42 protein-coding genes and 1 pseudogene are annotated in these 52,511 nt (G+C 60.2%); 23 read left to right on the forward strand and 20 right to left on the reverse strand.

The window, feature by feature from the left end:
* Positions 1-222: 222 nt before the first annotated feature.
* From ACVOL0_RS06985 to coaBC, 3 genes are read right to left on the reverse strand one after another with little or no spacing between them, the layout of a single operon-like run.
* Positions 223-2,574, reverse strand: coding sequence for a phosphomannomutase/phosphoglucomutase (locus tag ACVOL0_RS06985; protein ID WP_481548503.1), 2,352 nt, complete (start codon positions 2,572-2,574; stop codon positions 223-225).
* 15 nt (positions 2,575-2,589) lie between these two features.
* On the reverse strand, positions 2,590-3,057 hold the full coding sequence (dut, locus tag ACVOL0_RS06990) for a dUTP diphosphatase (protein WP_481548504.1): 468 nt from the start codon (positions 3,055-3,057) through the stop codon (positions 2,590-2,592).
* Positions 3,054-4,295 carry a bifunctional phosphopantothenoylcysteine decarboxylase/phosphopantothenate--cysteine ligase CoaBC gene (coaBC, locus tag ACVOL0_RS06995; RefSeq protein WP_481548505.1) on the reverse strand — a complete coding sequence of 414 codons (1,242 nt, stop codon included), beginning with the start codon at positions 4,293-4,295 and terminating at the stop codon, positions 3,054-3,056. Before coaBC ends, dut begins: the two co-directional genes overlap by 4 nt.
* Before the next feature lie 97 nt (positions 4,296-4,392).
* On the opposite strand from coaBC, the gene radC reads away from it, so the two are divergent.
* From radC to ACVOL0_RS07020, 5 genes are all read left to right on the forward strand, one after another.
* Positions 4,393-5,067, forward strand: a complete 675-nt coding sequence (gene radC / locus ACVOL0_RS07000) for a RadC family protein (protein WP_481548514.1) — start codon at positions 4,393-4,395, stop codon at positions 5,065-5,067.
* A 194-nt stretch (positions 5,068-5,261) separates the two neighbouring features.
* Positions 5,262-6,950, forward strand: coding sequence for an arginine--tRNA ligase (gene argS / locus ACVOL0_RS07005; RefSeq protein WP_481548506.1), 1,689 nt, complete (start codon positions 5,262-5,264; stop codon positions 6,948-6,950).
* Positions 6,951-6,971: 21 nt separating this feature from the next.
* On the forward strand, positions 6,972-7,853 hold the full coding sequence (locus ACVOL0_RS07010) for an SPOR domain-containing protein (RefSeq protein WP_481548507.1): 882 nt from the start codon (positions 6,972-6,974) through the stop codon (positions 7,851-7,853).
* A gap of 513 nt (positions 7,854-8,366) precedes the next feature.
* Positions 8,367-9,119: an SDR family NAD(P)-dependent oxidoreductase gene (locus ACVOL0_RS07015; protein WP_481548508.1), complete on the forward strand. Its 753-nt coding sequence runs from the start codon at positions 8,367-8,369 to the stop codon at positions 9,117-9,119.
* A 154-nt stretch (positions 9,120-9,273) separates the two neighbouring features.
* Positions 9,274-10,329, forward strand: a complete 1,056-nt coding sequence (locus ACVOL0_RS07020) for a hypothetical protein (RefSeq protein WP_481548509.1) — start codon at positions 9,274-9,276, stop codon at positions 10,327-10,329.
* Between the two features lie 62 nt (positions 10,330-10,391).
* On the opposite strand, the gene speA is transcribed toward ACVOL0_RS07020, so the two are convergent.
* Positions 10,392-12,281, reverse strand: coding sequence for an arginine decarboxylase (speA, locus tag ACVOL0_RS07025; protein WP_481548510.1), 1,890 nt, complete (start codon positions 12,279-12,281; stop codon positions 10,392-10,394).
* 234 nt (positions 12,282-12,515) lie between these two features.
* On the opposite strand from speA, the gene speE reads away from it, so the two are divergent.
* Both speE and ACVOL0_RS07035 read left to right on the forward strand, forming a co-directional pair.
* Complete coding sequence (gene speE / locus ACVOL0_RS07030; RefSeq protein WP_282267936.1) at positions 12,516-13,373, forward strand: polyamine aminopropyltransferase; 858 nt, start codon at positions 12,516-12,518, stop codon at positions 13,371-13,373.
* A gap of 270 nt (positions 13,374-13,643) precedes the next feature.
* Entirely contained in the window at positions 13,644-14,300 is a 657-nt protein-coding gene (locus ACVOL0_RS07035; protein WP_481548511.1) for an RIO1 family regulatory kinase/ATPase domain-containing protein, read from the forward strand.
* Between the two features lie 181 nt (positions 14,301-14,481).
* Here ACVOL0_RS07035 and ACVOL0_RS07040 read toward each other — a convergent pair whose 3' ends face one another.
* Positions 14,482-14,820, reverse strand: coding sequence for a P-II family nitrogen regulator (locus tag ACVOL0_RS07040; protein WP_057628415.1), 339 nt, complete (start codon positions 14,818-14,820; stop codon positions 14,482-14,484).
* Between the two features lie 155 nt (positions 14,821-14,975).
* Here ACVOL0_RS07040 and ubiK point away from each other — a divergent pair, with 155 nt between their 5' ends.
* The 8 genes and pseudogenes from ubiK (at position 14,976) to ACVOL0_RS07080 (ending at position 25,483) form a co-directional block, all read left to right on the forward strand.
* The gene (gene ubiK / locus ACVOL0_RS07045; protein ID WP_481548512.1) at positions 14,976-15,233 is read left to right on the forward strand and encodes a ubiquinone biosynthesis accessory factor UbiK; all 258 of its coding nucleotides are present in this window, start codon (positions 14,976-14,978) and stop codon (positions 15,231-15,233) included.
* A gap of 10 nt (positions 15,234-15,243) precedes the next feature.
* Positions 15,244-16,326: pseudogene (locus ACVOL0_RS07050) on the forward strand (YifB family Mg chelatase-like AAA ATPase); the annotation flags it as partial.
* 1,916 nt (positions 16,327-18,242) lie between these two features.
* Positions 18,243-20,522, forward strand: a complete 2,280-nt coding sequence (locus tag ACVOL0_RS07055) for a hypothetical protein (RefSeq protein ID WP_146033471.1) — start codon at positions 18,243-18,245, stop codon at positions 20,520-20,522.
* Positions 20,519-21,154: a hypothetical protein gene (locus tag ACVOL0_RS07060; RefSeq protein WP_101099260.1), complete on the forward strand. Its 636-nt coding sequence runs from the start codon at positions 20,519-20,521 to the stop codon at positions 21,152-21,154. The genes ACVOL0_RS07055 and ACVOL0_RS07060 overlap by 4 nt, the downstream gene beginning before the upstream one ends.
* 303 nt (positions 21,155-21,457) lie before the next feature.
* The gene (locus ACVOL0_RS07065; protein WP_172448145.1) at positions 21,458-23,359 is read left to right on the forward strand and encodes a helix-hairpin-helix domain-containing protein; all 1,902 of its coding nucleotides are present in this window, start codon (positions 21,458-21,460) and stop codon (positions 23,357-23,359) included.
* A 98-nt stretch (positions 23,360-23,457) separates the two neighbouring features.
* Positions 23,458-24,621: a site-specific integrase gene (locus ACVOL0_RS07070; RefSeq protein ID WP_101116217.1), complete on the forward strand. Its 1,164-nt coding sequence runs from the start codon at positions 23,458-23,460 to the stop codon at positions 24,619-24,621.
* A complete protein-coding gene (locus tag ACVOL0_RS07075) occupies positions 24,608-24,844 on the forward strand; it encodes a hypothetical protein (RefSeq protein ID WP_146033470.1) in 237 nt (78 codons plus the stop codon). Before ACVOL0_RS07070 ends, ACVOL0_RS07075 begins: the two co-directional genes overlap by 14 nt.
* Before the next feature lie 159 nt (positions 24,845-25,003).
* Complete coding sequence (locus tag ACVOL0_RS07080; RefSeq protein WP_232767659.1) at positions 25,004-25,483, forward strand: NIF family HAD-type phosphatase; 480 nt, start codon at positions 25,004-25,006, stop codon at positions 25,481-25,483.
* A gap of 347 nt (positions 25,484-25,830) precedes the next feature.
* On the opposite strand, the gene ACVOL0_RS07085 is transcribed toward ACVOL0_RS07080, so the two are convergent.
* From ACVOL0_RS07085 to ACVOL0_RS07095, 3 genes are all read right to left on the reverse strand, one after another.
* Complete coding sequence (locus ACVOL0_RS07085; protein WP_101099348.1) at positions 25,831-26,229, reverse strand: hypothetical protein; 399 nt, start codon at positions 26,227-26,229, stop codon at positions 25,831-25,833.
* 728 nt (positions 26,230-26,957) lie between these two features.
* Positions 26,958-27,371: a hypothetical protein gene (locus ACVOL0_RS07090; protein ID WP_101099255.1), complete on the reverse strand. Its 414-nt coding sequence runs from the start codon at positions 27,369-27,371 to the stop codon at positions 26,958-26,960.
* A 570-nt stretch (positions 27,372-27,941) separates the two neighbouring features.
* Positions 27,942-28,490 (reverse strand): hypothetical protein, encoded by a 549-nt coding sequence (locus ACVOL0_RS07095; protein ID WP_101116305.1) that lies wholly within the window; start codon positions 28,488-28,490, stop codon positions 27,942-27,944.
* A 718-nt stretch (positions 28,491-29,208) separates the two neighbouring features.
* Here ACVOL0_RS07095 and ACVOL0_RS07100 point away from each other — a divergent pair.
* Entirely contained in the window at positions 29,209-30,228 is a 1,020-nt protein-coding gene (locus tag ACVOL0_RS07100) for a beta family protein (protein WP_157825119.1), read from the forward strand.
* Here ACVOL0_RS07100 and ACVOL0_RS07105 read toward each other — a convergent pair.
* Entirely contained in the window at positions 30,225-30,785 is a 561-nt protein-coding gene (locus tag ACVOL0_RS07105) for a sce7726 family protein (RefSeq protein WP_101099251.1), read from the reverse strand. The two genes, ACVOL0_RS07100 and ACVOL0_RS07105, sit on opposite strands and share 4 nt — an antisense overlap.
* A gap of 76 nt (positions 30,786-30,861) precedes the next feature.
* Between ACVOL0_RS07105 and ACVOL0_RS07110 the strand changes: the two genes are divergently transcribed.
* The 4 genes from ACVOL0_RS07110 (at position 30,862) to ACVOL0_RS07125 (ending at position 34,137) form a co-directional block, all read left to right on the forward strand.
* A complete protein-coding gene (locus tag ACVOL0_RS07110; protein WP_102946302.1) occupies positions 30,862-31,191 on the forward strand; it encodes a hypothetical protein in 330 nt (109 codons plus the stop codon).
* Positions 31,192-31,221: 30 nt separating this feature from the next.
* Positions 31,222-32,253 (forward strand): ImmA/IrrE family metallo-endopeptidase, encoded by a 1,032-nt coding sequence (locus tag ACVOL0_RS07115; protein ID WP_101099249.1) that lies wholly within the window; start codon positions 31,222-31,224, stop codon positions 32,251-32,253.
* Positions 32,253-32,909 (forward strand): hypothetical protein, encoded by a 657-nt coding sequence (locus tag ACVOL0_RS07120; protein ID WP_101099248.1) that lies wholly within the window; start codon positions 32,253-32,255, stop codon positions 32,907-32,909. Before ACVOL0_RS07115 ends, ACVOL0_RS07120 begins: the two co-directional genes overlap by 1 nt.
* Positions 32,910-33,360: 451 nt before the next feature.
* Complete coding sequence (locus ACVOL0_RS07125) at positions 33,361-34,137, forward strand: hypothetical protein (protein WP_101099247.1); 777 nt, start codon at positions 33,361-33,363, stop codon at positions 34,135-34,137.
* A gap of 161 nt (positions 34,138-34,298) precedes the next feature.
* On the opposite strand, the gene ACVOL0_RS07130 is transcribed toward ACVOL0_RS07125, so the two are convergent.
* The 10 genes from ACVOL0_RS07130 to ACVOL0_RS07175 all read right to left on the reverse strand — a co-directional run bounded on the left by ACVOL0_RS07130 (position 34,299) and on the right by ACVOL0_RS07175 (position 49,728).
* Positions 34,299-35,015 carry a hypothetical protein gene (locus ACVOL0_RS07130; protein WP_101116303.1) on the reverse strand — a complete coding sequence of 239 codons (717 nt, stop codon included), beginning with the start codon at positions 35,013-35,015 and terminating at the stop codon, positions 34,299-34,301.
* 63 nt (positions 35,016-35,078) lie between these two features.
* The gene (locus tag ACVOL0_RS07135) at positions 35,079-35,798 is read right to left on the reverse strand and encodes a response regulator transcription factor (protein ID WP_054663593.1); all 720 of its coding nucleotides are present in this window, start codon (positions 35,796-35,798) and stop codon (positions 35,079-35,081) included.
* A gap of 1 nt (position 35,799) precedes the next feature.
* The gene (locus ACVOL0_RS07140; protein WP_232767661.1) at positions 35,800-38,253 is read right to left on the reverse strand and encodes a heavy metal translocating P-type ATPase; all 2,454 of its coding nucleotides are present in this window, start codon (positions 38,251-38,253) and stop codon (positions 35,800-35,802) included.
* A gap of 84 nt (positions 38,254-38,337) precedes the next feature.
* Positions 38,338-41,574 carry an efflux RND transporter permease subunit gene (locus ACVOL0_RS07145; protein ID WP_101099244.1) on the reverse strand — a complete coding sequence of 1,079 codons (3,237 nt, stop codon included), beginning with the start codon at positions 41,572-41,574 and terminating at the stop codon, positions 38,338-38,340.
* A 15-nt stretch (positions 41,575-41,589) separates the two neighbouring features.
* Positions 41,590-42,843: an efflux RND transporter periplasmic adaptor subunit gene (locus tag ACVOL0_RS07150; protein ID WP_054663599.1), complete on the reverse strand. Its 1,254-nt coding sequence runs from the start codon at positions 42,841-42,843 to the stop codon at positions 41,590-41,592.
* The gene (locus ACVOL0_RS07155) at positions 42,840-44,093 is read right to left on the reverse strand and encodes a TolC family protein (RefSeq protein WP_101099243.1); all 1,254 of its coding nucleotides are present in this window, start codon (positions 44,091-44,093) and stop codon (positions 42,840-42,842) included. Before ACVOL0_RS07155 ends, ACVOL0_RS07150 begins: the two co-directional genes overlap by 4 nt.
* 518 nt (positions 44,094-44,611) lie before the next feature.
* Positions 44,612-44,983, reverse strand: coding sequence for a diacylglycerol kinase (locus ACVOL0_RS07160; protein WP_101099241.1), 372 nt, complete (start codon positions 44,981-44,983; stop codon positions 44,612-44,614).
* Between the two features lie 72 nt (positions 44,984-45,055).
* On the reverse strand, positions 45,056-46,771 hold the full coding sequence (locus ACVOL0_RS07165) for a phosphoethanolamine transferase (protein WP_101099240.1): 1,716 nt from the start codon (positions 46,769-46,771) through the stop codon (positions 45,056-45,058).
* A gap of 1,605 nt (positions 46,772-48,376) precedes the next feature.
* On the reverse strand, positions 48,377-49,018 hold the full coding sequence (locus tag ACVOL0_RS07170; RefSeq protein WP_157825118.1) for a DsbA family protein: 642 nt from the start codon (positions 49,016-49,018) through the stop codon (positions 48,377-48,379).
* Between the two features lie 77 nt (positions 49,019-49,095).
* Positions 49,096-49,728, reverse strand: coding sequence for a cation efflux transmembrane domain-containing protein (locus ACVOL0_RS07175; RefSeq protein ID WP_101099238.1), 633 nt, complete (start codon positions 49,726-49,728; stop codon positions 49,096-49,098).
* A gap of 82 nt (positions 49,729-49,810) precedes the next feature.
* Here ACVOL0_RS07175 and ACVOL0_RS07180 point away from each other — a divergent pair, with 82 nt between their 5' ends.
* Positions 49,811-50,254: a MerR family transcriptional regulator gene (locus ACVOL0_RS07180; RefSeq protein WP_101099237.1), complete on the forward strand. Its 444-nt coding sequence runs from the start codon at positions 49,811-49,813 to the stop codon at positions 50,252-50,254.
* A 121-nt stretch (positions 50,255-50,375) separates the two neighbouring features.
* On the opposite strand, the gene ACVOL0_RS07185 is transcribed toward ACVOL0_RS07180, so the two are convergent.
* The gene (locus tag ACVOL0_RS07185) at positions 50,376-50,600 is read right to left on the reverse strand and encodes a helix-turn-helix domain-containing protein (protein ID WP_101099236.1); all 225 of its coding nucleotides are present in this window, start codon (positions 50,598-50,600) and stop codon (positions 50,376-50,378) included.
* Positions 50,601-51,279: 679 nt separating this feature from the next.
* On the opposite strand from ACVOL0_RS07185, the gene ACVOL0_RS07190 reads away from it, so the two are divergent.
* Together ACVOL0_RS07190 and ACVOL0_RS07195 are read left to right on the forward strand one after the other, a co-directional pair.
* Complete coding sequence (locus ACVOL0_RS07190) at positions 51,280-51,699, forward strand: cyclin-dependent kinase inhibitor 3 family protein (protein ID WP_232767658.1); 420 nt, start codon at positions 51,280-51,282, stop codon at positions 51,697-51,699.
* Between the two features lie 283 nt (positions 51,700-51,982).
* A partial coding sequence (locus tag ACVOL0_RS07195) for an NIF family HAD-type phosphatase (protein WP_481548513.1) occupies positions 51,983-52,511 on the forward strand: 529 nt, incomplete at its 3' end.

Here is a 52,511-nt window from a genome sequence, read left to right on the forward strand (position 1 = left end):
GGGGGCGCATCGCGCGCTGACCATCAGACCGAAGCGCTGCCGCTTGTCTCCCTCCCTTTGGCGTAGCCAAGGGGAGGGTTGGGGAGGGGTGCTTTTCGCCGCAACCCGAAGCCCCCTGGCAGAACCTGCTTCGCAAGAAAAGCAGCTGGCAACACCAGAAGACCAGAAAGCAAAAAGCCGCCCACGCAAGGCATGGGCGGCTTTTCAAAACAGCACAACCGATCAGAACCCCAGTTCTGTCCCCGCCGGCAACACCTGCAGCAACTGCTCGCGGAACAGCCCCTTGATCCGCTCCAACGCCGCCTCATCATTGGCCTCGAAGCGCAGCACCAGCACAGGCGTGGTGTTGGAGGCGCGCACCAGACCCCAGCCATCGCTGAAGTCGGCACGCAGGCCGTCGATCGTCGAGATGCGCGCGCCTGCGAACACCGAGTCCTCCACCTGCGCCGCCGCCACGATCAAGGCCACCTGCGCATGCTGGGTGCCCTCCTCCACCGCCACCTTCAACTCGGGCGTGGAGATCGCATCCGGCAACTCGTTCAATACCTCGGACGGTTCTTCATCACGCTGGGCGAGGATTTCCAGCAGGCGTGCCGCTGCGTACAGGCCATCATCAAAGCCGTACCAGCGTTCCTTGAAGAAGAAGTGGCCACTCATCTCGCCGGCCAACTCGGCATCGGTCTCGCGCATCTTGGCCTTGACCAGCGAATGCCCGGTCTTCCACATCATCGGGCTGCCGCCGTTGCGCAGGATGTAGTCCGACAACTTGCCCGTGCACTTCACGTCGTAGATGACCATCGCGCCCGGGTTGCGGGCCAGCACGTCGGCGGCGAACAACATCAGCAGGCGGTCGGCAAAAATGATTTTGCCGTCCTTGGTGACAACGCCAAGACGGTCACCGTCACCATCGAAGGCCACGCCCAGGTCCGCGTCGAAACGCTTGACCATCTGTACCAGGTCTTCGAGGTTGTGCGGGTCGCTGGGGTCGGGATGGTGGTTGGGGAAGTTGCCGTCCACATCGCAGTACAGGGGAATCACCTCGGCACCAATGGCTTCCAGCAACTGCGGTGCCACCGCACCGGCCACGCCATTGCCGGCATCGGCAACGATCTTGAGCGGGCGGTCCAACTGCACGTCGTCGGCGATGCGTTGCACGTAATCGTCGATGACCTCGCGCTGCTGCAGGCTGCCTTCGCTGTCGGCATGCTGCAGGCGGCCTTCCTGGATGCGCTTGTACAGGTCGGTGATGGCGTCGCCTGAGAGCGTCTCGCCACCGATGACGATCTTGAAACCGTTGTAGTCCGGCGGGTTGTGGCTGCCGGTAACCGCCACGCAGCTGCCAGCACGCAGGTGATAACTGGCGAAATACACCACCGGCGTCGGTGCCATGCCGATATCGATCACATCGCAGCCAGCGCGGCGCAGGCCGGTGATCAAGGCATCTGCCAGCTCCGGGCCGGACAGGCGGCCATCGCGGCCCACCACCACATCACGCAGGCCCTGCGCCTGCATTTCGCTACCGATGGCCTGACCGATGAGCGTGGCGACACTGGCGTTCAACTCGGTGCCAAGCACGCCACGGATGTCGTAAGCACGGAAGATGACCGGCAATACCGCCTCGGCACCAGGCTCAGCGCGCACCTGCGGCGCATCGGCCTCGCGCGTATTGGCCGAAACCGGCACAGGCTGCGGGTCCTGTTGCAGCGCTTCCTGCAGGGTCAGCCCACCATCGTCGGCCTCCACGGTGCCTCGGCGCAGGGCCGGCAGGTTCATCAGACGCTTGCGACCCAATAGCAGCAACAAGGCGGTAATCAACAGCAACAAGGCCACGATGGCACTGGCAACCACCCCCAAGCCCATCGCACCGGTGCTGGCATCCGGCAGTTCGGCCACAACGCGCAGGCCGGTGTCGCCAACCGGGCGCGCCAAGGCATCAGCGCTGTTGCCCAGGTCGCTTGCACCCTTCTGGACGATGGTGAAACCGCCCTGGCGCAGCCCGAGGAAGGCGCTGTTCGGTGAATCGATGCCGTCAAATACGGAGGTCAGCCGGGTCAGCGGTTGGCGGATGTAGATCACCGCCGGCTTGCCCTGCAGCAGCACCGGTGCGGCCAGGCCCAGGCGTGGGCTACCACCGTCGCGGACCACCAGCGCCACCGGCTGGCCGCTGGCCATGGCCTGTTCCAGCAGTGCCAGCCGCGAGTAGCCAAACGTCGCCGGCTCGGCATAAGCCTCGGCCAGGCCGGCGTCGAGTACCTGTGCGTCTTCCACGCCGGTCCACTTGTCACGTACCGCCAGAGCGACGGCGGCTGCATCGCCGCTGGCCAGCGCGGCCTTGACCGGCTCCAGCGCCAACTGCTTGCCGAACTGCGCGGTCTGCGCGGACAGCGCTTTCTGTACGTCGGCCACGGCCTGATCGCGGGATTGCTCAAGGCCGGCACTGGTGCCGGACTGCATCCATTGATCTACCGCACTCCAGCCGAACCAACCGGCCAACAACAGCAACAGCACCGCCAGCAGTGGCGTTGATCGACCCAGCGCAGGACGTGGCCGCCCGCTCTCATTGCCTTGGCTCATCGTGCGTTCCCCCTGTCAGCGCACCCCGGTGTGGCCGAATCCACCCGTTCCACGCGCACTGTCGATGAAAGTATCTACTACCTGCAACGTTACGCGTGCAATCGGCATAACCACCAACTGCGCGATACGGTCGCCAGGCTCGATGGTGAATGCTTCACGGCCACGGTTCCACACACTGATCAGCAACGGCCCCTGGTAGTCGGCGTCGATCAAGCCTGTGCCATTTCCCAACACGATGCCGTGGCGATGGCCCAACCCGGAACGCGGCAGAACCACCGCGCACAGGCCCGGATCAGCGATATGGATCGCGATGCCACTGGGTAGCAGGGCCGCATCACCGGGCTCCAGCGTCAGCGGCGCTTCGGTAGCCGCGCGCAGGTCCATGCCGGCGCTGGCCTCGGTGGCGTAAGCCGGCAGCGGCCAGCTGTCGCCGAAGCGCGGGTCCAGCAACTTCACCTGCAAGGGCTGCAGTCCATTACTCATGCGTCCAACCTCTCGGCAATCAAATCCAACAACTGTTCGGCCAGCTGGGTCTTGGCAGTGCCCGGGAACTCGCGCAGGCCGCCGTTCCAGTAGGCCACGGCCGCGTTCTGGTCACTCTCAAAGCCATTGCCGGCAATGCCGACCTGGTTGGCGATGATCAGATCCAGATGCTTGTCGGCGAGTTTGCCGCGCGCGTACTTCTCCACATCGTGGGTTTCAGCGGCAAAGCCCACCACCAGCTTCAAGGCCTGCTCATGCACCGCCACTTCCGCCAGGATGTCGGCGGTGCGCACCAGCTCAAGGGTCAAGGTCTGGGTGCCGGCGGTCTTCTTCAGCTTCTGCGGCGAGACCTGCCGCGGCGTGTAATCGGCCACGGCGGCGGCGCCGATGTAGATGTCGGCAGGCAAGGCACCAAGCACGGCATCGCGCATCTGCGCGGCCGAGCGCACATCGATGCGCTGCACGCCGGCCGGCGTGGCCAGCTGCACCGGGCCGCTGACCAGCACCACCTGTGCGCCCTGGCGGGCAGCGGCGGCGGCCAGGGCATAGCCCATCTTGCCGCTGCTGCGGTTGCCGACATAGCGCACCGGGTCCAGATCTTCGTAGGTGGGGCCGGCGCTGATCAGCACGCGCATCCCGTTCAGGCGACCCGGCTTGGCCGGCGCCTGCGGCGCCACATTGCCGGCAAGCGCAGCAATGATGGTCGGGGCTTCACTGACCCGGCCGGGGCCGGATTCGCCCTCGGCCAGCGGACCGTCCTCAGGCCCGACCACCTGCACGCCACGCTCACGCAGCAGCGCCATGTTGGCCTGGGTGGCCGGGTGCAGCCACATGCGGTGATTCATTGCCGGGCACACGGTCAGCGGCGCGGTACTGGCCAGGCACAGCGTGGTCACCAGGTCGTCGGCATTGCCATGCGCCAACCGGGCCAGCAGATCGGCAGTGGCCGGGGCGATGACGATGCGGTCGGCCCAGCGCGCCAGTTCGATATGGCCCATGGCCTGCTCGGCGGCACTGTCCCACAGGGTGGTGCGGGTCGGATGGCCGGACAGCGCCTGGAAGCTCAGCGGGGTAACGAACTGCTGCGCACCAGCCGTCATCGCCACCTGCACGGTGGCACCGGCATCACGCAGCCGACGCACCAGCTCCAGCGACTTGTACGCAGCGATGCCGCCGCCTACGCATAGCAGCAGCTTCTGTCCTTCCAAGGGGCGGGAAGTGGGGGAAACGCTGGTCACGGATGGGGATTCCTAGGTACAGAAGAAGGGTTAGCTTAACCGAAGGCTTTGTTACGCCTGATCCAGTTTTTGGCAAATGGCGGTGAATCTGCCACTCATGCATATCCGTGATTGGCCCAGCGCTGAACGCCCGCGCGAAAAACTGCTGGCGCGTGGCGCAGGCGCACTTTCCGACGCTGAACTGCTGGCAATTTTCCTCGGTTCGGGCCTGCGCGGGCGCGATGCGGTACAGACCGCACGCGAGCTGTTGCAGGGTCACGGCCCATTGCGGGCGCTGCTGGACCGCAGTGCGCCGCAACTGGCCAGATTGCCGGGGCTGGGTCCTGCCCGCGCCTGCCAGCTCAGCGCCGCACTGGAACTGGGTCGACGTCATCTGGCCGCCGAGCTGGAGCGCGGTGACGCGCTGGCCGACCCAACCGCGGCCGGCCGCTACTTCGCCCAACGCCTGCGCCACCGGCCGCAGGAGGTGTTTGCGGCGCTGTACCTGGACAACCGACATCGGGCTTTGGCCTTTGAAGAGTTATCCACAGGAACGGTAGACAGCGCCGAGGTACACCCGCGTGAAGTCGTCCGCCAGGCCTTGGCCCACAACGCCGCGGCGGTAATCGTTGGGCACAACCATCCGTCCGGGAATCCTGAACCGTCGGCGGCCGACCGCGCCATCACCAGGCGTCTGCAGCAGGCCTTGGCGCTGGTGGATATCCGCCTGCTCGACCATTTCGTGATCGGCGACGGCGCCCCAGTGTCGTTGGCTGCGCGCGGCTGGCTCTGAACGGGCCAGTCTGAACCGCGGCGCCCACATCCCGTCCGCAGATTCGCCCTGCGGCGGACCGGATGCCCTCCGCCGGTTGGGCGCCGCCGTCTTTCTGTTTTTTTGACATTGCTGACCCCTTCCGGCAGCTCGCAGGCGGCCGTGACGCAGGTCAGGTAAAATGGTCAGTTCCGCGCTTCAAGCAGAATAGTCACGTGAAAGCCCAACTCCGCGCCCTCATCGGCCAAGGCATCGAAGCCTTGCGCGCCAACGGCACCTTGCCTGCCGACACCCTGCCGCCGGATTTCGTGGTCGAACGACCCAAGACCCGCGAACACGGTGATTTCGCCACCAACGCCGCCATGCTGCTGGCCAAGGCCGCGCGCAGCAATCCGCGCGCCGTTGCGCAGGCGCTGGTTGCCGCGTTGCCGGCCAGCGATGACATCGTCAGTGTCGAGATTGCCGGCCCAGGCTTCATCAATTTCAAACTCTCGCCGGTGGCTTACCAGCGCGAAGTGGTCAGCGTGCTCAAGGAAGCCGAGGACTACGGCCGCAACCTGAGCGGCAACGGCCGCAGCGTCGGCGTCGAATACGTGTCGGCCAACCCGACCGGCCCGCTGCATGTCGGCCACGGCCGCGCAGGCGTGATCGGTGATTGCATTGCCCGCGTGCTGGAAGTCAACGGTTGGAATGCCAAGCGCGAGTTCTACTACAACGACGCTGGCGTGCAGATCGAAAACCTGGCCAAGTCGGTGCAGGCGCGTGCACGCGGCTTCAAGCCGGGTGACGAGCAGTGGCCGGCCGAAGCCTATAACGGCGACTACATCGGCGACGTGGCCAAGGCCTACCTGCTGGGTGAAACCGTGGACCTGGAAGGCAGCCAGATCGTCGGCGCCAAGGATGCCGAGAACCTGGAAGAAGTGCGCCGCTTTGCGGTGGCCTATCTGCGCAACGAGCAGAACCTGGACCTGGCCGCGTTTGGTGTGGATTTCGACATCTACTTCCTGGAAAGCTCGCTGTACAAGGACGGCAAGGTTGCCGAAACCGTGCAGCAGCTGATCAGCTCCGGCCACACCTATGAGGAAGGCGGCGCGCTGTGGCTGCGTTCCACCGATTTTGGTGACGACAAGGACCGCGTGATGCGCAAGTCCGACGGCACCTACACCTACTTCCTGCCGGACGTGGCCTATCACCTGAGCAAGTGGCAGCGCGGTTACGAACGCGCCATCACCGAGCTCGGTGCCGACCACCACGGCTCGCTGGCGCGTGTGCGCGCCGGCCTGCAGGCGCTGGACCTGGGCATTCCCAAGGGCTGGCCGGAATACGTGCTGCACCAGATGGTGACGGTGATGCGCGGCGGCGAGGAAGTGAAGCTGTCCAAGCGTGCCGGCAGCTACCTGACCCTGCGCGACCTGATCGAGGAAGTGGGCAGCGATGCGGTGCGTTGGTTCCTGATCGCGCGCAAGCCCGATTCGCAGCTGACCTTCGACATCGACCTGGCCCGCCAGCAGAGTAGCGACAACCCGGTGTTCTACGTGCAGTACGCGCATGCCCGCGTCTGTTCGCTGCTGCGCCAGGCGCAGGAAAAGGGTCTGGACTACAAGCAGGCCGACGGTCTGGCCGCGTTGTCGCGCCTGGGCGACGACACCTCGCTGGAACTGATGAACGAAATCTCGCGCTACCCGGAAGTGGTGGAAGCGGCCGGCATCGCACTGGAACCGCATCAGGTCGCGCAATATCTGCGTGAATTGGCACACGCTTTCCACACGTGGTATCACGGCACCCCCGTGCTGGTGGATGATGCAGCCGAGCGCAATGCCAAGCTCACCTTGGCCAGCGCCGCACGGCAGACCCTGGCCAATGGCCTGAGCATCCTGGGCGTCAGTGCCCCGGAAAAGATGTAAACACCTGGAGACGCAGTAGACATGGCAGCACGACGCGGCAAAACCCAAGCCCGGCGCAACAACGACAATGGCACGCCCGGCTGGGTGTGGCTGGTTGCCGGCGTGGCGATTGCGGCGGTGGTGTTCCTGGCGGCGCCCAACCTGTTCAAGAAGGACGGCGACGGTTTTCTGCGCGTAGGCCCGCAACCCAACCCGGACGCACAGCCGGCACCGGTTGCTGACGCCGACGTCGACGCCGGGGTGGAATCGAACAAGCCAGCCACGCCTGCCGGAGCCAAGCCGGAGGAAAAGCCAGCCACCCAGTACGACTTCTACACCTTGTTGCCGGGCACGGAAGTACAGATGTCCGACGCCGAACTGGCTGCCAGCGCCAAGGCCGAGGAACAGCGTCGTGCTGCTGCAGCGCGCGCGACTGCGGCCGCAACGCCGGCCACGCCACCAACCGAGGCCCAGCGCGCGCAGGCTGCATTGGAAGGGCGTCCGTTGCCGGCACCGGTGAGCGAGCCCGCTCGCCAGCCGGCACCGATCAGTGAAACCGCTGCGCGCCCGGCGCAGGTTGCCAGCGCCACTCCGACAGCTGCGGCCACGGCTCCCAAGCCGGCGCCTGCAGCGGCAACGCCTGCTCCGGCTGCGACTGTTGCAACTGCCGCGCCGGCAGCAGCAACCGAGAACGTGCGCTACATCCTGCAGGCAGGTGCGTTTGGTGCTTCGGGTGATGCCGAATCGACCAAGGCCAAGCTGGCGATGATGGGGTTGGCTGCGCGGGTGGAATCGGCACAGATCAACGGCAACACCGTGTACCGCGTGCGCATGGGTCCGTATGGCACCGCCAGTGAGTTGGCTGAAGCCAAGGCCAAGCTCAACGGTACCGGTTTGCAGGCTATGGCGATCAAGGCGCAGTGAAGTCGCCTACGGCGGCTTCACCCCAAAGTTTGTGAAGCAAACTTTGGGCCCCGTGCCCGTTACACCCATAACCCCGCGCCTGTCGGCGCGCCCCCTTTACTAAAGGGGGCTATTGCGGCTGATGGATCGCTAGCTGAGCGTCTCGATTGTTCAAGCCCCGACATCTTTTGATGTTGGGGCTTTTTGTTTGTGCCGTTGTAGCCCGGGCAAGCGCAGCGCACCCGGGGCTTAATCGTGCGTCGATTGTTCTTGCTACGTTGTTTTACCTGCAAAGAGCACCCCTCCCCAACCCTCCCCTACGCCTGCGGCGCAAGGGAGGGGGTGATTGCGCGATCTGTCGGGATGCGGCGTGGCGAAGCAGCGCTTTGCCCCCTCCCTTGCGCCGCAGGCGTAGGGGAGGGTTGGGGAGGGGTGCTTTGGCTCCTGGCTCTTGCTTGAGGCGTCAATCCCACCTTCCCACCTCCACCGCCGCAAAGTGCGAAAATCCAGATCCCCTGCCCCAAGGATTCCGCAATGTCCAAGACCGCATTGATCACTGGCGCCACCTCCGGCTTCGGCGCCGCCGCTGTCCGCCGCTTTGCCGCGGCCGGCTGGAAAGTGATCGCCACCGGTCGTCGTGCCGAGCGCCTGCAGCCGCTGGTGGAAGAATTCGGCGCCGACAAGATTCACGCCGCTGCCTTCGACATCCGCGATGCCGCTGCAATGGAAGCCGCCCTGGCCGCCCTGCCGCCCGCCTTCCGCGACATCGACCTGCTGGTCAACAACGCCGGTCTTGCCCAGGGCACGGCCGCGGCCCAGCACGCCAGCCTGGAAGACTGGCGCACGATGATCGACACCAACATAACCGCGCTGGTGACACTGACCCATCACCTGCTGCCGAAGCTGGTAGAACGCCGTGGCGCGATCATCAACATCAGCTCCACCGCCGCGCTCTACCCGTACCCGGGTGGCAATGCCTATGGCGGCACCAAGGCCTTCGTCAGCCAGTTCTCGCTGGGCCTGCGCTCGGACCTGCACGGCACCGGCGTACGCGTGACCGCGATCGAGCCGGGCATGGCCGAAACCGAATTCACCCTGGTGCGCACGCACGGCAACCAGGCTGCATCCGATCAGCTGTACGGCGGCGCCAGCCCGATGACCGCCGAAGATATCGCCGAGCAGATTTTCTGGGTGGCCACGTTGCCGGCGCACTTGAACGTCAACCGCATCGAGTTGATGCCGGTGAGCCAGTCGTTTGCTGGGTTTCAGATCGCACGCCAGAGCTGAAAGCTGCTTTCCTGGCAGCTGCAATGAAGGCCAACGCGTGAGCAGCGCCTTGGCCTTCGTCTCAAACAGTGGAGTTTTCCCGTGAGCAGCCGATAAATCGGCGCGGTTCCGGCAACAGCCGGTTCAACTACACACGAAAGGAGAATTCACCGAAATGGAATGCATTACCCGAGTCTGCGCGGTACTGGCAATTGGCCTCATTGTGGCTGCATGCCAGCCCGTGGCGAAACAGCGAATCGACTGGGACATCAACACCTGGACCCACGAGTGCTTCGGTGATCGCACGGTCAGTTGCGTCAACCGCAAGGTAAAGATCAATCTGCGCATCATCGATTACAGCATCACGCAGATCAAAGACAGCAACGTCGTCGAGAAAGAGGCGGGAAGGCCCAGCCTCGACGACGACCAGCTGGAAGCAGGCCTCGCGGCCATTGACGAGATCATCGTCAAGGCTGCCCGCAAACAACGCCCGGGACTGTTTGCCCGCTGGTTCCTTGGCAGCTCCCAGTATTGGGATGTACCAAGGTTTTTCACCACCGAATTCATCACCCAGGAGATGGTTCTCGAAGTCTTCGCCGCCGCGGTGCTGGACTACAACCGTCAACACAACATCCGTGACAACACCGCAGCCGCCATGAAGACCGGCCCATCGCAGGCACCGGCCCTTCCAGTCGCTGCTCCTGATAGCGCGCCAGCTCCCTGCATGGAAGAGGCCGGTTGCCAAGATGTGGTGCGATGTGAAGATACCAACTGCGACACCGCGCAGGCAGTTCCGTCCACCGACCTGCTGGAAGCGACTCCCACGGCTGCACCTGCAGCACTGCAGGCCTGTGACGAAGGGGAGTCTCTACTGTTCTCCTGCGCCACTACCAACCAGAAGCAGGTGTTGCTATGCGATGCCGGCGATGCCTTGTATTACTCTTTCGGCAGGCACGGCCAGACGCCTGAGCTATCGTTGAAGATCGACCGCAACGATGCATCGACCACACAGTGGCAGGGCACGGGGCGCGCAATGAACTATTCGATCGACATCCCCAATGCGAATACGGTGTACAGCCTGTTCTGGAGCGCAGACAGGATCACCGACGATCATGCCGCAACCGCAGGCGTCAACGTTCGCATCAATGGAAGGCAGGTAGCCACCGTGGAGTGCAGCGCGGAGACGATCCAGCAATCGCTCGAAGGCGTGGATCTGAAACCCTCGATGTGAGGCATGTCGCGCACCTGCAGGTGAACTGGCCCGGCATCCGCCGAGCCAGCTCACCTGGTTGACTACGCCAGCGGTTCGTCTGACAGGTAGGTGTAGCCGGTCAGGCCGGCTTCCAACGCTGCGTCCAACTCCGCGGCGCGTTCGGCCGAGAGCTGTGCATCAGCCACGCGCTTGCGGTACGAGGCGCGCAGGTCGGCCAGGCTGTAGCCCACGTAGTCCAGCATCACGTCGGTGGTGTCGCCGCGGCGCTGCTGGGTGATCACGTAGCCATCGGCATCCACCACCACTTCCACCGCATCGGTATCGCCGAACAGGTTGTGGATGTCGCCGAGGATTTCCTGGTAGGCGCCAACCAGGAAGAAGCCGATGCGGTAGCTCTCGCCATGGCGCACGGCGTGCAGCGGCAGCGAGCTGTCCAGGCTTTCGTTCTCGACGTAGGTCTTGACCATGCCATCGGAATCACAGGTCATGTCGGCGATCACGCCGCGACGCTCGGGGCGCTCGTTCAAGCGCTCGATCGGCACGATCGGGAACACCTGGTCGATCGCCCAGGCATCCGGGATCGACTCGAACACGCTGAAGTTGACGAAGTACTTGTCGACCAGGCGGTCGTTCAATTCGTCCAGCGCCGGACGATGGCTCTTCTCGTCGTAGCTCAGGCGCGCACGCACGCCGTTGGCGATGGCGTAGAACAGGTCGTCGATGCGCGCACGCTGCGGCAGGTCGATCTGGCCAAGCGCATAGGCGCTCAGGCCTTCGGCATGGAAATGCTGGGCTTCCTGGAACAGCTCCACCGCCGGGCGCTGGTCGAGTTCCTCATGGATCTCGCGCAGGTGGCGGATCGCCGCAGGTTCGTCGTCATGCGCTTCCGGCACGCGGCCTTCGGCTGCCTGTTCCACTTCCGACACGTTGGCGATCAGCACGGCGTGGTGCGCGGTCATTGCGCGGCCGCACTCGGTGATGATGCGCGGCGGGGTCAGGCCATGCGCTTCGCAGGCTTCGGCCAGCGGCTGCACGATGTTGCTGGCGTAGGCGTTGAGGCCGTAGTTGATCGAGCAGTAGCTGCGCGAACGGGTGCCTTCGTAGTCGATGCCCAGACCGCCGCCGACGTCGACGTGGCTGATCTTGGCGCCCAGCTGCGACAGCTCGACGAAGTAACGGGTGGCCTCGCGCATGCCATTGGCGATGTCGCGCACATTGCTGATCTGGCTGCCCATGTGGAAATGCAGCAGGTTCAGGCAATCGGCGTACTCGGTGTCACGCAGGGCCTTCCACAGGTCCAGCAGCTGGCGCGGGGACAGGCCGAACTTGGCCTTGTCGCCGCCGCTGTTCTGCCACTTGCCGGCGCCCAGCGAGGCCAGGCGCATACGCACACCGAGGCCCGGCATCACGTCCAGTGCCTTGGACTCTTCCAGCACCAGCTTCAGCTCGGACGGCTTCTCGATGACGATATAGGTCTGCAGGCCGAGCTTGCGGCCAATCAGGGCCAGCCGGATGTATTCGCGGTCCTTGTAGCCATTGCAGACGATCAGGCCGCCCGGCCGGCTCAGCGCCAGCACCGCCATCAGCTCCGGCTTGGAGCCGGCTTCCAGGCCGAAGCCCTCGCCGTGGTGGCTGGCCAGGGTGCCGGCCACGCCACGGTGCTGGTTGACCTTGATCGGGTAGACAGCGGTATAGCCGCCAGCGTAGTCCCAGTCGGACTGGGCCTGGGCGAAGGCCGCCTGCAACTTGCCCAGGCGCTGGCCGAGGATGTCCGGGAAGCGCACCAGCAACGGCAGTTTGGCGCCGGCGGCACGCGCCGAGTCGACAATCTGCGGCAACGACACCGCTGCGCCCTGCGCGCCAGCGGGACGGACCACCAGGTGGCCTGCGGTATCGACGTCGAAATACCCGTCGGACCAGTGCGGAATCGAATAGGTCTTGCGGGCCTGTTCGAGGGACCAATCGCTCATCGGCGTAGCAACTCTCAGCTGTGGATAAATAAGGACGCGCATTCTAACGCTAGCGGGGCAAGGGTCCGTTACAATCCGCGCCCTCACTACCTCCCCTCTCCCCCCGGGAGAGGGGTCGGGGGTGAGGGCAAGCGTGAAACCTGACTGTGACAGGCTTCGCCCTTACCCTCATCCGCCCCTTCGGGGCAGCTTCTCCCGGTGGGAGAAGGACAGCCCCAGCACCCAGGAATCATCATGACCTCCAACGAAAACTGGTTCATCGAACACTTCCAGCCGACCGGTTCGGCTATTGGTTTCCGCATCACCGGCAAGCTGGACGAGGTGCAGTCGCCGTTCCAGAAGATCGAGATCTACGACAGCACCGACTGGGGCAAGTTGATGGTCATCGATGGCGCCATGATGCTGACCACCAAGGACAACTTCTTCTACCACGAGATGATCAGCCACCCGGTGCTGTTCACCCACCCGGCGCCCAAGCGCGTGGTGATCATCGGCGGCGGCGACTGCGGCACCCTGCGCGAGGTGCTCAAGCACCCGGGCGTGGAGAGCGCCACCCAGTGCGATATCGACGAGCAGGTCACGCGCATGGCCGAGAAGTACTTCCCGGAGCTGTGCGAATCCAACGGTGACGCGCGCGCCGAGCTGCTGTTCGACGACGGCGTGGCCTACATGGCCAACTGCGCCCCGGGCAGCGTGGACGTGGTGATCGTGGACTCCACCGACCCGGTTGGCCCGGCCGAAGGCCTGTTCAACAAGGCCTTCTTCGAAAGCTGCTTCCGCGCCCTGAAGGACGACGGCCTGCTGGTGCAGCAGAGCGAGTCGCCGCTGGCGCTGCTGGAGCTCATCAAGGACATGCGTTCGGAAATGGGCAAGGCCGGCTTCCAGTCGTTCAAGACCCTGCCGTTCCCGCAGCCGTGCTACCCGACCGGCTGGTGGTCGGTGACCGTGGCCAGCAAGCAGGCCGGTTTCGGCTTCGGCTTCCGCGAGGCCGATTCGGCCGCCAAGCCGTTCGACACCTTGTACTACACCGCCCCCCTGCACACCGGCGTGCTGGTAAGCCCGCCGTTCGTGGCCAAGGCACTGGGCGAGTAAGCCTGCTGCCAGCGCTGTGAATCGAACCCCGCGCCCGCAACGGCGCGGGGTTTTTCGTTCAGGGCGCGGCGCGGCGCACACGCCCCCGGCGGTGACAACCGCGTGATCGCAACAATCATTTCCGTCACAAGATTCCTACATTTTTTTTACATTCAGCAATTCATGGACTGTGCAGTTTTATAATTGCCGCACATCCCCGCCCGCCCAGGGCACGTTAGACCGGCTTTGCAAGACGCTTTCCGCGCCGTTGCCCGCGTCAGGAAGGTTTGCATGAACACATTGCCCAATTTCGACGGCGAACACGTCGTTGTTCCCGACAACCAGTTGCTCAAGCGCGGCGAACGCCTGCTGGAGCCGGACGTCTACCGCACTGAGCTCAATGGCCGCCCGGCCGTGGTCAAGGACTACCGCCGCTACCGCGGCACTCCGCTGTCGCCGGTAGCACGCCTGCTGGTACACCGTGAGGCCAAGGTGCTCAAGCGCCTGCAGGGCTGGAAGCATGCCCCGGCCTTGCTGGGCAGCCTGGGTGGTCTGGCGCTGGGCATGGAATACATCCCCGGCGACACCTTGAGCGCCGGTGTGCAGGGTGTGAGCCAGGAAGTCTTCGACCAGCTGCAGAACGCCCTGGCGCGCCTGCATGCGGCCGGCATCACCCATAACGACCTGCATGGCACCAATGTGGTGGTCAGCGCCGGCGTGCCGGTGCTGCTGGATTTCACCTCGGCGCTGCGCTCGCCGCGCTGGCTGCGCAACTGGCCGATCTCGCGCCAACTGCGCCGCAGTGACATGAAGAACCTGGTGAAGATGCGCCAGCGTTTGACTGGGCAGAAGCCTTCCGCCGAGCAGGCCGCAGCGCTGGCCGAGCCAAGCTGGGTGCAGGCCGTGCGTAATGCGTGGAAGCAGCTGTATCGGTGGATCAAGGGCTGAGGCCAAAGCTACCCCTCCGCAGCCCTCCCCTTGGCTGCGCCAAAGGGAGGGGGCAGAGCGCTTGGCCCTCCCTTGCGCGTAGCGCAGGGGAGAGTTGGGGAGGGGGGCGCTAAAGCTTCAAAGCTCTAAAGCTTCAAAGCTTCAAAGCTTTAAAGCTTCAAAACCCCAGAACCCACAAACCTCAAAGCGCATCCCCATCCAGCTCGCCGGTGCGGATCCGCACCACGCTGCCCAGGTCGTACACGAATACCTTGCCGTCGCCGATCTTGCCGGTGCCTGCCGCCTTGACGATGGCTTCCACCACCTCGTCAGCCTGCGCATCGGTCACCGCGACCTCGATCTTCACCTTGGGCAGGAAGTCGACCACGTACTCGGCACCGCGGTACAGCTCGGTGTGACCCTTCTGCCGACCAAAGCCCTTGACCTCGGTGACGGTGATACCGGCCACGCCGCGTTCTGCCAGCGCCTCGCGCACGTCGTCCAGTTTGAACGGCTTGACGATGGCCATGATCATCTTCATTGGTCAGCTCCTTGGGTTGTGCCTGAAGCATACCGCGCAGGCTGACGTGCCACTAGCAAGGTTCCGGACTATCCTTACCACTGGCAATAACGGATACCGATGCCCGCAAGCAACAGCCGCCGCCTAGGCTCGGCTCAACCCTGCGGAGAAACCCCATGATCGACCTCAACCACATCGACGAGCTGGCCCGCCGCCTGAGCAGCCTGGTGCCACCGGGTCTGCGCGACTCGCGCGAAGAACTGCAGGCCACCTTCAAGAGCGCACTGCAGGCAGGGCTGGGCAAGCTGGACCTGGTCACCCGCGAAGAATTTGAAGTGCAGCGTGCCGTCCTGCTGCGCACCCGTGAAAAGCTCGACGCACTGGAACAGGCCGTCGCCGCCCTGGAAAACCGCGCCACCGACAAGAACGCCTGAGCGCCGGGCGGTGAGCCTGGCGCTGGTGCACAGCCGCGCCCGCACCGGTGTGCATGCACCACTGGTGCAGGTGGAAGTACACCTGTCCGGCGGCCTGCCCTTCACCCAGATCGTCGGCCTGCCTGAGGCCGCCGTGCGCGAGTCGCGCGACCGCGTACGTGCCGCCATCCTCTGCGCGCAGTTCGACTATCCAGCGCGCCGCATCACCATCAACCTTGCGCCCGCCGATCTGCCCAAGGAAGGCGGTCGTTTTGACCTGCCCATTGCCCTAGGCATTCTCGCCGCCAGCGGCCAGATCGACCGCAACGCACTGGCCAACTACGAGTTCATCGGCGAACTGGCATTGACTGGTGAATTGCGCGCAGTGGATGGCGCACTGCCGGCAGCGATTTCAGCCGCCAACGCCCAGCGCTGCCTGATCGTGCCACCGGGTAACGCTGGCGAAGCGGCACTGGCCCAGCATGCCGACGTCAAAGTCGCACGCACCTTGCTGGAAGTCTGCGCCGCACTGGGCGGCAGTAAACAGCTGCCCGATGCGCAGGTACCGCCAACCGAACCTGCCGCACTGGCCGATCTCAGCGATGTGCGTGGTCAGCAACATGCACGGCGTGCCTTGGAGATTGCCGCGGCAGGCAGTCACCATCTCCTACTGCTGGGCTCGCCCGGCTGCGGCAAGACCCTGCTGGCCTCGCGCCTGCCCGGCATCCTGCCCGAGGCCAGCGAGGAAGAAGCACTGGAATCCGCAGCCATCGCTTCAATCAGCGGCCGTGGCGTTGATCCCAGCCGCTGGCGACAGCGCCCGTATCGCGCCCCCCATCACACCGCCAGCGCGGTTGCCCTGGTTGGCGGCGGCTCGCATCCGCGCCCTGGCGAAATTTCCCTGGCGCACAACGGCGTTTTATTCCTTGATGAGTTGCCCGAGTGGAGCAGGCACGCCTTGGAAGTGCTGCGCGAGCCCTTGGAATCGGGCATGGTCACCGTCTCCCGCGCGGCGCGCAGCATGGAGTTCCCGGCACGCTTCCAGCTGGTCGCGGTCATCGAGTGTATTCTAGGAAATGTGTACCTACCGACCACGCGGCTTAAGCTATTGGAACCGAACACTTTTTTTTTATCCACTGCTGAGGGATCACTAGGATCGCGTATAGCAGGGAGCGAGAAGCGAGATCTTGCCATTTCAGTGGAGCGTCAACGCGGAGGCAGGCGCAGCATCGGCACCAGCTTGCTGGATCTGTCAGATTGGCCAGCGGATTCAGCGCTTTACCAAGCGGTAGTCGCCTTCCAGCAAAAAGCCCTCTTGACACCTATGCCTTGCGGCCCGGTGTCCTCCTTCAGACGGGCACTCAAGTGCCTACAGATCGGTTCCATCGCTTTGTTGCGAAAGCGTGTAGACCAAATCACCGCAGGAGAGGTAGTTGCGTTACTGCATGCTATCGAGGGCGACCTTCAGAGCACGCAGGGCCTCTCCATTAATACTAGGACCAAGTACTCAGCGGCGCTTCGTCAGGTCATCACATCCGGGCCTGACGTTCTCAAGGACGGAAATAGTTTGCAGCACACGATCCAAGAACACTTTCCCCGACTACGTCGCCCGCCGAAGCTCCGCCGAAATGATCTTCCGGCAAGTATTGCCGTCCAATCTCACGAAGACTGGGACGATCTACGCCAGAAGACTCACGCGCTCCTGCAGAGTCGCAATAATGCGATTGAATCCGCGATCGCCAATGAGTTTGCGGCGTACGAGCGTCTCTGCACGTGGCAGGAGGAACTGCTAATCGTCCAAGTTCCAGAAGGCACGCGCGACCTGGTCCTTCGCTGGATGAACGCATCGAACCCTGTCGGGGGGCGTGTCAGATTACAAGATGCTCCGATCAGCGACATCGTCGCAGTGCTTCTGCAGGAGCAAACCGGCCCGCGCACGGCATACGCAGCGAACGGTTGGCCCATCGGACGTTATCCCGTGCAAGAGGAGTTCGCAGCGCTTGAAGGTTTCGGCGCATACCTATTTCGCGCGGTATCTTCACCATGGTTCCACGCACGCGATCGACTGCCCAACGCGGTGTTGACCGCCATCTTTCTTGCCCTAATGCTACACACGGGCTGGAACACCGGCTCGGTGGGCTCGCTCACCCTTAATGGCATTCAGCCACTTGTCCAAGGAGGGTATCGACTTCAAGGATACAAAGGCAAAACCGACGACGACACTCCAGTCGTAGACATCCCACCTTCCGCGAGAATGGTGTGCAAGGCGGTTTCCTTACTTCTATGGAACCGTAGCCAACTGGAGAAGGCCGGACTGATAGACGCTTCCGAACGTCGTGTCTGGTTTGGCTGGCAACGCGACAACTTCTCCAACATCACAGCCTTCACCTCGGACAAGCGAATCCACGCCTTCTGCGAGAGAAATGGCCTAGAACGCTTCAGACCTTCGGAGATACGAACGCTGAAGGCTGGGCTCACTTACCTCCCGCAGCGTGATCTCGAGGCGGTACGCGTCCTACTTGGACATAACGACTTGACCGTCACTGATTCGTACCTCCGTGACACGCTCTTCTTCCGCATGAACGAAGCAAACATGCTTCAGTTTCAGCGCCGCATCGAGACCACGATTACTTTCGCTCAAGGCGGCGAGACCCTCGTAGATAAGCGCCAACTACGATTGCTCGATGTCGATGCCGCGCTCATGCTACCCACCGGTGACGGGGGCTTGTGCACGAACCCTTTCTCCGGACCACCAGGCCACTCAATGGAAACCGACGAACCATGTGCGGGCTTGCATTGCCAGACAGGGGTGGGCTGTCCTCACTATCGGCTTCACGCCGACGAGCACACGCTAGAGATGGCACTACGAACCCAGAGTTACTATCGCGCACGTTGGTTCGAGCTCTCACGCTCCAATCCTGAGGCATTCTCCCGCATTCACCTTCCTCGCCTGCTGTATATGCACGTGCTATTGAAGATCGTGCAGGACCGTCGCCCAGACCTTCTCCGAAACGCGCAAAGGGCACTGACATGATGCTGCCTAAAGCACGACTTGGTTCCGAATCCGCTTCCACTGCATCCGATCCCTATCTGGTTCAGTCCAACCGCTTGACTCTGGAAGGGACTTACCTGAGCTATCGAGCAGACGACAGCACTCACCAATTTGATCTGTCCGAACTATTTCTCCCTCCGACCAGCTCGCACCAAGCCGTATCACGGCTGCCCGACGAGCCGGCGTACTTGGCCACCGCACTGGCCATCGCCGATCGCCGACTGCTTAGCGCAAAAACGGGCATGCCTGCGCCGCGCATGCTTAGTCGCCAGCTCTACCTGTTCCGCCATACTCTCGACTGGCTACGTGCACACGGTGTGTATCGCCTATCTGACGCTACTTCAGAACACACCAGCACCTTGATCAAAGAGTTTGTTACCCGTGGCTGGCCCGGAGCATTGGACCTGACCGCCCGATGGCACCGCGCTCTTGATGTGATCACACCTGACGAGCTCGCCCGCGGTTTCCACTACCGCATTCAAGGTGGCTCTATCGCGCACATCGAAACGCTTCTGCAGCCTTTCTGGCGAGCACGACTAGGCTGGGGCGGGATTCTGGGACTTCCAGAGATCATCAAGGCGCGCATCGAGAGCATGGTGGATGCACCACTCTCGCAGGGATGGACAGACCGGTCCGTCATCTCAGACGGTGCTCCAGGAGAAGGAGTAGTTCATAACACACTGGGCTGGCTTAACGACTGGTGCAATCTACCCGCTACTGTTGATCGCCTTCGGCACCGCGTTGCTAACCGACCCTCGCATGTCGCAGCGCGTATGTCACTTAAGGCAGCAGGGCGCACCGACAACCTCAGCCTGCCAACGGCGATTGATCTTCTGAAGGCTTCCTTGCGCCTTCTGTATGACGTCGCGCCACGCGTTGTTGAACTCTGCCAGTACGCAAAGGCTGTCCAGTGCGCCGTTACACCCGCCCCAATCCTATCGGCCGAATGGCTGCAGTCACAGCCTATTACCAAAGAACTTGGCACGCTGACAGGAAAGCCCGTGGCCCGCTGGGTTAATAGCGGCCATTACGGCAAGCAGGATGATGTGTATACGGTGGAACAGTTGATTGGTGCAGTCCAGGGAGCGTGCGGCGTGCTATTGGCCGCGATGAACGCCCGCCGACAGCGAGAGATCTGCGATCCTCATATTGGCGTGCGCGTGGGCGACCTAGAAGTTCTCGATGACGATCTTGGGATCTATCAGACAAGCTTCTACATCCAGAAGACGTACTTCGATCGCCATACCTTCTACATCAATCGCACCTCTGCCGATTCCCTGCGCTGCCTAGAGATGCTTAAAATTGCCTGCGCTCCGTTCGATACCGCGATCACTGCTGGTGATAGCTTATTCGCTTGCGGGCGACGCACCCAAGTTGGAGTGAAGCCAGAAGCCCACTATGCATTCACCTTCGATAAGGGGCGCACGCGATCTTTATCGAGCTTCTTGCAGGTAGCGTTTGGCGACGCGGAACGTTCTCCCTTCTCCACTCATATGTTCCGACGCTTCTATGCAATTCTTTACTACCATCAGTACGACCACGCCGAGTTGCGCGCGCTCAAGCAACATTTGCGACATCTTGACGTAGCGATGACGCGAGTATACGTCACCGATCCCGCATCACGCCCATTAGCTGAGCAGATCCGCGCTACCCTGGGACGCGACCGGTTCATGGTCGCTAATGAGAAGGTGCGCACTGCACTCGATGAACAGCAAGGTGACCTGGACGCTGCATTGGCTGAGGTTGAGCGAGAGAAATTGGAGCAGGCGATCGAACAGGTTCTGGAAGGTAGACCCACCGCAGGAGGCTTTAGTCGTGTTGTGCGGAAGCTGTATCGACAGATGTCTTCGCAGATCACGATAGGCGCTGATCAGATACCCGAGATTGCCGATAAGCTCGCCGGGCGCGGCTACCGAGTGCGGCCAATGAGCCATGGCCAATGCCACGCGCCAGACAGCAATCGTCACCTGAAGGCGCGATGTGAGCGCGCAGGCGAGCTTGCACGCGAGCATGCTGGTGCGCGCCAATGTCACGCCTGCCCCTATCATTTCAACAATGAGGCTTACTTGGAGAACCTGCAAGAGGACTTGCGGCAACTGGAGCAGGAAGCGCACGACATTCTGCTACCCCCGATGCAGCAGGCACGCGCTCGCTTTGATCACTCCAATCTTGACCGCTTGATCAGTCTCACACGGGAGAACATGGACTCCAATGCCGAGCACATGCGCGCCTTGCGGGCTCAGCGGGCCAAGTCATGAAGACCTCAGCTCACCAGTCGCAAGTTGCCAAGCAGGCCGCGCAGGCGGCAATCGACCGAAAATTGGCTGTGCTGCGCGACTGGGCAAGCAACGGCATCCCCTATCGGCACGACGCGAGTGGACACACCTTGCTGGATACGCATGACAGAAAGCTACTGGAATATTTTCCGTCGAGCTTGCGTCAATTCAAGCAATGGGATGGTTCGCAGAACTCACCTGAACTGAGGACCGCCTTGCCCAGGCTGAGTGTTACAGGCAACGATACACTTGCGAAACGACCAACCAGTACAGAGCAGGCGGTAAGACTGATCGCCACCTTGCGAGATCGCGCAAGGAGCCAAATGGAAGAAGGGCGAGCGTCGACCCTGCGCCGCCTTGAGGTGGAGCTACGATTGACGCGCCAGGCCGTAGACCTGCGTATTGGGGAAATCCGAGAGCAACAGCGTCAAATTCGGGACTTGCGTCGTGATTACTCAAACCTGCAGGCCAAGCATCAAGGCGAAACTGAAGAGTTCAAACGCGTGTTCGACCGCTTGAGCAGTGCTCTGAACGAGGAGCGCGGGCGCAACGCAGAGTTAGCCGCTCTGATGGCAAAAATTACTCCGCTGAGGAAGAGCGGCCATGGCACCTAAGGCAAATGATCCAGGCATCTCTTTGGTGGAACGACTGGAGGGCTGGCTCACCGAGGGCCATAGGGTTCCGCGAATTCGTGGTCGGGTAAACCGTGCTGCTCTGTGTCGCTTGGTTGGCCTTAGCCGGTCTTCGGCCAACAGTAACGTCGACCTGCGCGCACTGATAGATTCACTGGATGGTGGCGACGACTCCCTGTCTTATCCTTCAAACACCAGATGCCCCACTCAGGCGGTAATCGAGCACGAACTCGCCAGACTGCGCGAAGAGAACGCGCAACTCAAGCGTCAACTGAAGTCCGTCTCATGGCTACTGTCATCCGGTCGGATCATTCGATCATGAAGGGCACATTAGCGAACGAGGATCCGGTGTGGCACATCGGCATGATTGAAAGCGTACTGGAGATTGATGAAGCTGGCCTGTTTGTACGCTGGCAAACCGAGAATGGAGCTTGGCGCATCCATGTTCCCACTGGCGTACTGCCCGCTGGACCCAAGACAGGGCAGGTATGGAGATTCTTGGGGAGGGCGATGCATCACCCTATGGGTGGAGAGCTATGGCAAGTTCAGCGCGGAGAGCGCGCCCTGCCCCCAGGTGCTCTGATTTCACGCTTTCTGAGCTACCACATTCCAGGCTTGGTGGAATACCGGGCGGCGCGCTGGCAGAAGCGTTGGCCCGGATCACTTGGTGATGCTCTTACTAGAGCCCGATACACAGAACTCGCGGAAGTGCTCGCCCCCCACCCGTTAGCGGACTGCTGGGCCACGCAAGCTGTGGAGTACTGGCAGCGCCAGACCCACCATTTGGCATTGGTGCGAGAGATGAACGAGCACGAAGCAAGCGACGAGTTGGCCGCACATATGCTGGACCATTATGGCGAAGCTGCCGCTGCGATGCTAAACGATGACCCTTATAGAATGCTCGCCTTTGCGTCCTTTGCTACGGTGGACGCCATTGCGGGCAATCTCGGCGTTCAATCTCACGACCTTCGTCGGCTGCGTGGCGCCGTGGATGACCTGATGCATCAGGCGCTCGATGTTGGACGGGATGCATTGCCGGATTCCGACTTGCGAGAGGCGCTGGTGAGCGTCTTAGGTGATCGCGTAGGTGCAACGCTAGCTATCTCTGCTTCGTGTCAATCTGGCCGCATTGTCAACGCCCCACGGGATGCGTGGATCAGTGATGCAACAAGCCATGTGATCACATTCGTTGCAACGCGGCTCCATATGATGTGTAGCGGCGATGCAGGCGGCGCTTGGGAACCTGCGGATCGTCCAGAAGTAGACGCGCAACCCTCGGAGCCGAGAAGAATTCACTGGGTGCGAGGGTGGACGGATACCAACCAAATCGCACAGCTACATAGCCGCCTTGAAACCGCGCCACAGGGTGGCATCACAGTTGTCGTGACTGATAGCGCGGTCGTCACCAACTGTCTACGGACTCGATTGCCTGGCGCCACTATCGTGGAACAGCAGAAAATCGGCATGCCCTGCGCCTTGCTGGAAAGCGCGACCCGGGTGATATGGGTCACCGCCAGAGCCAGGGTTCGTGTCTTAGCCCGCATTCTGGCCAACGTGCGGCACGTATGCTGCCTGACCGTCGTCGATGATGGATCAGCACGATCTGGGGACGATGTCGTGGCGACGATGTTGAAGCGCTGCGAATCGGAGGAGACGCGGCTAGCGCAATTAGTCACCGATGATGGACGTATCCCCGCGATTGACTCAGATGGTGTCTTACAGCTGCCTTCGTACGACTCTCGACGGGCTGACCGCAAAGGTGATTTGGTGCTTCAGATAGCGCAACAGCAGCTCGAGGCTGCACTACTGGGGGTATGCTATCAAGCTGCTTTAGAGGGTTCGGTGTGTGTGGTGGGGCTGAGCGATTCCCAGCGCGATGCCCTTCTGCGGCAATGGCATCACAAACACATGCGATGCACCAACATCGTCGAGATGCACACTGGAACGGCTCCCCATAGCTGGTTCGAGGGGAGTGAATTCGAAACCTTGATCATCGTCTGGCCGACGGCACAGTCGCCAACTATCGGCTGGTGGGAGGAAGTTCACTGCCTTGCCAACCAGCGCACGGTCGTGGTTGCCACCCAGATGCTGAAGATCGATTCCAGCTCTGACCAGTTGATATCTTTAGCCGTGCCCAAGATCACCGACCCCGTATCACTCAACGACCGAGTGGAGGTGGTAATTTGATTTGCGTCGACAGAGTCGTCCTACGTAAGGACCGCGCCCATGACGGACGGATATTCTGGCATCTAACGGGATCTGATGGCCATACTGACTGGCCATTCTTGGATTACATCATTGACTGCATTGATACGCAGCAGTTGGCTAACAAGACGGTTGAAAACCGCGCCTACACACTGGTGAAGTGGTATCGATACTTAGCCGAACGGAGACTTGAACTGTGGCAAGCCTCGGATAACTTGATCAAACAGTTCCGCGATGGGCTGATGGCACGTGATGCGATCAATAGCAGTGGCGACCAGCAGGCCCGGCGGCGCACAGTCAACCTTGACTTGCGCAACGTTTACTTGTTCTACGCTTGGTTACAGCGGGATTACGTGTATGGCAACGGCCGTCGTCTACTCGGTCGCACAGCTTGCCAGATTACAAGCACGTTGGTGGATGAAAGATCCGAAAAGATAGCTTCACCACGTAAGCGCTATCCGTTGACCTTCCGCAATGCCGGAGAACGTAGCAAGCACAGGATGGGCTTTGTACCAGGTGAAGCCGATCGCGCCGCGCTCACCGAGTACTTCTACGATACCTGCCCGCCAGATCAGGCGCGTCGGAACTGCCTTCTTTTTGGGCTGGCGTGGGCCGTCGGATGGCGACGGGGATCGATCCTCAGCCTGACCACAGGTGACTTCGATCCCGCACGCAATCGGCCTGACACGGACCTACAGATAGCACCATCGGCACAGAAATTTGGCTACAGCAATAGTTTCAGTGTGCCCGCTGGCGCTGCATTGCAGGTGCTTGATTACATCGACAACGAAAGACGCGCGATCATCCAACGTACGGATAGTGTGAGTCGCGCTGTATTTCTCAACGAGAGGACCGGGAATCCACTCACCGCTGGCGCTGTATCCACGATGTTTAGCAAGGCCCGCATTGCGCTTGCTTGGCCCAGGGGAGCTGGGCTTCACGCTTGGCGACGCGGATTCACCAACGCCTATCTGGAGCGCGAGTTGGACGCCCGCATTGAACTGGGCTTAGACACAGGAGGCGATGCAATCGCGATGTCAATCGCAAGTGCACTTGGCCAAGAAAGCCTTGGCAGCCAAGCTGCTTACGTACGAGATGTACAGCGACGTATACGCGGAACTGCGACCTTTAGGGACAAGGAGGAACACGTCCGCCTATCCGATGAGAATGCTCACCTCCGCGGCCAGATCGCTTCTCTACGTGAGGCCCTAGCGAAGCGAGGTGTTGGCAATGACCGTGCATGAGATGTTTGCGGATTTCTTTTTCGCAAGCCGATCCTTGCTTGTGCACCGCGACGTGGCTGTCCGCCGGAAGAGCATCGAAGCATGGGGGGTCTACGTTCAGTTGTCATTTCCATTGATTGCCGAGGTCGGACGTTCATTGTTGAGAATGAATGCAGGCGGACGCCAAGACCCCAATCACAACTTATTGATTCGTCTGGGAGTCGCTGCAGTTGAGTCAGAGTGATCGTTCACGCCTAACGAACCTTCTGCCGCCTCGGTGTCACTTGCAAGCTACTGGAACAGGTAACCCAGTCCAACCGGCCCCACTGCGAACTACGGGCTCAAGCATTCGCCTAACCAGTAGGCGCGCGAGATAGACAGAGACACGCCAAAGGAGCAATGTGTGCGCAAGCATCTTTCGCAGAGACAGGGGATGAAGCCGACAATCTTGGCGCTGGACCTTGAAGGAACGCTCATCTCCAATGCAATCAGTCAGATTCCCAGGCCCGGACTCTGCCGGTTCCTGGAGGACGTCCGAACGCGATTTGATCGATTGATGATCTTCACCACTGTTCCCGAAGAGCGATTTCGGACCATCGCCACACTTCTGGCTCGAGATGGCAGTGCCCCTGACTGGTTTGCATCACTCCAGTACATCAACTGGTCGGGGAAGACAAAGGACCTACGACTCATTTCGCCACATCTAGGTCAAGCGCTGTTACTCGATGATTACGGCCCCTATGTGCATCCTGGCCAAGAGCATCTATGGGTGAAAATTCCTTTGTTTGGATCTCCCTATCCAGCAGAAGACGACGGCCTCAGCCTCGCAATGGAACGCCTGCTTGGATGCCTCAATGATGGCGACGAACTCTCTATCACCTAGTAGCTGGCGAGTAAGGAGCCAACTAGCTGCGAGTTTTTTATGAACCCTGAGCCTGATCCATGCCGCTAAAGCAATCGCATTAAGCCGATATCTAAGAGTGTCACGAGTCACGATCAACGCGACTAGCTCATGCCGTTACAGCAACCCTTGGGGTACTTTCCGGCGACACATAGCTCTGATCCAGTCGACTGGCCACAGTGCCGCGCACCATCTTCCATGCGCGGCCGAACTGCACAGTGGCGTCGGGACCAGCCACACTTTTCGGAAGTGAATAGGCCAACCTAGGCAGGCTCAGATCAGCGATCTTTGGCAGCTTGCAGTGTCTCGATTCGTTTAAACAGCTGCTGTTACGCGACCTTCATGCCTTCGTCCTCCAGCGGATAAGGAGATCCGAACAGCGGTATCTCCACCCAGAACTTCTCCTGCCCGGGGTGGACGTAGGGGCCATGGTCATCCAGTAATAGCGCCTCGCCAAGGCGAGCAGACACAAAGCTAAGATCCTTGGTCTTGCCGGACCATTTCACATATCGAAGCTGCGCGAACCAGGCCGGAGCACTGCCCTCGCTGACCAGCAGGGCGGCGATGCTGCGCATCCGGTCCTCAGGAACGGTGGTAAACATCACCAGCTCCCCAAATCGCGATCGCGCATCCTCAAGAAATCCATAGAGGCCAGCCCGTGGGATCTGGCTGATGGCGTTAAAGATGAGTGTTCCTTCCAGGTCCAATGCCAGGATAGAGGGCTTCATGTCTGGCCCCTCAAAGGTCGCGTCCACTTACATTGCCCCTCCCCAAGGGCTTGTCGATCACTTAAGCCTTCTGACAAGGATCAGCCCGCCGTGCTTCGGTGTCGTACGCTGGCTCGGACCTGGTAGGGACAGCACCTGAATTACCCCAATTGAAGTTCAAGATAGTCCCGGACCGCCTGCAAGCTACCAGCAGCCCCGCTGCACAATGGCCTGACGGCCGGGTCACCACCGAACAATGGCGCAGAGTTGGCGCGATGGATCCAGGTATCGGCTTGAGCCGCATCAGGGAACAGGGTGTGCAAGGCCCTGTAGATCGAAAGGATGTACCCGATCCGCAAAAGGACCGAATCATCAACCATTCCTTCCACGGACTCATCTAACCGAGGCAGGTCGGGCACCCCAAGGATCTGGCGTTGCTCATTGTCAGACAGCCGCCACGCCTGCGAGATCCGTATGAAAGTCCGAACCGCGGCACCTTTCACGTCTTCGATTTGGCCAACCGATGGTTGAGGCATGGTCCAAAAACCTCCTTGTGGTCTGGTCCGAGAATACTCTCAAAATCCGACCTTATCCGGCACAGGTCCCGGCCAGGCCATGACAGGCCATTTGGTCACGATGGCATCCCAAAGCAGAGGCGCAGGACTCCACCCAAAAGAAGAAGGCGTGCCGGGTACGGCACGCCCTTCCGTTACATCTGTCGAGTTATTAGGGACTCGGGCGGTGCGTCCTTAGGACTCACCGGAGTTGGTGCCCGGCGTGCGCGCGGACCACATGCTGGCGGCGGCATTTACCGGTTCCTGGTATTCCAGAACAGCCTGCGCCAGTTCGTCAGGAGATTGGGCGGACAAGATCCGTTCCTCCAAGCCCTGCATGCCAGACTGAAGATCATCGATCTCGCTGTCAATTGGACCGCGCAAGGGATGAGCATCGTTCATCGCACCCTGCAGAGCCTTCAGGTTCGTCCACGCGTGGCTCTTTGTGACTTCCAGTTGGTCCGGGATGTCAGAGCACTGTGCCCAGCTCATGAACGCGTGCTTACGATCAACGCTGAGCCCGGATGCTGCACTGAAGGTCGTCACACCAAAATTGGTGATGAGATCTAACGTGCTGGGCGTGTCGGTATTTGCTTCATTCCTTTCCATTTCTCTAATCACTGGTGAAAGTACTCGCGACAGTCCCCTTGGACGGCAGGTCGAGGCTGGCAGTGCCGGCAACTCAGTTTTAGCACGATCACCTGTCACTGCAAGCTACGAGCTAATTTTTTACCGGCGAGAATCAAGAACTTAGATTTGCTGCGACTGAAACAGCTTAAATGGTGGGTCGGAAGTCGCACATTCGTTCATACTTCCGACCCCGTTCTGGCCCCCCCCCATAGAACCGTCAGTCGCCCCTCCCATCACGACGACCTAGCCGGCTCGTCACCTGGCCAGGTCGACGGCGGCGTCGAAGCACCTCAGCGCCATCCTCGCTCGCTTCTCAGGTCTTCATAGTCCACCTACTCGAAGAGTAGGCGCTTCGCAGCTGTTCCTCGGTTCTCTTGATGCCTACTTCTTTCAGCACCATGAGCATGGGCTGTCGGTGAGGTCGATTCGGCACCCCGGTGTCGCCGGCGAGATTGACCGCGCGATGCTGGCCAATGTCGTACGGTTCATCCTGACCGCGTAACTGCTGCTCTCCAATCGTCGGCAAGATGCCCCTTCGGCCGCTCGCGTCTAGAGCGGGGTCCACCCGAGCTGTTGCTCGATGTCCCGCCTGTAGGGTGTCGCGATCTGCAAAGGCGTGCGGCGGATGTACTCCTCTGCCCGCTCCCGCACCTCACCGTTGAGATCACTGAGGTAGGTCAGCACCTCGTCCGCACTGGCAATCAGGTTATCTTCGCCATTGAACTTGGGCGGCAAGGCCGTCCATAGAACTACGTCGATCTCACGGGCCGCAGCCCATTGCTGCAACCCAGGGATGCCGGCCGGATCGGCTGATCCGGAAAGCCAGACGCCAACATGGCGATCAAGGTTGCGAGGCAGAATTTTCTCACGAGCACGCAGGCTGTCTTTGGCCTGCAGGACATCCTCTCCACCGTCGTAGACGGTCCAGAACGATGGGAGCGCAGATGTGTTCGGGCTTAGAACCAGGGTAAGGCGTCCGTTGCCTGACTGCCGCAGGTACTCCACCTGCACGGGCGGCCCATCTTCCCGCCAGCCCCCGACCATCGATAGATCACGAGGCTGCCACACCAGAGAACCCCATCCCAGGTACACGATCATGCCCAGCTCCCCTCTCAGTCGGTGTTACGCAGGCCCCTCGCGAGGCGGATCAGCCATTAGGTCCTGGACATCCGCATCGAGTTCCGTCGACCTCCCATCCTGACGAAGGAGGTGTCGCCACAGAGCCAATGATGGTTGGCGCTCAGGCGCTGGATACACCAGCGCCTGGCGACCTGTGAGTACCACAACCTGGCTCAAGACGGATTGGCCTCCAAGCACGCTGCTTGCGGTGGATGGTTGCCGATGCCTGTCCTGACCCAAAACGTTTAGGGATCAGGAGCTACTTATCACAGAACTGCGCCCTCAGTACTTGACGCGATAATTTGAGGCCGGCTCCCGTTTCCCAGGCATGATCCGTCCCCGCAGACGTTCGTCACCTCCCCGCCGGAGCAACCAACGGCGTACCACTGCTGCGGCTTACGGCTTCCAGCCTAAAATTTTTGGGCGGTGGCGTACCGCTGCGGACATCACACACTCCGTGTCAATTGCATTGGGCACCGGTGCGGGGTTACGGGCTTGCCAGCTGAAGAGCATGGAGAGAAGCCGGCATTTGCCTAAATGAAATGGCGCTCGGTCTTTGGGTCGGGTGATTTGACTCTTTCTCAAAACCCTAAGAGTATCTGGGCTACTCCATGGAGGGAGTTTCCTTCAGGAGTGATATTGCTGGCGATGTCCACCAATGGCTCGCCAGGACATATTAACTGCCAAGGAGGGGGCCATGGCGGCTCGATTCGACACGCATCCGCAATATGTTCCGATCATCAAGTGGCAGAAATTCGAGCAGCGCGCATTGTCCGAGCTGGTTGCTCCAGTGGTGGGGCGAACCCTGCCGTGCATCGAGGTTCGCTTGCCTGGGCAGCACGCATCCATGCTCGAATCCTATGCTGATGTATGGAAGCAGCCAGCGCTGATTGATTACTCCAATCCGGATGGCGACCTCAATGCCAGCCGCATCAAGGAACTCAACGAGTTCTTAAAGGTGGTAGGCGGCTCAGGCAAGCTGGTCACGCCGGTCCTCAACCCCGCCACCGCGGCAAAGGACTTCCCGGCCATTGGGCCATCCCTGGGCAACAGGAAGATAGCCCTTCGTCTGCGCCTCCCTGAGCCAGGCGATGCGCCAGGCGCAATCCTGATTGTTAAGGCCGCCCTTGAAGTCCCCGGACTACGACAACGGGTGGAGCGACTCATCGTCGACTTGGGCCAGACGCCGGCGATCTCTGCTGCAAACCGACCGGTGCTAGCGGCTTCCCTGCAGGCGCTGAAGGGCCAGGGCTTCAAGCACGTGCACCTTGCGTCGGGTTCCTTCCCTGCATCGCTGGCTCACATCAATGGTGCTGGCGAGGTAAAGCGCAAGGACTGGGAGCTATGGACGCAGATCAATGCGTTGGCACCGGACACGCTCATTGGCTTCGCCGACTATGGACCGCTCAACCCCAACTGGTCCGAAGAGACGCTCAAGCGGCGAGGCAATCGGGTCATCATTCGCTACGCCCTGAATGACAAGTGGCGCATCATACGCGGTCAGAACGCCACCAAGGCCGAGTCGATCGCCATCTCCAAGGTCATGACCACGGTGTATGCCAACGAATTCTTGGGAGCCCCGTTCTCATTCGGCGATCGCCTGATTGCAGATCGGGTCGATCCAGCCGTTCCGCTGAAGAACAAAGCCGGCGGCCATCTGCACATCTCTGAGTTCTGGACACATCACATCAGCTATGTGCTGAAAAAACAGTATTAGTGGAGCGCCACTGCGCTGTTCGCCCGCACGAGCAGCGCAGTGCGAATGTGTGCCTTGATCTCCTCCAGACTCAGCGTCTCGGTGATGTGCTGCTGGATCAGGTACAGGCTCTTGCTCTTCCAGCCTCTCAATTGCCCTTCCAAGCGCAGTACCTCCAATGCCTCCTCCTTGTTCAGGATGGAAGCGAGGGATGCGGCCTTGTGCCGGACATTCAAGCCCGCCTCGCGCAAGCACTGGAAGGTACCCGTCTCAGCGTCGACCACCATTGCACCCCACCAAGGCGGCAACAGGTCCATAGCCTTGGCCACGTGGCAGGGGGCCATGACCAAGGTGACCCGATCGAAGACCCAGCCGTAACGAGAGCCTTGATTGATCAGCCGGGACAGGCTATCGGCCTCGCTCTTGATCTCAAAGCAATGCATATCCTCAACCAGCACCAGATCGGCCCGCACCTCCCCACCGTGCAGCCGCAGCTCTTCCAGCAGCGAGATCGCTTGGACAGCAGATTGCCTCGCCAGATGGCCGGCCAAAGCCTGTTTGATCTGTAGCTCTCTCATGGGAACCAAGGCGGAGGGGTGTACAGCGGGAGGATATCATAGTTATGCTTATATGCACTTCACAATATCTATTTGCATGAAACGTCTGAAGCAGCCGCACCGCCTGGCTCTGGAGTTGCGTGGAAGGTTTGAGGCAGACGGGCTCACCACCAGTTCTGCGATTGCCCGCGCTGCGAGCATTGGCCAGCCTCAGGTCTACCGGAATTTGTTCGGTGGGCCCAAGCGCGTTACTCGGACATTGAAGCATCTATGCAAATATGCAGGCATTGATGCATACGAGGGCACCAGTGATCCCGGGGAGTCCAAGGTGTTGATGGATGCTCTGTCGGCTGTATGGGATGGAACCGACGGGCACGCTCATCGCCTGGCGAAGCTTCTTTTTGCCCACCAGCGGGCCCACATGTAAGAATTGGCCTAGGCCCAACGGAGGCCAAGGATGAACAAGAACACGCCAACGGTGACGGTCAAGAGCGCATATCACGCGCTCGGCGCGGCCGGCTACCCTAAGAGTTTTGTATCTCGCCTTTTACCGGACTGGTGGGACAACGCACTTTTCAAGACAAGCAGCGGGGCTATCGAGTTTGCCTCGATACTCAAGCAACGGCTTGGCTTGGATGTCCGATTTGGTGACAGCGGTGAGCTTGAAGTGCTCGCCTCAAATCGCCCTGCCCGTTACAAAAAGAGATCTGCCACGCTGGTGAGCGAGCTGCAGGTCTGCTCGAGCCTGGGCATGGCCCTGGGCAAGCTTGCGCTGTATTGCACTGATGGCACCGCCGACCCGCTCCCGGCAGACCCCAAGGAGCTGTCCAAGAGGGTGCGCACCTCGACCGGGGCTGCGGCAATAGGATTCGGGTCGTTGCTGGATTTCTGCTGGCAGCACGGTATCCCCGTGCTGTTCTTGAAGGAGCTCCCCCGCGGCAGCAAACGCATTACCGGTATGGCCATGCGGATTGAAGACAGGCCGGTGATCGTCCTAGGCTTCCAGTCTGGCCAGAATGCAAAGCAGCTGTTCGTGCTAGCCCACGAACTGGCCCATATCTGCCTTGGCCACGTCGCCGGTACCGGCGTGCTGATCGATGAGGGAATGGACGCCATCACGGAGGCTATCGAGCGTGAGGCGGATCAGCATGGCGACGCAGAGGAGCGCCAGGCCGATCAGTTTGCACTGGCCATGCTACGCAACGGGCGACTTACCCTTCCCCTCGATAACCACGGCACGATGTCGGCTGCCCAGCTGGTAAACATGGCCATGAGTCTCGGCGACAGCCTCAGTGTCGACCCAGGACACATCATCTTGAGCTACGCACGCGATCATGATGACTGGCTGTTGGCTAATCAGGCCCTTGGCTACTTCCCAGACCAGGCCAACGCAAAGGAACTGCTCAAGGATCGCTTCCTGGCCAACTGCGATGTTGACAGGCTCACGGACGACAATCGCGCCTACCTGCTCAGCATGCAAGGATTCTGATGAGCGCCAAGCACTACCTCTTGGACAGTGACGCCGCCAAAGCGCTTTGTCAGTACGGCCTCCTTCAGGACATGGCCACCGCCCTGCGGGTCGAGCTTCGGGACTTTTCGATCCTGGCCCAGCTGCGGTTCCAGCTGCACGCAGCCAATCCCGCCAAGGCGCTTGCCAAACTGGGGAGCGCGCTGGCGGTTGAGCAGCTCAACCTACTCGTAGCGCAGGCGAGCGAGGTCGTGGTTCTGGTTGAATCGGCGAACTACGCCCTGCTGGATGGCACACCGGACATAGATGGCGGAGAGCTGGCCCTGTTTGCCGCGCTCTGTGAGGACAGTAGCGCCGGCCTGATCACCGGCGACAAGCGATCGCTCGTTGCGCTGTGCAAGGTCGGCGGGACGGTGGAAGGAAGTTTCAGCTGGGCTCAGATCCTCTGCCTGGAGGACGCCATCGCAATCATCATCGGCCACTTCGGGTTGGCCTATGTATCGGCCAAGGTAAGATCCCGTCCGGACGTCAACAGCGCCCTGTCCAGCATCTTCGGAAGGTCCGTGGCGGCTGACGAACAAGCCATCTCTGATGGGCTATTAAGCTACCTAAATGACCTGCATCACAGGACCGCAGGAAAGTATCAATCTCCTTACGTGGCCGCGGTTTCCCGGTAGCAACCCGTCTTCCTGCATTCTGCGAAGGCGCTTAGGGATGTAGTGACCTTCCCTACAGCAGCAGCAGTGCATTGTCGCTTTTTATAAATTCTGTACGTCATGTCCTATGGCCGCGTCAGCCGATGCGCTGCTACGATTCGCGTAGGGCTGGACTGCCGAGGGCAACACCTCGGCCTGGAACAGCGTTGTCTTCGGCAAAGTGTGCACAGGGGGTGCCATGGCTTTGGTGAACTGCCGCGAATGTGGCAAGCAAATCAGTGATCAGGCTTCGGCTTGTCCGAATTGTGGATTCCCGATGTCCGCAGGAGTCAACCCGACTCCTGGCATCCCAACTCCACCACCGCTGGGCCCGTCTTCAGATCTGAACCGAGCCGCGCCAGCAGCGCCTGTTGCGACCTCCATTCCGGCACCGCGCCCAGCACCGAAGAAGTCGGGCTGTGGAACATTCGTTATGCTTGGACTCGTCGGCCTTCTCGTCCTGTTGGTCTTGGGCTACGGCATGGGGCCCGAGACGAAAGTAGCCACTCCATCGGCAAGCCGCGGCACTGCCAGCCAGAGCGGGGCAGCCTCCGGTCACGCATCGGACCAGAGCGCTGCGAAGGCAACAACGGTCGAGGTGTCTGCGCCCGAACTTCTGGCTGCCGCAAAGGACCAGGCCCGGCCAACTTCCGAACGCTTGGCGAACCTCACGCTGATCCTCAAGAATCATGCCGGCTCGGCCCAAGCCAAGGAGGCTGATGCAATGCGGCCGAAGCTGGAGGCTCAACTCCACGCCGAGCTTAACCCGATAGGCCTGCAGTGGTCCTATTCCACCCAGCAGGATGACATGTCGGGAAAACCCGTCCGCACGGCACGGGTAACCAGCACCAACAGCTTCAACTTTGACTTCCCCTACTCAGGCCGGCAGAAGGCAGAGCTCACGATCAGGCGTCACCCTCGATGGGGCAACGATGTAATGGTCAGCATCGAGAAGGGGCAGATCCTGTGCCATAGCTTCAGCTCCTGCCCCGTGCGTATCCGATTCGACGATGAGTCCGCCAAAACCTTCACCGGAACTGAGCCATCCGACAACAGCAGCGAGATGGTCTTCATCCCGGGATACAAGACCCTCACGAGTAAGCTGGGTAAAGCCAAGCGCCTCCGAGTGGAGTTCAATGTGTATCAGCAAGGCTCGGTCATGGCCGAATTTGACGTCAGCGGATTTGACGCAAAACGCATGACTCAGTAGCAGACTCTAACGGGAAACGAGGTGGTGGGTACATCGCGGTACGTAGCCTAGCCGGAGCCAGTACCGCTCCAGCGAGGATTCAAATCCGGCCATCTCACCGCCGCCCAAAGTTTGGAATATGTGCTTACCTCGTCCGCTCAGAGGAGAGCTAGAGCTAATTTTCAAGCCGATTTCGACCGATTCTGTGGAAGTTTCCGCTTCTTCGTACGTTGCTTCAGCCTCCATTGACTCCATTCCGTTGTCGACCCCTCAGCTATGAAGGTTACCAGGAGCCGCTTGAGTAAGGGCGAGAACTTCACCTCAGAATCGCGCAGAAGATTTGTCCAATACCGGCCCACAAGGAACGAAAGCAGACCCATGGATGCAACAGATGTCGCAAACCAAGATCGGCTAGTAACGCTGACGTTTGTTAGCACGCCCTTCCGGTACATGTATGCTGCAAACACGAGGGCGCTGCACTCAACAAAAACTACTAGCGCTGTGGGCATTGCCCGAGCTCTGTAGTACGCGGCAGACGTTAGCGTCTCCCCAAATGACAATCCAATCAAAAGAAGAACAGAGCTCAGCAATATTGGATCGAACGCTGCGGCTCCGGAAAGAGTGAGACCGATCGGGAACAGTACGAAAGGGACCAACTCAGAGCAAAGACTGGGGTAGGCCTTACTGAAGCCTCTCCATCTCTTCAGTCCGAACAAGAACATGTCTTGCAGGATTGCGGCAACCGATGCTATCGCCGCGCTCGTAAGTGCTAAGGACACCGGTATCCAGAACATATCTTCGTCCGGCCCTGGTGCGAACGGCACCATGGCTGCAGCGCCCCAAATTGCTGCGCCCATGAACGCAGCAAGCGGAAGAGCCGAGAGCTTCAACATGCTCATGAGCCGCTCAGCGCCCACAGCCAAGAAGTTGGCCGCACCACGTTTGCACTGACCTTTCCGAGATCATGGCTGCTCCTCACCATTAGCAGGGGGCGAGTGCACAGGTGCCGATACTGATATCAGCCGATAACCAAAGCGCGGCAACGTTTGGATCATTTTCTCATCAAACGGGCCGTCAAGAGCTCGGCGAAGGCTGGACATCTGTGAACGCAGAAGGTCGTCGTCAGGAGGGTTATCGCCCCAAAGCCGGCTCTCCAGTTGCTGCCTGGTGACAGCGGCAGGACTTGCCCGCATCAGCGCCTCAAGGAGCTTCCGGCAAGCTGGATAAAGATGCAGTCGCCTTCCAGCCCTTGTAGCTTCCAATGTCCTAAGATCTAACGTCAGATCTCCAACCACCAGTTGTCTCCTTGTCACCCGCCCTTCTGTGCGAGTGACCAAGGCCTCCAGTCGAACCTCAAGCTCGGTGAGATCAAAAGGTTTGGTTACATAGTCGTCGACACCAGAGCGGAACGCGGTGATCTTGTCCGAAAGGTCGTCCTTCGCGGTCAGCATCAAAACCGGCACTGGAACACCGTGGTCAAGCCGCATCCTTTTAAGAACCTCCAGTCCTTCCATGCGAGGAAGCAACCAGTCAAGCACGACTGCGTCGTATAGATTGGTAGCCGCCAGATGTAGGCCCGCCAGACCATCGGCCACTACATCAAGCTGATGACCACGGGACTCGAAGTAGTCCAGAATTTGCGCTGCGTCCTTGAGGTCGCGCTCAATCAATAGAATGCGCATGTCAGGATTGGCGGTAGCCGAGGAGTCTCAGCGCATTGAACACGACCAACAGAGTCGATCCCTCATGCACTGCTACAGCAGGACCAATCCCAAGACCCATGACTGTCGCAGGCACCAACACCGCCACTACGCCCAGGCTCACGTAAACGTTCTGGCGGATCACACTTCGGGTGCGTCGACTAAGCGCCACTGAGAACGCTACCTGCCTCAAGTCTTCGGACATGAGTGCTACGTCGGCCGTCTCCAGAGCAACGTCCGAGGACGCGGCGCCCATCGCGATGCCGACGCTCGCACTCGCCATCGCAGGCGCGTCGTTCACACCATCACCAACCATCGCCACTCGCTCCGTATCCTTGAGCTGGCGGATGGCCTTCACCTTGTCATCGGGCATTAGATTGCCCCAAGCATCGTCTAGGCCCACGTCCGTTGCCACGGCCTGTGCCACTGTCTGATGGTCGCCGGAAATCATGATCATCCGCTGGATGCCCAAGCTTCGCAGCTTGTCCAATGCTTCTCGTGCTTCTGGGCGCGGCGTATCCATAAGGCCAATGACACCGATATCACGGTCACCTAGGCGAACTGCCATCGTGGTTCGTCCAACGTTGCGAAGCTCGTCGATGGCCGACTGCGCCTCCGCAGTCAGGGTGCTGATGCCGCCGGTGCCGAACATCTCTGCCTTTCCGATCCAGACGTTTAGGCCATTCACCCTCGCCTGAACCCCGCTTCCAGTGAAGTTAGCGAGATCCGTGGCTACTGGCACGGGAACCTCTCCCAAGCGAGCGTTGCCATCTCGAACAATGGCTGCCGCCAGTGGGTGATCACTCAAGGCCTCTACGGCGACCGCAACCTGCAGCAGTTCCTGCTCTGTAGAGCCTTGCATCACCTTAATGTCGGTGATTCGCGGCTTTCCCTCGGTGAGGGTTCCAGTCTTGTCAAACGCGATGGCGCGAACCATTCCCAGTTCTTCTAGCGGGGCGCCACCCTTGATGAGCACTCCGCCCCGGGCCGCTCTAGCAATACCGGCCAGAACGGCACTTGGTGTGGCAATAGCCAGTGCGCACGGGCTTGCCGCGACCAGTACTGCCATCGCTCGATAGAAGCTATCTCGGAATGGCTCGTCGATCACTACCCACGAGAAAAGCAACAGCACTGCCAGAATCAGAACTGCCGGAACGAATACTCTTTCGAATTTGTCGGTGAAGCGTTGAGTTGGCGACTTTCTGGTCTCGGCCTCACTCACCATCTTGACGACGCGGGCCAAGGCCGACTCCCCTGATCGGCGGGTCACCTCAACTTCCATTGCGCCGGAGCCGTTAATGGTGCCGGCGAAGACGCGGGACTGCATCTCAACGGAGTCCGGACGCACCCGCGCCAGCGCACGATCACCTACCGGCAGCTTATCTACCGGGATGCTCTCACCGGTTACAGGCGCTTGATCAACGCTGCTGGTTCCTTTAACAACGAATCCGTCCGCCGGCATCCGATCATTGGGACGAACAACCACCACGTCTCCAGGTATCAGCGACTCAACCTGGACTTCAGTGACCTTCCCGTCTTTGACAACCCTGGCTGTCTCCGGGGCCAACTTGGCAAGCGCCTCAATCGCTCTCTTTGCGCGGCCCATCGCATAGTGTTCGAGCGCGTGGCCGAGGCTGAAGAGGAACAGAAGCAGTGCGCCCTCTGCCCATGCGCCCAGCGCAGCAGCACCTGCCGCCGCAACAAGCATCAACGTGTCGATCTCAAAGCGCTTTAGCTTGATGTTCTCAATAGCTTCGCGGAGCGTGAACCAACCTCCGAACAGGTAGGCAGCCACGTAAAGAGAAGTAGGGACCCAGTCGTTTGCGAGCAAGCCGAGCTTTTCAAGTGCAAAGCCAATCAGGAGGAGCAGGCCACATGCGAGTGAGAACAGTAGCTCACTGTTGGCACCAAGGATTCCACCATGGGAATGAGCATGGTCCTGCCCATCCTTATGATTGTGACCTTCGTGCTGACCTTGCGCGCCTTGGTCGGGGGCGGGGCCGCTCCTTCCCACTCCAAAATCCTCGAGCTTCGCCCTCAGATCAGCTTCTCCTGTCTGGGTCCGGTCGTACTCGATGTTCACCCTTCCAGCAGGGCTGGTGGTCGCTTCAACGACACCGGGTATAGCTTGTAGCTGCCCCGCGATCGTCCTTGCCTTGCGGGCATGCACGGACGAGTCCATCTCCAAGGACAGATGGCCGTATCGCTCACCCAGGCCAATCCCCATAGACGACGCTAGTTCGCGCACGCGCTGAAGTGAGATCAGCTCGGGGTCATAGTGAATGCATAGGGCCTCCGGAGCTCCTGCGCTTACCCCGCGCAGATGCACGCGTGATATACCGGCCATTTCCTCCAGCTCATCGGCCAGTCTCTGTACGCAGTGGTCCTCTTGAGGTACGCCGGGGAGTACGACCGGCAGTTCGACTTCTGTGGTCATGTTCACGTATTGCCTCCAACGTCAAGAGATTGGATCGGGAGGCCCGGCAGGCAGATGCGCTGCCGGGCCCAAACACTCATTCAATCAGTGGGCGGTCTCCGGCTCCACCTTAGGATCTGACTTGGCCAGTCGCCCCGCGAAGGTCGGCAAGACAAGCAGCGTCAAGACCGTTGCAGTCAACAAGCCACCAATGACCACCGTAGCCAGAGGCTTCTGCACTTCGGCACCCGAACCACTCGCAATAGCCATCGGAATGAAGCCGACGATGGCGACCAACGCGGTGGTCACCACGGCCCGAATTCGGCTGCCGGCGCCATTCATCGCAGCAATCAGAGGGCTATCGCCGGCGTCCAGGCGCTCTCGAATAGCCTGCATGAGCACCAGACCATTCAGCGTTGCCACGCCAGAAACCGCAATGAATCCGACTGCAGCAGACACCGAGAACGGCATGCCACGAACGAGCAAAGCGAGAATGCCGCCGACCAGTGCTAGCGGAACGCAGCTGAACACGAGGCCCGCTTCCTTTGCACTGCCCAGTGCCATGAACAACAGGCTACCGATCAGCAGGAACACGATCGGCACGACGGTCAAGAGTCGCTTTTCCGCCCGCTGGAGGTTCTCGAACTGCCCGCCCCAAGTCATGTGTGCACCCGGGGGCAACTGAACATCCTTCACTGCAGCTTGGGCTTCACCTACGAACCCGCCCAAGTCACGGCCGCGTACATTGGCCTGAACCACTACACGCCGGCTACCGTTGTTCCGGCTGATCTGATTAGGTCCCTCGCTGATGTCGATGCGTGCAACAGATGAGAGGGGCACAATCCCGCCGGTGGGAGTTGCAATTGGCAGTGATGCAAGCTGATCGGGATCATTGCGGGCATCGTCTCCGAGGCGAACGACGACATCGAAACGACGATCCCCCTCAAAGATCTTGCCGGCCGCCGCGCCGCCGATGCCCGTTGCAAGGGCGTCGCTAACATCTGCAGCCGTCAGACCGTACTGTGCTGCTGCAAGGTGGTCGATCGCTACATTGAGCGTGGGCAGACCAGAGATCTGTTCCACACGAACATCCGCAGCGCCCTCCACGTTCCTCAGCTTCAGCGCAACCTGATCGGCAACAGCCTGAAGCTGCTCGAAGTTGTCGCCGTAGATCATGACAGCCAAATCCGTACGCACACCCGAGATCAACTCGTTGAAGCGCAGTTCGATGGGCTGACTGAACTCGAAGCTGTTACCTATCTGCGAGGCTGCGATCTTCTCAAACCTGGCGATTAGATCCTCCTTGCTCAAGGAAGAGTCAGGCCAATCCTTGCGCGGTTTGAGCACGATCACGCTGTCAGAGATGTTGGTTGGCATTGGATCGATAGCAGCTTCGGCAGTACCTGTTCTTGAGAAGACGGTCACTACCTCAGGCTCAGCCGCGATGGACCTCTCCAGCGCCAGTTGCATAGCCAGCGATTGCTCCAAGGACGTCGAGGGAACGCGAAGCGCCTGCATGGCAAGGTTTCCCTCATCAAGCGTTGGCATGAACTCCCGACCCAGCATCGTGAAGCCGACCACGCCCATCACAAGCATCATCAGAGCGCCAGCAAGCACAGCCTTGGGCCTACGAATGGCACCTTGGATTGCTGGCTCAATGCGCCTTCTCAGGACGCGGATGATTGCAGTCTCGTGCTCTTCATTGTCGTGAGAATCCTTGCCGTCCTTGTTCGCATGAGGCTTTGGATCTCTCACAAGGAGCGCAGCCATTGCAGGCACGAAGGTAAAGGAGAAGATAAATGCGCCAATCAGGGCGAGCATGAAAGTAGCTGCCATCGGTTGGAACGTCTTACCTTCAACGCCCTCCAAGGTGAGGATCGGTGCGAACACCAGCAGAATAATCATCTGCCCGAACGCCGCAGGACGCGCCATCTTCTTGGCTGAATCTGCCGCCACGCGGAGCCGTTCCATGGCATTCAGAGGCCGGCCAAGTTCTGCTCGGCGTTTGCCCAGCATCAGCAGGGTGGACTCGATCACGATCACCGCACCATCTACAAGAATGCCGAAATCCAGGGCGCCCAAGCTCATCAGGTTGCCGCTGATACCAAACTTGTTCATGCCGATAACGGCAAACAGGAACGAGAGCGGAATCACCAGCGCGGTAATGGCTGCTGCACGGAAGTTTCCCAGTAGCAGGAAGAGAACCACAACTACCAGCAGAGCACCTTCAGTCAGGTTCTTGGCGACCGTCTTGACGGTCGAGTTGACCAGCACGCTTCGGTCAAGCACCGGTTCTGCAAAGATATCGGCCGGCAGAGATTCGTTGACCTGCGCCAGACGCTCAGCGGCCGCCTGTGCCACGGTGCGGCTATTACCTCCGGCGATCATCAGAGCAGTGCCAAGCACGGCCTCATGTCCGTTACGGCTAGCCGCGCCCAGCCGCGGGGCACGACCCAGACCGACCTCTGCTACATCGGCTACGCGAATAACCACGCCGTCCTTGGTCGCTACCGGGGATTGGGCCAAGTCGTCGGTCGTCAACGCAAGGCCGTCGGCCCGTACTACCAGGCCCTCACCTGCACGTTGAACGAAGCCCGCACCTGCTTGAACGTTGGAACGCTCCAATGCCTGTACGAGATCGGCCAAGCCAAGTCGGTATGCCGCCAGCCGTGCGCTGTCGGGGTAGATACCGTATTCCTTGACGTAGCCACCTACCGTATCAACCCCCGCCAAGCCCGGGCTTGAGCGCATCTGGGGCGCGATAATCCAATCTTGGACGGTACGCAGATACGTTGCGCGCTCCTGCGCGGTAGCAAGGCGATCGCCTTCCGGGGTCAGGTAGACCTCGCCCTCGTGCCAACCGGCTTGGCCAGGTTTGGCCAGCTTCTTGGGGTCGAATGGCCTGAAGTCCACTGTCCACATCAGTACCTCACCCAAACCCGTAGTAACGGGCGAAAGCATGGGTGAGACATTGTCAGGCAGGTCCCCGGCCGCTTCCCGCATGCGCTCAGCGACCTGCTGGCGTGCGAAGTAGATGTCAGTCTTGTCGGTGAAGATTGCAGTGACCTGGGAGAAGCCATTGCGCGATAGCGAACGGGTGGTGTTCAGCCCCGGGATGCCAGCCAAGGCCGTCTCCAAGGGGTACGTAACCTGACGCTCGATTTGCTCAGGGGTCAGGGCTGGGGCGATGGTATTGATCTGGACCTGGCGGTTGGTGATATCTGGTACGGCATCGACTGGTAGCTTGCTTAGTTGGAACAAGCCAAAGCAGGCAATCAATGCGGCCAGAAACACCATGAGCCAGCGGAACCTGACCGCTGCTTCGATGATGATGTTGAACATGGTGAATGAGTTCCCTTAGTGGCCGTGTTCGGCTTCGCCCTTGGCCAGTTCGGCTTTGAGCAGGAAGGCGTTGGCGCCTACGACGCGCTCACTGCCCGTCAGACCGTTAAGGATCTCGATTCGATTGCCTGCACGGCGCCCGGCGAGTACCGGCGTTGCTTTGAAGCCGCCCTCGACGGCCACGAAGACAACGCTTCTGCCGTCAACGGTTTGGACCGCGTCAGCAGGCACGCTCATACCTTCGGCGGCACCACCGGCAATGATCAGTGCCGAAACGGGGGAGCCGGCCGGTGGAAGTTTCTCGGAGATTGGCTTGGCACGAATCGTGGCGGTGCCACCCTGCTGCATCACATTCGCAGCCGCAGCAATTACTTCAGCCTCGAAGCTACCTCGGGGGCCCGTGACCTCCAACTTCATCCCTGGCATGGCGACGGTGGCCAGCGCGGGGGGCGCGGTAAACACGAGTTCATTCATGTCGGGATTGGAAACCTCCGCCACCAAGGTTCCAGCCGAGACGACACCACCTGGTGTTACCTGGACGTTGCCTACCAACCCAGCGACCGGACTGGTGATGGTCACCCGGCCGGAACTGTCCGGAGAGCCGCTGGCAGCGACTTGAGCACGGGCAGCACTGGCCGCAGCATCGGCCGCCAAAGAGCGGGCCCGCGAGGCCTCCAGCTCCTGACGCGCCACCACACCTTGGTCCACCAGAGATTTATCGCGGCTGTAGGCCAAGCGAGTAGCTTCTGCCTCTGCCGCCGCCGCAGTAGCTGCGGCCTTGAACGTCGCAGCTTCGCCGCTAACCACAACTACTAGAGGTTGATTGCTTTTGACCGCTGTTCCTGGCGCAACGAGTACGCGCTCAACCCGGCCAGTGACCGTCGAGGCGATCGCTGCGCGCCCCCCGATGGCGGGCTCGACGCGACCTGCAAGCCTAGTTGAAGCGCCACCGCCCCGCCCTACTGCAACCACGCCGATGCCAGATGCCTTGATCTGATCGGACGTCAGCTTGACTAGCCCCTCCTCAGCCTCCTCCTCGCCGTGTTCACCGTCGCCGTCGCCATCATTGTGGGCTTCTGCACCATCAGGCGTGGCCTCATCTGCGTGACCACCCTTCCCTTCTTCTTTGCTGCCCTTACTCTTGGCCTCGGTGCCGGCGGCTTTTTCCGTTTCCTCCGCACCGCCACTGCATGCGGTAAGCCCCCCGGTGAGCAGGAAGGCAGCCACCAGCGTCGCTCCGATGAGCGTCTTGTTTCCGTACTTATTCATTTTGCCTCCACAAACGGTGCGCGCCCTTCAAGGCGAGCGAGGTCGATTTCTGCTGTCACCCGGCTAAGGCGGGCATCTACAGCGCTGCCACGCGCAGCAATCAAAGTTGATCGGGTGCTACGCAGCTCCAATTGCGATATACGACCTGCCTCGAATCCGATGCGGGCCAACCGATAGGCTTCGTCTGCGGCTTGTACGCTCTCATCCGCAGCTCGCGCGCGGCTGTTGGACGCTTTGAGACTCGCTACCGCTCCCAACCGAGCCGCCTCGCTGTCACGCTTCTGACCCTCTAGAACCGCCTCAGCTGCACGTTGCTCGGCATATGCAGCCCGAATCGCCCCGCGGTTGCGGTCAAACAGGGGAATGGAAAGGCTGATGCCAACGTTGTAGGCCTCGTCGCCTGCTTGGCGGAAGCGCGTTTGAGCCACAGATGCGCTCAGTTGTGGCAAAGCGCGCTTACGCTCGACATCGATGAGCCGACCTGACGCCTCCGCTTCGGCTTGGGCGATTCGAACAGCGAGCGGGGCGGCCTCGTTTGCGACCGGGTGAGATGGCACGCGATCCAGAAGGCTTTCACCGATCTCGGTAAGCCGGCCATCCAACAAAGACACCCCGGCTAGCCGCGCTAGAGCCGCGTCCCGGAAGGCCTCGGCCTCATCCAGGCTGGCCTTCGCGTTAGCAACCTCGCTACGCGCCTGGACGCCGCGCAAGTTGGGTTCCCGACCTTCGCTAACCATCGCACCTACGGCTTTCGCGTCTTGTTCAATCAACGCCAAAGCTTCGCTAGCCAACTCATAGCGGCGCAGAGCAGCCTCTGCCTCCGCATACGTGGCTGCCAGACGACCAGCCGCATCGCTGCGCATCAGATCGCCCCGCAGGCCCGCTGCGCCTGCCTCTGCACGCGCAGCGCGCACTCGCGCGCCCCGCTGACCCCAAATTTCGAGCGGCTGGGAAAGCGTCACAATGGTGTCAGCGTTGGAGAAACCCCGATAGGCACCAGTACCGTACGCGTTCTCTGCGTCGATGGAGACCGTCGGATTGGGTACAGCCCGGGCCTGTTGCACCCGAGCCTCTGCGGCCTCGGCCAGCGCGGCACCTTGGACGGACGCAGGCATCTGGTCCAAACGAGAAAGCAACGATTCGTAAGACGGTGCAGTTTGAGCACCTACATCCCCGCCAGGCACCAATGCCAGCAGAACAGCAACAGCCAACCCGGTCGCTGATAGCGACCGACCTGTCAAAATCGACATAAAAACTCCCGTAAATTATCTGAGCGAACTACCCGCTAGCGCGGGGCAGAGCGAGATCAGATACGGGGGGGGCGCATGGGCCCGTCGAGTCGAAGTGCGTAGACATCCCCGTGCTCGGTATTGCGCAGCAAGGTTCGACCATTGGCGAGCAGATCGTCGTGGCCGGCGGCGGGGAGACTAGCGGTTGAGTGGTGGCAATGCCCGTGACCGCAGGAGTCGGCGCCGGATGATTGCTTACTCTTGTCCTTGCCCGATTCCAGGTCTGAGTCACTGCTCAGGGCGTGAACATCTCCCTGGCTAGCCGGTGCTTCCTGCGCACACGCCAACGACTCGGCCACAGGCACGACCACAAATACCGCCAAAAGCAGCAGCATTAGGTACATACGAATGGCAGGAAGGGACCGGCGCATGGTGGGAAGGCTATCAACCTGATTGAGACGGATACAATTACATAGAAGGGTGGAAGCGACCGCTTTTGGCACGATTTAGGCTTCCGTTCAGGTTTGGAGCTAAGGTGGTCAGTCTAGGAGGAGGAATGCCCAGGTCAGTCCGACATTGCAAAGTGCTACGAACACAGCGGCTGAGCCCATGTCTTTGGCACGACCAGCGAGCTCATGGATCTCCGGCCCGTATCGTTCAATAACTGCTTCGATGGCCGAGTTCAGTAGTTCCAACGCAAGCACCAACAGCACACTCCCTACCAAGAGGGCTCGCTCTACCCCTGAGTCGCCTAACCAGACTGCGGCGGGTAGAGCCGCCAGGGCCATGACGACCTCTAGCCTAAAAGAAGACTCATGCAGCCAGGCCGATCGCAGCCCCTGAAGAGACCAGCGCAGCGCTTTCAACACACGGGCGATGCTCCGTGGACGATGACCATACATGTCTGCCATTGTGATGTTTCCTTCTTCTGCCGTTAGGAGGCGCTGCCGGGATCTCCCGGCAGCGCTGCTCCCGAGAAATGGTTATGGGGCGGCGACACTGCCAACGGAGCAGCCGGAGAACAGATTTAGGCTCTGGTCCAACGCTTTTGTCCGCACCTGCATGAGACCGAGCACAGAATGGAAGAGGTTGTCGTGAGTGGCTGGCAGCCTTGAACGTCCCTGGACGCATTCAATATCCAGCTTGTTGCTGCTCTTCATGCCCTCTGACATCCACATCACCATCGGCACTTTGATCTGAGTCTCCGGGGCAATGGCGTAGGGAAGACCATGCAGATAGACGTTCGCCTCGCCCAATGACTCCCCGTGGTCGGATACATAGATCAAGCCTGTATCGTGGCTCTTGTCCTGTTCGAGCATACGGATTGTCTTTGCCAGAAAGTCATCCGTCGCTAAGACTGCGTTGTCATAGGCATTGACTATCTCGGCGCGAGTACACTTGCCAAGGTCGGCGTTGCGGCAGTCAGGAGTAAACTTCCTCAGGCTCTCGGGGTATCGCTTGTAGTAGCTAGGTCCGTGGTTACCAAGCTGATGCAGAACCACGACGACGTCGCCGGGATTGTCGTCAATGGAGTCATGCAATCCCTGCAGCATGATTTCGTCGCGACAAGCCTGATCGTCACATAGACTATCTTTGGCGGGAACGCGGTAAGACTCAAATGCAAGATCAGAGCACACCCCCTTGCATCCCGTCTGGTTGTCGCGCCACAGGGTCTTGATTCCGGCGCGCTCCAATACGTGCAGAAGCGACTCGGATCTTTTGATCTTGTCTCGGTCGTAGTCTCGCCTTCCATACATAGAAAACATGCAAGGAACGGACACCTCGGTATTGGAACCACAGGCCGTCACGTCGGTGAAGTTCACGACGTCCAGGGCTTCAAGTTGCGGTGTCGTGTTCCTAGCGTATCCGTTCAGCCCCCAGTTCTGGGCGCGAACCGTCTCGCCTACAACAATGACAAGAAAGTGTGGCTTCGCGCCTGGTGGATGAGGATCCATCGTGGCGTCGGGACCGACTACTTTGATCGGTCCACGCTCTGCGCGCGTCTCCTCTTTGATGACCTTCCCTATCGAGGCAAGGTAGTTCCCGGGCGTCGCAAGGTATCTGACTGACTTGTGGTTGCGCATAAGCGAGGATAGGTTGTCGAATGAGGCCAGTGCCGCACCAACAACTACCACTATAGCCATGCCCAGCAAGAGAGCTCTGGAAAGTAGTCCGCGCGCCATGGTGCAGTGAGGTCGAATTCGTACCGCACATACCGCAACGGCGGGAAGCAGACCTTTGACCAGCACCGACAGGAACAATCCCCAGGTCAGCAGCTCTCCGGCCTCCGCGCTGTCAGTCTTCAGCACGTTTCGAATCATGCTCGAATCGAAGTACACGCCGTAATTGTCGGAGTTGTATGCCGCCGCTGCTGACACAATGAGGAGCAAAGCAACAATCGGTTTCAACGTCCATCGGACGCACAGAAGCCCAAGAATAAGTACGTTCATAGCCGTAAGAAGCGCGGCCGTAGACGCGACAAGCAGCGCTCGCGCCACACCCTCCACACCACTCTTTTCAACTACCTCTGCAAAGAAGGCGTTGTTGAGGAACAACGTGAAGTAGAGTGCGACGATCACGATTAGTGTGTTGATCCCGGCCTGAGGCCCACGAAGAGGCCGGCCGAGCCGTCCTAGTGGATTTGAGCCATTCCCACCAAGCTTCCAACTGTGGTTCAGGTATTTTTTCATGTAACGCATAGCTGCTTCCTTTTGATCGACCGCCAAATGCGCTCATGGCGCATGCGGAGGCACTTCGCAGACCGCGCCAACTCGTCGAAGGGCGTTCCTGCTCGCGGGTCTAATTCCAACGGGCGCTTAGAGATGCGATGCAGGTCTGGGAGAAGGTGCGTCTGCACTCGCAAGAGGCGATGCATAAGGCCGCTGTATTGAGTCCGCGCAAGCAGACGCATCGCCGCCAAGAGGCAGAGTCCTGAAGTAGCGATTGGTTGGGGTAGAGAGCTTGCGAGGTTTCGGATCTTCACCGGGACAGTCGCCGAGCGCTGATCCCTCGATAAGTAGTCGACGCCTGCGCAGTCGGTGGCGGTTACAGTTCATCACCAGTGCAGGCTGCCGCTGACTGGCTTGCGCGAATCCATAACCGGTCGCGACTGACTGCGTCGAAGCCGAATGCTCCCCGAGCCACTTGTAGCGTCTATGCGCTGCGGAGGGCCGGGTACGTCTGGCTACTCGCGCGGAAGTCCCTGGAAATAGCTTTGAAGCGCTGTGCCATTTGGAACTCGCAAGCGCCTGGACGACTCCTACGGCGCTCATGCCCGGGGAAGGCCTCTTCAACGCACCGCGTGAGACTGAAAGCACTGAGACACTACGTATCCACGCATACGCAGAGACTGATACCCGGGAGGCACCCAAGAAGGAAGTCCGCAAGGTTTCGGTTAGTTGCGCCAGCGTGGCTTGAATCCCGGTCAGTAGCGGAGGTCTGCCTACGACCAGGCCGTCCCTGTGCCACGGCAACCAGGTAGCGGTATCCACGAATTCAGGGGAGAAGACCGAGGCCAAACGTGCCTCACCGGCTGGAGATAGAGCACCGTCTCCAGGGCGTGCGGGAATGATCAGCACAGAAGCTGTCGTCAGCACGGCAGATTGACCGTACGAAACTCGGTTAGAGGTGGGAATCGGAAGAGGCATTTAGTCCACCTTTTTGAAGGCGGCACGATGCCGTTCGGCGGCTGCACCAGCAGCCACGCGTCGGCCGGGCGCGCCAAGCGCCCAGCAACAAAGTTTGATCATGGAGAGACCTGTTAAAGGTGATCGCAGAAGTACGAGCAGACGCGCTGCGCCTGTGTCGCGATCAAGCCCTGGGAGGTCTAATCAGCCTTTCGGGCGTGTGGGAAGTCACAGGCTGTTCGTAGAACGTATGCCCGTCTTCATTTAGTGCAGCGTCGGCACTGGTGAATCCGTTGGACGCGACGAAGGTGCTGCTGTGGTGGCAGTGCCCATGACCACACGCAGGGTGTGACTTGTCGGAATGGCCGTCGCCTGCCCCTGCTACGTCCTGATGGGCCTGCTCTTCAGAAGAGCAAATCGACGCATCCACGAAAGGCACGACCACCAGCACTGCAAGTAGCAGTGCCAGAGCGTAGCGCTTAGCGTGGATGACGAAGGAAGTCACGTGCGGCTCTGACCAATACGGTTGAGGTCGAGAAGATACCGTGGACGGCGCTCATCAGCAAGCCGGCACTTGTTCATCAACCGCGCGGTCGTGTATGAGTCGCATCCTGCGGCTTGCTCGGAAGAATGAACGGGTTGAGGACTAACCACATGCGATGCGGGCGGGACGACAAATTAACGCTTTGCCTTGACTTCTGTACGGACTAACTGGCTGAGCAGTGCGGGATCGAGTCGCGGGAGCGGAGTTCCGTTCACAAAAAAGGACGGAGTTCCGCCAATCTTTGCAGCCTTCGCGTCGGCGAGATCGACCGCAATCACTTTTTCCACTACGCCCGTAGCGATGTATGCGCGGGCTTTAGCCACGTCCAAGCCAGCTTTTCGCGCAAATTCCCAAGCAATCGCTGAGTCTTCCCGCCCGTGTGAAGCCCAGGCGGGCTGGGCATCCATTAGCGCTTCGAGAACGGCCGCAAACCGGTTCTGCTGGCGCGCAGCCTCAAGAATGTTTATGCCGAGGACAGATGTCTTCCCGTGGAAGGGCGTATAGCGAAGCACCAGCCGAGCATCCGCATTTTCTCTCAGGATCCTTTTGACCTCTGGATGCATGGCCCGGCAGGCCTCACAAGCTGGATCGAAGAACTCGATGATGGTGACGGGCGCATTGACCGGGCCTATGACAGGCGAATGAGGCCGTACTACCACACCGGCTTGAGGCGATTGGTCATTGGCCGGGCCCTCGGCACTCCGAGCGAATGAAGTGGGGGAAAATGCGGCGAGAGATAGTATCAACACCGCTATGATCGTGCGTGCTGCTTTCATTGAAATAGCTCCAGTGTGCCTTGTGGTGTTTGAAAGGACCGATGCGGCTCGGGTAGCTTGGTGTGACGCAGTACCAACTAACGCTGCTCGGCTCCCAAGCGCCATGCGGGCCACGCCTCAACGATCACGCTTACAGCAGATCGAAGAAAGAGCAGGGCGATGATTGATCCTGCGGCGATGTCCGGCCACCCGCTGCCGATGAGGGCCACCCCGCCCGCGGCTACGAGAACGCCCACGTTGGCAGCCACGTCATTACGTGAGCATTCGAACGTGCTCTTCATGTTGATGTTTAGGGCGCGGAATCGCCAAAGGAAAGCCAAGCAGGATAGGTTCGCCACAAGTGCAATTGATCCGAAGATGAGCATGATGCCGCTGGCCGGTGGAACCGCGGTGATCATCTTGTTCACGACCTCGACGACAATGAAAACGAAGAATCCAAGGATCAAGAAGCCCTTTACCAAGGCCGCGCCTGCCTCCCACCGACTACCACGCCCCACGGCCCAGAGACTGAGCGCGTACACGGCTGCATCGCCAAGCATGTCCACCGCATCGGCTTGGAGCGCACTTGAGTTGGCGACTATGCCGGCGCCAAACTCGACGAAAAACATCACCAAGTTGATAGCCATCACCCATAGCAGCACGCGGCGCTGAGCGCCCTGTTGTGCCATCCGCTCGAGTTCTTGGCGCTTGTTACCGCAGCAGTGGTCCATCGTGAGTCCTATAAAAGGCTTCTGGGGTTGAAATCAGCTCATCCTGCCTTTATCAACCCTGTAGCAACTAGAGGGTCAAGCTATGTCCACCGTCTTCACGATCGGCCAACTCTCACTCCGTACCGGAACCAAGGCTGAGACGATTCGCTACTACGAGAAAATTGGCCTCCTTGCGTCTCCGGCCCGTTCACAAGCCAACTACCGCCACTACACTGAAGTTGATCGGCGCAGGCTTGCCTTCGTTCGCCGTGCCAGAGAGCTTGGACTCCCCATCGCCCAGATCCGGGATCTCATTGAATTAGAGACCCATGGCGACCAGGAGTGCGGGGCTGTGGATGAGTTGGTCCGGAGTCAGATTCGCAGTATTGAGGAGAAGGTAAGAGACCTCCAGGCACTGAACAAAGAGCTAACTCGCATACTCTCCCACTGTCCAGGTGGTCTGGTTTCCGAGTGTCGAGTCCTCGGCGCTTTGCAGGCGCCAGTCGGGCCGGCTAAACATGGCGGGATTCAGCCCCCGAAACGGTGAAGGTCCCTGAGAGCGCTGACCTTTGCCGAGCACGTAGAGATCTTCCTGCTACCGGCAAGGATAGTCAAAGACGCTTCAAGAAACCCGGAACCAACACCGGGTCTGCACTCAAAACTAACCGCTAGAGGTCCGCAGTATGGAGCAGGCCTGACGCCGATAGACCAAGCGCATCGGCGAGCCTAATAACGGTAGAGAGCCTGCAGTCCTTCTTTCCCTGCTCAATATGCCCAAGTTGCGTACGGTGCATACCTAGTCGGGCTGCGAAATCTTCCTGAGAGACGCCCAGCGCCGTCCGTCTCGCCTTCACGGCGGCGCCAAGGGCCAACTGGTGCTTGGAAGTTTTCACCCCCTAAGCTTTGGTTTCGTAGTACTTTTGGTCTACAGTACTTACGGTAGCATATTTGACAATGGCCGCCCCCTCCCCACCTCCCATTCGGGGGCCTGCGCCGCTTACGGACCTTGGCAGGTAGGTATGAGCTTCTTCTTGGTAGATGCTGAATCAGAGTTCACCTTAGAACTGTCATTGAGCCAACAGTCGGAGCAGGATCTGCGGCGCCAACTCGCAAAGCTTCAGGAGGGCGGAGACGCCGGAACCCTCTCCAGACGCCTTGCCGCCGAGCTATCTAGACTGGTCCCAGAGATGCTTGACTGGGATGTCAAAAGGCCCACAAAAGCGCAGATCGCCTATGCCCGTTCAATCTGCTACCAACGAAAGATTGAACTTCCTGAGCAGGCTATGGAGTCCCGTCAGGCCATGCATCTCTTCATAGCCTCGCGCGGCCGGTGGCCTTGAATCCATTGCCGCACCTCTCTCTGCACCCGCCTTCTGGTTGGCCGAAGCGACGCGCAAGAGCGCAGAATGTCGATGGCACATTACTACTATGACAAGTCGAACTAGTCTCACCCATCCACTGGCTATTGCCGAGTTACCGGTGGGAACGAAGGATGGGGCAATTGGCGTGACATTTGCTCCCGGAAAGCATCAAGAGAGCGCAATGACTGGCGCTTGGGCTAGGGATTTAGACATGGACTTGGAGGCGATTCGTGCTTGGGGCGCAAGATTTTTGATCACGCTTATCGAGCCGTGGGAGTTCGAGGACCTCAGGATCTCCTCCCTACCTGATCATGCTGCTAAGCATGGCTTGGCTTGGCATGGACTGCCTATCACGGATGGTAGCGCGCCAGACGACCGCTTCCTGGCACGTTGGAAGGAGCTCGGACCATATCTGAGTCGCGCCCTGCTCGACGGAGGAAGAGTAGTCGTGCATTGCAAGGGAGGGTTGGGTCGTGCAGGACTAGTTGCCTCGCTGCTTCTATTGAGCACTAAGACGAACAGTGATGCTGAAAGCGCGATCCTCGCGGTACGAAGGGTTCGTCCCGGAGCTGTAGAGACACTCGAGCAAGAATGCTTCATCCACAAGTGGGCTGAAGAGCACAGAGTATAGCCGGCGCGAAATGGCTCGGACTCCGCCATTGACTCTCTGACTGATCGAAAGACGTCCTTTCGAGATTATCGGATAGGAAAGAACCGGCGGAGGACCATCGCCGATTGATGAGCCTTGCCAGACCACCCCGTAGCACTTTCGGGCGGCGAGTGTATTTGGTCCTCCTCAGATCCCGGAGCTCGATCAAGGAATTCTTGATTCCGCATGCGTACCAGCAGGGTCACGGTGCAGAACGAATCTCGACATCCGCCAAACAGCGACATCAGAATAAGGAGAAACGCCCATGAGTCTCCGAGAAAGGAAGCTTCTGGTACTAGACCTTGATGAAACGCTCGTCTTCTCAACTGAGCGCCCCTTGGATCGTCCAGCGGATCTGAGTGTCGTCGGGTATCACGTCTACAAGCGGCCCCATCTCGACACATTTCTGGACTTCGCCTTCTCAAGGTTTAGGGTCGGCGTTTGGACATCGTCTGGACGTCTCTACGCTGAGCCTCTTGTCGCACAGTTGATGCCAAAGCGTCCCCTAGAATTTGTATGGTCATCCGAGAGGTGCAGCTTAGTTAGGGATTGGGAGGAAGGCGGCTACTCAACACAGAAGCGGATAGCGAAGCTGAAGAAGCATGGGTTCACACTGGACCAGATCATCGGAATAGATGACACCGCTAGCAAGTACGCTCGGAACTATGGGAATTTAGTTCTGGTGACGGCCTCCCAAATCTTGAGCCGATCTAAGGTAGAAAAATCGGCGTATTTGGGGCTGTCCGAAATGCCTCGGCGAACTGCGCTGGCGCGGCATTTCCCAGAGACGAATG

It is taken from the genome of Stenotrophomonas sp. STEN021, from assembly GCF_056760175.1.

Bases quoted from the DNA above. Each gene is read 5' to 3' on its own strand.
- ACVOL0_RS06985 (WP_481548503.1), bottom strand. From the start codon at position 2,574: ATGAGCCAAGGCAATGAGAGCGGGCGGCCACGTCCTGCGCTGGGTCGA.
- dut (WP_481548504.1), bottom strand. From the start codon at position 3,057: ATGAGTAATGGACTGCAGCCCTTGCAGGTGAAGTTGCTGGACCCGCGC.
- radC (WP_481548514.1), top strand. From the start codon at position 4,393: ATGCATATCCGTGATTGGCCCAGCGCTGAACGCCCGCGCGAAAAACTG.
- ACVOL0_RS07010 (WP_481548507.1), top strand. From the start codon at position 6,972: ATGGCAGCACGACGCGGCAAAACCCAAGCCCGGCGCAACAACGACAAT.
- ACVOL0_RS07015 (WP_481548508.1), top strand. From the start codon at position 8,367: ATGTCCAAGACCGCATTGATCACTGGCGCCACCTCCGGCTTCGGCGCC.
- ACVOL0_RS07020 (WP_481548509.1), top strand. From the start codon at position 9,274: ATGGAATGCATTACCCGAGTCTGCGCGGTACTGGCAATTGGCCTCATT.
- speA (WP_481548510.1), bottom strand. From the start codon at position 12,281: ATGAGCGATTGGTCCCTCGAACAGGCCCGCAAGACCTATTCGATTCCG.
- speE (WP_282267936.1), top strand. From the start codon at position 12,516: ATGACCTCCAACGAAAACTGGTTCATCGAACACTTCCAGCCGACCGGT.
- ACVOL0_RS07035 (WP_481548511.1), top strand. From the start codon at position 13,644: ATGAACACATTGCCCAATTTCGACGGCGAACACGTCGTTGTTCCCGAC.
- ACVOL0_RS07040 (WP_057628415.1), bottom strand. From the start codon at position 14,820: ATGAAGATGATCATGGCCATCGTCAAGCCGTTCAAACTGGACGACGTG.
- ubiK (WP_481548512.1), top strand. From the start codon at position 14,976: ATGATCGACCTCAACCACATCGACGAGCTGGCCCGCCGCCTGAGCAGC.
- ACVOL0_RS07055 (WP_146033471.1), top strand. From the start codon at position 18,243: ATGATGCTGCCTAAAGCACGACTTGGTTCCGAATCCGCTTCCACTGCA.
- ACVOL0_RS07060 (WP_101099260.1), top strand. From the start codon at position 20,519: ATGAAGACCTCAGCTCACCAGTCGCAAGTTGCCAAGCAGGCCGCGCAG.
- ACVOL0_RS07065 (WP_172448145.1), top strand. From the start codon at position 21,458: ATGGCTACTGTCATCCGGTCGGATCATTCGATCATGAAGGGCACATTA.
- ACVOL0_RS07075 (WP_146033470.1), top strand. From the start codon at position 24,608: ATGACCGTGCATGAGATGTTTGCGGATTTCTTTTTCGCAAGCCGATCC.
- ACVOL0_RS07085 (WP_101099348.1), bottom strand. From the start codon at position 26,229: ATGAAGCCCTCTATCCTGGCATTGGACCTGGAAGGAACACTCATCTTT.
- ACVOL0_RS07090 (WP_101099255.1), bottom strand. From the start codon at position 27,371: ATGGAAAGGAATGAAGCAAATACCGACACGCCCAGCACGTTAGATCTC.
- ACVOL0_RS07095 (WP_101116305.1), bottom strand. From the start codon at position 28,490: ATGATCGTGTACCTGGGATGGGGTTCTCTGGTGTGGCAGCCTCGTGAT.
- ACVOL0_RS07100 (WP_157825119.1), top strand. From the start codon at position 29,209: ATGGCGGCTCGATTCGACACGCATCCGCAATATGTTCCGATCATCAAG.
- ACVOL0_RS07105 (WP_101099251.1), bottom strand. From the start codon at position 30,785: ATGAGAGAGCTACAGATCAAACAGGCTTTGGCCGGCCATCTGGCGAGG.
- ACVOL0_RS07110 (WP_102946302.1), top strand. From the start codon at position 30,862: ATGAAACGTCTGAAGCAGCCGCACCGCCTGGCTCTGGAGTTGCGTGGA.
- ACVOL0_RS07115 (WP_101099249.1), top strand. From the start codon at position 31,222: ATGAACAAGAACACGCCAACGGTGACGGTCAAGAGCGCATATCACGCG.
- ACVOL0_RS07120 (WP_101099248.1), top strand. From the start codon at position 32,253: ATGAGCGCCAAGCACTACCTCTTGGACAGTGACGCCGCCAAAGCGCTT.
- ACVOL0_RS07125 (WP_101099247.1), top strand. From the start codon at position 33,361: ATGCTTGGACTCGTCGGCCTTCTCGTCCTGTTGGTCTTGGGCTACGGC.
- ACVOL0_RS07130 (WP_101116303.1), bottom strand. From the start codon at position 35,015: ATGAGCATGTTGAAGCTCTCGGCTCTTCCGCTTGCTGCGTTCATGGGC.
- ACVOL0_RS07135 (WP_054663593.1), bottom strand. From the start codon at position 35,798: ATGCGCATTCTATTGATTGAGCGCGACCTCAAGGACGCAGCGCAAATT.
- ACVOL0_RS07140 (WP_232767661.1), bottom strand. From the start codon at position 38,253: ATGACCACAGAAGTCGAACTGCCGGTCGTACTCCCCGGCGTACCTCAA.
- ACVOL0_RS07145 (WP_101099244.1), bottom strand. From the start codon at position 41,574: ATGTTCAACATCATCATCGAAGCAGCGGTCAGGTTCCGCTGGCTCATG.
- ACVOL0_RS07150 (WP_054663599.1), bottom strand. From the start codon at position 42,843: ATGAATAAGTACGGAAACAAGACGCTCATCGGAGCGACGCTGGTGGCT.
- ACVOL0_RS07155 (WP_101099243.1), bottom strand. From the start codon at position 44,093: ATGTCGATTTTGACAGGTCGGTCGCTATCAGCGACCGGGTTGGCTGTT.
- ACVOL0_RS07160 (WP_101099241.1), bottom strand. From the start codon at position 44,983: ATGGCAGACATGTATGGTCATCGTCCACGGAGCATCGCCCGTGTGTTG.
- ACVOL0_RS07165 (WP_101099240.1), bottom strand. From the start codon at position 46,771: ATGCGTTACATGAAAAAATACCTGAACCACAGTTGGAAGCTTGGTGGG.
- ACVOL0_RS07170 (WP_157825118.1), bottom strand. From the start codon at position 49,018: ATGAAAGCAGCACGCACGATCATAGCGGTGTTGATACTATCTCTCGCC.
- ACVOL0_RS07175 (WP_101099238.1), bottom strand. From the start codon at position 49,728: ATGGACCACTGCTGCGGTAACAAGCGCCAAGAACTCGAGCGGATGGCA.
- ACVOL0_RS07180 (WP_101099237.1), top strand. From the start codon at position 49,811: ATGTCCACCGTCTTCACGATCGGCCAACTCTCACTCCGTACCGGAACC.
- ACVOL0_RS07190 (WP_232767658.1), top strand. From the start codon at position 51,280: ATGGACTTGGAGGCGATTCGTGCTTGGGGCGCAAGATTTTTGATCACG.